The 47,062-nt window shown below is 58.0% G+C and carries 50 protein-coding genes and 1 rRNA gene (1 of these 51 only partly in view); 14 read left to right on the top strand and 37 right to left on the bottom strand.

Features of this window, described 5'->3' with window-relative positions; translation table 11 throughout:
- Window positions 1–174, bottom strand: a 16S ribosomal RNA gene (locus BCM02_RS16200); the annotation flags it as partial.
- A gap of 454 nt (window positions 175–628) precedes the next feature.
- Between BCM02_RS16200 and BCM02_RS16195 the strand changes: the two genes are divergently transcribed.
- The 3 genes from BCM02_RS16195 (at window position 629) to BCM02_RS16185 (ending at window position 2,562) form a co-directional block, all read left to right on the top strand.
- Window positions 629–811, top strand: a complete 183-nt coding sequence (locus tag BCM02_RS16195; RefSeq protein WP_148930128.1) for a hypothetical protein — start codon at window positions 629–631, stop codon at window positions 809–811.
- Between the two features lie 220 nt (window positions 812–1,031).
- Window positions 1,032–1,760, top strand: a complete 729-nt coding sequence (locus BCM02_RS16190; RefSeq protein WP_246183398.1) for an MgtC/SapB family protein — start codon at window positions 1,032–1,034, stop codon at window positions 1,758–1,760.
- A 16-nt stretch (window positions 1,761–1,776) separates the two neighbouring features.
- Window positions 1,777–2,562 carry a DeoR/GlpR family DNA-binding transcription regulator gene (locus tag BCM02_RS16185; protein ID WP_148930127.1) on the top strand — a complete coding sequence of 262 codons (786 nt, stop codon included), beginning with the start codon at window positions 1,777–1,779 and terminating at the stop codon, window positions 2,560–2,562.
- A 148-nt stretch (window positions 2,563–2,710) separates the two neighbouring features.
- On the opposite strand, the gene BCM02_RS16180 is transcribed toward BCM02_RS16185, so the two are convergent.
- From BCM02_RS16180 to BCM02_RS16140, 9 genes are all read right to left on the bottom strand, one after another.
- The gene (locus BCM02_RS16180; protein WP_148930126.1) at window positions 2,711–3,544 is read right to left on the bottom strand and encodes an HAD family hydrolase; all 834 of its coding nucleotides are present in this window, start codon (window positions 3,542–3,544) and stop codon (window positions 2,711–2,713) included.
- Window positions 3,545–3,663: 119 nt separating this feature from the next.
- On the bottom strand, window positions 3,664–4,227 hold the full coding sequence (locus BCM02_RS16175; protein ID WP_148930125.1) for an NUDIX domain-containing protein: 564 nt from the start codon (window positions 4,225–4,227) through the stop codon (window positions 3,664–3,666).
- A 22-nt stretch (window positions 4,228–4,249) separates the two neighbouring features.
- A complete protein-coding gene (locus BCM02_RS16170; protein ID WP_148930124.1) occupies window positions 4,250–4,834 on the bottom strand; it encodes a P-loop nucleotide/nucleoside kinase family protein in 585 nt (194 codons plus the stop codon).
- Window positions 4,835–4,966: 132 nt separating this feature from the next.
- Window positions 4,967–5,389, bottom strand: a complete 423-nt coding sequence (locus tag BCM02_RS16165; RefSeq protein ID WP_148930123.1) for an organic hydroperoxide resistance protein — start codon at window positions 5,387–5,389, stop codon at window positions 4,967–4,969.
- A 94-nt stretch (window positions 5,390–5,483) separates the two neighbouring features.
- Entirely contained in the window at window positions 5,484–6,569 is a 1,086-nt protein-coding gene (locus tag BCM02_RS16160) for a YhgE/Pip domain-containing protein (protein WP_246183397.1), read from the bottom strand.
- Between the two features lie 32 nt (window positions 6,570–6,601).
- Window positions 6,602–7,030, bottom strand: a complete 429-nt coding sequence (locus tag BCM02_RS16155; RefSeq protein ID WP_148930122.1) for a MarR family winged helix-turn-helix transcriptional regulator — start codon at window positions 7,028–7,030, stop codon at window positions 6,602–6,604.
- Window positions 7,031–7,212: 182 nt separating this feature from the next.
- Complete coding sequence (locus BCM02_RS16150) at window positions 7,213–7,905, bottom strand: metal-dependent hydrolase (RefSeq protein ID WP_148930121.1); 693 nt, start codon at window positions 7,903–7,905, stop codon at window positions 7,213–7,215.
- A gap of 230 nt (window positions 7,906–8,135) precedes the next feature.
- Window positions 8,136–8,786 carry a nitroreductase family protein gene (locus tag BCM02_RS16145; protein WP_148930120.1) on the bottom strand — a complete coding sequence of 217 codons (651 nt, stop codon included), beginning with the start codon at window positions 8,784–8,786 and terminating at the stop codon, window positions 8,136–8,138.
- Between the two features lie 125 nt (window positions 8,787–8,911).
- Window positions 8,912–9,340: an RrF2 family transcriptional regulator gene (locus BCM02_RS16140; RefSeq protein WP_148930119.1), complete on the bottom strand. Its 429-nt coding sequence runs from the start codon at window positions 9,338–9,340 to the stop codon at window positions 8,912–8,914.
- 199 nt (window positions 9,341–9,539) lie between these two features.
- Between BCM02_RS16140 and BCM02_RS16135 the strand changes: the two genes are divergently transcribed.
- Window positions 9,540–10,208, top strand: coding sequence for an ArsR/SmtB family transcription factor (locus tag BCM02_RS16135; protein WP_148930118.1), 669 nt, complete (start codon window positions 9,540–9,542; stop codon window positions 10,206–10,208).
- Entirely contained in the window at window positions 10,205–10,501 is a 297-nt protein-coding gene (locus BCM02_RS16130) for a hypothetical protein (RefSeq protein WP_148930117.1), read from the top strand. The genes BCM02_RS16135 and BCM02_RS16130 overlap by 4 nt, the downstream gene beginning before the upstream one ends.
- Before the next feature lie 273 nt (window positions 10,502–10,774).
- Here BCM02_RS16130 and BCM02_RS16125 read toward each other — a convergent pair whose 3' ends face one another.
- The 7 genes from BCM02_RS16125 to BCM02_RS16095 all read right to left on the bottom strand — a co-directional run bounded on the left by BCM02_RS16125 (window position 10,775) and on the right by BCM02_RS16095 (window position 18,112).
- On the bottom strand, window positions 10,775–11,932 hold the full coding sequence (locus BCM02_RS16125; protein ID WP_148930116.1) for a cation:proton antiporter: 1,158 nt from the start codon (window positions 11,930–11,932) through the stop codon (window positions 10,775–10,777).
- A gap of 123 nt (window positions 11,933–12,055) precedes the next feature.
- Window positions 12,056–12,340: a hypothetical protein gene (locus BCM02_RS16120; RefSeq protein WP_148930115.1), complete on the bottom strand. Its 285-nt coding sequence runs from the start codon at window positions 12,338–12,340 to the stop codon at window positions 12,056–12,058.
- A gap of 14 nt (window positions 12,341–12,354) precedes the next feature.
- Entirely contained in the window at window positions 12,355–13,635 is a 1,281-nt protein-coding gene (locus BCM02_RS16115) for an ArsB/NhaD family transporter (protein WP_148930114.1), read from the bottom strand.
- Between the two features lie 196 nt (window positions 13,636–13,831).
- Window positions 13,832–14,599, bottom strand: coding sequence for a methylenetetrahydrofolate reductase (locus BCM02_RS16110; RefSeq protein WP_148930113.1), 768 nt, complete (start codon window positions 14,597–14,599; stop codon window positions 13,832–13,834).
- Window positions 14,600–14,785: 186 nt separating this feature from the next.
- Window positions 14,786–15,571 (bottom strand): hypothetical protein, encoded by a 786-nt coding sequence (locus BCM02_RS16105; protein WP_148930112.1) that lies wholly within the window; start codon window positions 15,569–15,571, stop codon window positions 14,786–14,788.
- 94 nt (window positions 15,572–15,665) lie between these two features.
- Complete coding sequence (locus BCM02_RS16100) at window positions 15,666–16,079, bottom strand: VOC family protein (RefSeq protein ID WP_148930111.1); 414 nt, start codon at window positions 16,077–16,079, stop codon at window positions 15,666–15,668.
- A 278-nt stretch (window positions 16,080–16,357) separates the two neighbouring features.
- Window positions 16,358–18,112 carry a glycoside hydrolase family 35 protein gene (locus BCM02_RS16095; protein ID WP_148930110.1) on the bottom strand — a complete coding sequence of 585 codons (1,755 nt, stop codon included), beginning with the start codon at window positions 18,110–18,112 and terminating at the stop codon, window positions 16,358–16,360.
- Between the two features lie 165 nt (window positions 18,113–18,277).
- Between BCM02_RS16095 and BCM02_RS16090 the strand changes: the two genes are divergently transcribed.
- The 3 genes from BCM02_RS16090 to BCM02_RS16080 all read left to right on the top strand — a co-directional run bounded on the left by BCM02_RS16090 (window position 18,278) and on the right by BCM02_RS16080 (window position 20,750).
- Window positions 18,278–19,165, top strand: coding sequence for an AraC family transcriptional regulator (locus tag BCM02_RS16090; protein WP_187434246.1), 888 nt, complete (start codon window positions 18,278–18,280; stop codon window positions 19,163–19,165).
- Between the two features lie 86 nt (window positions 19,166–19,251).
- Window positions 19,252–19,704 (top strand): GNAT family N-acetyltransferase, encoded by a 453-nt coding sequence (locus BCM02_RS16085; protein WP_148930108.1) that lies wholly within the window; start codon window positions 19,252–19,254, stop codon window positions 19,702–19,704.
- Between the two features lie 26 nt (window positions 19,705–19,730).
- A complete protein-coding gene (locus BCM02_RS16080) occupies window positions 19,731–20,750 on the top strand; it encodes a DMT family transporter (RefSeq protein ID WP_425466182.1) in 1,020 nt (339 codons plus the stop codon).
- Between the two features lie 100 nt (window positions 20,751–20,850).
- On the opposite strand, the gene BCM02_RS16075 is transcribed toward BCM02_RS16080, so the two are convergent.
- Entirely contained in the window at window positions 20,851–21,435 is a 585-nt protein-coding gene (locus tag BCM02_RS16075; protein ID WP_342791313.1) for a GNAT family N-acetyltransferase, read from the bottom strand.
- A gap of 148 nt (window positions 21,436–21,583) precedes the next feature.
- On the opposite strand from BCM02_RS16075, the gene BCM02_RS16070 reads away from it, so the two are divergent.
- Both BCM02_RS16070 and BCM02_RS16065 read left to right on the top strand, forming a co-directional pair.
- Window positions 21,584–22,288, top strand: a complete 705-nt coding sequence (locus BCM02_RS16070) for a DUF421 domain-containing protein (RefSeq protein WP_187434245.1) — start codon at window positions 21,584–21,586, stop codon at window positions 22,286–22,288.
- Window positions 22,289–22,356: 68 nt separating this feature from the next.
- The gene (locus tag BCM02_RS16065) at window positions 22,357–23,337 is read left to right on the top strand and encodes an asparaginase (protein WP_148930105.1); all 981 of its coding nucleotides are present in this window, start codon (window positions 22,357–22,359) and stop codon (window positions 23,335–23,337) included.
- A gap of 490 nt (window positions 23,338–23,827) precedes the next feature.
- Here the strand turns inward: BCM02_RS16065 and BCM02_RS35295 are convergent, their stop codons facing one another.
- Entirely contained in the window at window positions 23,828–24,997 is a 1,170-nt protein-coding gene (locus BCM02_RS35295) for a hypothetical protein (RefSeq protein ID WP_187434244.1), read from the bottom strand.
- Complete coding sequence (locus BCM02_RS16055) at window positions 24,984–25,532, bottom strand: RNA polymerase sigma factor (RefSeq protein ID WP_148930104.1); 549 nt, start codon at window positions 25,530–25,532, stop codon at window positions 24,984–24,986. Before BCM02_RS16055 ends, BCM02_RS35295 begins: the two co-directional genes overlap by 14 nt.
- A 154-nt stretch (window positions 25,533–25,686) precedes the next feature.
- On the opposite strand from BCM02_RS16055, the gene BCM02_RS16050 reads away from it, so the two are divergent.
- Both BCM02_RS16050 and BCM02_RS16045 read left to right on the top strand, forming a co-directional pair.
- Window positions 25,687–26,094, top strand: a complete 408-nt coding sequence (locus BCM02_RS16050; protein ID WP_148930103.1) for a MerR family transcriptional regulator — start codon at window positions 25,687–25,689, stop codon at window positions 26,092–26,094.
- The gene (locus tag BCM02_RS16045; RefSeq protein ID WP_148930102.1) at window positions 26,066–26,383 is read left to right on the top strand and encodes a thioredoxin family protein; all 318 of its coding nucleotides are present in this window, start codon (window positions 26,066–26,068) and stop codon (window positions 26,381–26,383) included. The genes BCM02_RS16050 and BCM02_RS16045 overlap by 29 nt, the downstream gene beginning before the upstream one ends.
- 535 nt (window positions 26,384–26,918) lie before the next feature.
- On the opposite strand, the gene BCM02_RS16040 is transcribed toward BCM02_RS16045, so the two are convergent.
- The 3 genes from BCM02_RS16040 to BCM02_RS16030 form a co-directional block, all read right to left on the bottom strand.
- A complete protein-coding gene (locus BCM02_RS16040; RefSeq protein ID WP_148930101.1) occupies window positions 26,919–28,007 on the bottom strand; it encodes a threonine aldolase family protein in 1,089 nt (362 codons plus the stop codon).
- A 132-nt stretch (window positions 28,008–28,139) separates the two neighbouring features.
- Window positions 28,140–30,314, bottom strand: a complete 2,175-nt coding sequence (gene secD / locus BCM02_RS16035; RefSeq protein ID WP_148930100.1) for a protein translocase subunit SecD — start codon at window positions 30,312–30,314, stop codon at window positions 28,140–28,142.
- Window positions 30,315–30,347: 33 nt separating this feature from the next.
- Window positions 30,348–30,719 (bottom strand): hypothetical protein, encoded by a 372-nt coding sequence (locus BCM02_RS16030; protein ID WP_148930099.1) that lies wholly within the window; start codon window positions 30,717–30,719, stop codon window positions 30,348–30,350.
- A gap of 466 nt (window positions 30,720–31,185) precedes the next feature.
- On the opposite strand from BCM02_RS16030, the gene BCM02_RS16025 reads away from it, so the two are divergent.
- Complete coding sequence (locus tag BCM02_RS16025; RefSeq protein ID WP_148930098.1) at window positions 31,186–32,139, top strand: EamA family transporter; 954 nt, start codon at window positions 31,186–31,188, stop codon at window positions 32,137–32,139.
- A gap of 102 nt (window positions 32,140–32,241) precedes the next feature.
- Here the strand turns inward: BCM02_RS16025 and BCM02_RS16020 are convergent, their stop codons facing one another.
- The 9 genes from BCM02_RS16020 to BCM02_RS15980 all read right to left on the bottom strand — a co-directional run bounded on the left by BCM02_RS16020 (window position 32,242) and on the right by BCM02_RS15980 (window position 41,066).
- A complete protein-coding gene (locus BCM02_RS16020) occupies window positions 32,242–33,414 on the bottom strand; it encodes a CPBP family glutamic-type intramembrane protease (RefSeq protein ID WP_187434243.1) in 1,173 nt (390 codons plus the stop codon).
- Window positions 33,415–33,443: 29 nt separating this feature from the next.
- On the bottom strand, window positions 33,444–34,694 hold the full coding sequence (locus tag BCM02_RS16015; protein ID WP_148930096.1) for a glycosyltransferase family 2 protein: 1,251 nt from the start codon (window positions 34,692–34,694) through the stop codon (window positions 33,444–33,446).
- A gap of 42 nt (window positions 34,695–34,736) precedes the next feature.
- Window positions 34,737–36,632, bottom strand: coding sequence for a DUF2334 domain-containing protein (locus BCM02_RS16010; protein WP_246183408.1), 1,896 nt, complete (start codon window positions 36,630–36,632; stop codon window positions 34,737–34,739).
- A gap of 376 nt (window positions 36,633–37,008) precedes the next feature.
- Entirely contained in the window at window positions 37,009–37,284 is a 276-nt protein-coding gene (locus BCM02_RS16005) for a YuzF family protein (protein ID WP_425466181.1), read from the bottom strand.
- A gap of 95 nt (window positions 37,285–37,379) precedes the next feature.
- Window positions 37,380–37,736 (bottom strand): fluoride efflux transporter CrcB, encoded by a 357-nt coding sequence (gene crcB / locus BCM02_RS16000; RefSeq protein ID WP_148930094.1) that lies wholly within the window; start codon window positions 37,734–37,736, stop codon window positions 37,380–37,382.
- Entirely contained in the window at window positions 37,733–38,128 is a 396-nt protein-coding gene (gene crcB, locus BCM02_RS15995; protein WP_148930093.1) for a fluoride efflux transporter CrcB, read from the bottom strand. The genes crcB (BCM02_RS16000) and crcB (BCM02_RS15995) overlap by 4 nt, the downstream gene beginning before the upstream one ends.
- 79 nt (window positions 38,129–38,207) lie before the next feature.
- A complete protein-coding gene (locus BCM02_RS15990) occupies window positions 38,208–38,750 on the bottom strand; it encodes an eCIS core domain-containing protein (RefSeq protein WP_222871013.1) in 543 nt (180 codons plus the stop codon).
- A 100-nt stretch (window positions 38,751–38,850) separates the two neighbouring features.
- Entirely contained in the window at window positions 38,851–40,071 is a 1,221-nt protein-coding gene (locus BCM02_RS15985; RefSeq protein WP_148930092.1) for an MFS transporter, read from the bottom strand.
- Between the two features lie 83 nt (window positions 40,072–40,154).
- Window positions 40,155–41,066 carry a DMT family transporter gene (locus BCM02_RS15980; protein ID WP_148930091.1) on the bottom strand — a complete coding sequence of 304 codons (912 nt, stop codon included), beginning with the start codon at window positions 41,064–41,066 and terminating at the stop codon, window positions 40,155–40,157.
- Between the two features lie 166 nt (window positions 41,067–41,232).
- Between BCM02_RS15980 and BCM02_RS15975 the strand changes: the two genes are divergently transcribed.
- Window positions 41,233–41,805 (top strand): hypothetical protein, encoded by a 573-nt coding sequence (locus BCM02_RS15975; protein WP_148930090.1) that lies wholly within the window; start codon window positions 41,233–41,235, stop codon window positions 41,803–41,805.
- A gap of 11 nt (window positions 41,806–41,816) precedes the next feature.
- Here BCM02_RS15975 and BCM02_RS15970 read toward each other — a convergent pair whose 3' ends face one another.
- The 5 genes from BCM02_RS15970 to BCM02_RS15950 all read right to left on the bottom strand — a co-directional run.
- Entirely contained in the window at window positions 41,817–43,139 is a 1,323-nt protein-coding gene (locus BCM02_RS15970) for a stalk domain-containing protein (RefSeq protein ID WP_148930089.1), read from the bottom strand.
- Window positions 43,140–43,670, bottom strand: coding sequence for a GNAT family N-acetyltransferase (locus BCM02_RS15965; RefSeq protein ID WP_148930164.1), 531 nt, complete (start codon window positions 43,668–43,670; stop codon window positions 43,140–43,142).
- Between the two features lie 290 nt (window positions 43,671–43,960).
- Window positions 43,961–46,105, bottom strand: coding sequence for a CBM96 family carbohydrate-binding protein (locus BCM02_RS15960; RefSeq protein WP_148930088.1), 2,145 nt, complete (start codon window positions 46,103–46,105; stop codon window positions 43,961–43,963).
- Between the two features lie 170 nt (window positions 46,106–46,275).
- Window positions 46,276–46,731 (bottom strand): hypothetical protein, encoded by a 456-nt coding sequence (locus BCM02_RS15955; RefSeq protein ID WP_148930087.1) that lies wholly within the window; start codon window positions 46,729–46,731, stop codon window positions 46,276–46,278.
- Window positions 46,732–46,842: 111 nt separating this feature from the next.
- A protein-coding gene (locus tag BCM02_RS15950) for a response regulator (protein WP_148930086.1) crosses the window boundary here: on the bottom strand, window positions 46,843–47,062 show its 3' end. The gene runs 1,382 nt beyond the window's last position; 220 of the gene's 1,602 nt are visible here — the last part of the coding sequence; the start codon falls outside the window, past its right edge — the gene reads right to left on this strand; it ends in the stop codon at window positions 46,843–46,845.

Genomic DNA, 47,062 nt, shown 5'->3' with positions numbered 1-47,062 from the left:
TATCCGGTATTAGCATTCGTTTCCGAATGTTATCCCGGTCTTACAGGCAGGTTACCTACGTGTTACTCACCCGTCCGCCGCTAACCTTACCCCGAAGGGTAAGATCCGCTCGACTTGCATGTATTAGGCACGCCGCCAGCGTTCGTCCTGAGCCAGGATCAAACTCTCCATAAAAGACAAATTGGATTGCCGTAACCGGAGGTTACGAGCAGCATTTTGTCATAACTACAGAGCTTTGTTTAGCTCATTTCTTACGTTGACATATATCGCTCATTGTTCAGTTTTCAAGGAACAAGTTAGTATCGCTTTGCTTGTCCGTCGCTCTCGCGGCCGGAATTAGAATATAACACATTCTTGCATTCCGTTGCAAGCAATTTTATTGAATTCTGCTTTCGCTGCCGCTTATTGCGGCGACAACGTTTAATACTATAACTCGTTTCCCACCATGAATCAAGTGGTATTATTTTACTGCTTTTCGAATGTCATTTTACCCGTGGCTTGTCTGTACTATACATTTAATTAAACTGCGTGTGGGCCGCTGTTGGAGATTGCCTTGCTCATGCCCCGTGATTGATATAAATTTGGTCTAGGCTAATGATGAATAGGAAACGATTGGAGGATACCCGAAATGCGTACGGAAGATCAGGTGAAGAGAAAACTGAACGAGTTGATGATGCAGCATAAAAACCTGCGGGTAACGATTGCCGAGGAGAATGCAACCGCTCATCCTCAATTGCAGCGCTTGGAGGATATGATCGCTTTATTGGAATGGGTGCTACATGCACCGAGCGGGAGTTATCACAATTCCTAAATAACAGAATATAAATGAATGCCCCTGGGTATATAAGCATATTGCTTTGATGGTGGCGACTTAGATGAATAGGTGCAACACCATCAACACTTTGGATTCTTGTGGATCTTCGATCATTTCGTTGACCGATCGGTCACCAAGGATTATGATGCTTTATATGACATGACGCCTTTTTATTTGTTCTCGATGTTTACTTTGCTTGCAGAAAGGGGAGATCCGGTTGGAGTTCATCCACAATCCGGAAGTTTGGCACATTAGCAACTGGGAGATCGCCTTTCGCATGGTGCTTGCGCTCCTCCTAGGCGGTATGGTCGGCATTGAACGGGAGCTAGGCGGGCATTTCGCGGGGTTCCGGACTCACATTCTTGTCTGCCTCGGTTCGGCGGCGATCGTTATTCTATCGATCTACGGTTTCTCTGAATTCGCTTCCGAGCCTAACGTCCGCATGGATCCCGCGCGCCTCGCCGCCCAAGTAATCAGCGGCATCGGCTTCCTGGGGGCCGGCACGATCATGAGAACGGGGTTGACGATCTCTGGTTTGACCACGGCGGCATCGTTGTGGGTCGTGGCGGCAATCGGACTCACGGTCGGCGCGGGATTCTATTTCGGCGCAGGCGCGCTGACGTTTCTCGTCGTGATCAGTTTATTTTTCTTCAATAAGATGGAGAAGCGATTCTCGAGAACCAAGAAGACGCGACACCTCATCGTTCGCGTCGCGAGCGGCTCTACTTGCTTGAACAAGGTTGTCAGTTATTTCAGCAGCAACGGCATTCAAATTAATAAGCTCCTAATGGAGAAGGATGAAGACGCCGCCGGTAAAAACGAGGGAGTTCTAATCATCCGCCTGCACTTGAAGCTGAAGAAGTCGAACAAGTACGAACAAATCATAGCCGATCTCTCTTCCTTAGAAGGTATGCTGGGGCTAGAGACGGAAGGCGAATCGATCTAATCAGGGGTAATCTACGATGTCCTTAACATTCGAAGACCGCAAGAAGCAAATCATGAGCAAGCTGGAGCGCGACGGCAAAGTCGGCGTTCCTCAGCTCGCGGAAACGTTCAACGTCTCGTCCGAGACGATCCGCCGGGATCTAGACCGGCTGGACAAGGAAGGTTTATTGAAGAAAGTGTACGGCGGCGCGGTCAAGTCCCGCTCTTATGCCATCGAACCGCCGTTCGACCAAAAGACGGTCCTTCATGCCAGCGAAAAGGACGCGATCGGAGCGCTCGCCGCTTCGCTCGTCTCCGACGGCGACAGCATTATGCTCGGCAACGGCACGACGCCGCTCGCGATGATCAAGCATCTGGCCCAGCGGAAGAACGTGACCCTCGTGACGCATTCCGTTCCGGTTATGCTGGCGGCGATGGAGCAATTCGGCGGACGGATTATTTTCATCGGCGGCGAAGTCAACGTCCATCAACGGACGGCGAGCGGCCCGCTGGCAGAACTCGCGTTGAAGCAGCTCAAGGTGAATAAAACGTTCATCTCGGCCGGCGGCATCACGCAGGCGGACGGCATCACCGATTACGACCTGTATGAGGCGCATATCGCGCGGCAAATGGCGGAACGTTCCGAGGCGCTTATCGTGCTGGCCGATCATTCGAAACTCGGCAAATCAACGCTTGCCCATATTTGTCCGCTCAAATCGATATCGGCGCTAGTGACGGATGCCGGCTGCTCGGACGAATGGCGGGAACTGTTGGACGAGAACGGCGTTGAGCTTCTGATTGCGGGGACAAGCGAAGAAAAATAGCATGGCCGATGCCGAATGTATAGCGTTCGGCTTGGATAAAGTCCGATCGACTGCGATTGCTATCGGTTGAAAGAAACAAGGTTATAAATGAGATAAAGGAGGCATCCCGCGGCATGGGAAGCCTCCTTTTCGGTTACACAACTAATCGTTACGCCAAAAGAGCCGCGAGTTCACTTAAAGAGGAGACGCTGTAGCTTGGCTTCATACCTTCAATCGGCTCCCGGCCGTAACGGTTCAACCAAACGCTCGTCATCCCGATTCCGTTCGCGCCCTTAATGTCCGTGAGCATATTGTCGCCGATCATCCAGCAATCCCGAACCTCTTCGCCGAGTTCTTCTAGCACCTTCTCATAAATGATCGAATAAGGCTTACCTACCTCATAATGGCCGGATATGAACACACGCTCGAAAAATTCGCCCAAACCTTGCACGCCGTCGACCTTCTCCTGCTGCAGACTCGGATCGCCGTTAGTGAGCAGTACCATGCGATGCGTTGGCTTCAGCGCCGTTAGCACGGTAAAGGTATCGTCATAAACAAATGGTCTCGAACGTCGTTCGGCCATGAATCGTTCCGCCAGCTTGCTTGACAGGTCGTCAGCCTTCTCGCCGTCCGCTCCCGCGCGCGAAAGGGCGTTCCGCCACACTTCGCGGCGGTAGACTGGCGCGATCTCTTCCAGTTTGCGAAGCATCGGATGGTCGCCCCGGTCGAAACGCGCCCACAGCGCTTCCAGTTCGGTCACTTCGATTGCTTCCGCATAGCCGTAAGTATCGTAACTTCGGAACAACCGCTCCGCTTCCTCTCTGGCCAACGCCTCCAGCGCTTCGCCATCGACTCCCGCTTCCTGTTGGGCAAACAGACAGACCGCCTCGAACGCTTCCTTCACGCTGCGCTCATCCCATATCAACGTGTTATCCAAATCAAAAATCAGCGTCCTTGGCCTTTTATTAATTCCCGCCATCATCGAGATCACGCTCACTTTCACTTCTCTATACTGCTCCTAAGGGAATGGTAAGCGATGTTGTGCTTTTGTGTCAACTTCGTGTTGATATTTGTTGTTTGCATATAAAAAAATGACCAATTACAACCAATCCGCATAATTGGCTAAATGCGAAATAATCCTTGCCCGTTCAAAGGAACAATCGGATTATGATCCGCGTGCAAGCCGTTCCCATTATTAGAAAGCGCGATATCGACGAGCCAGCGCGTCAATGTAGCCACCTGCATCGTCTCCATCTCTTCCAAGCTGAAGAAGCCCGCTTCATCCACCTCGACGCCGTCAGCCTTCGGATCGCCGGACGCGTACGTCATAGCGAACGCAAGATAAACGTTATGTATGCCTCTAGGTTGGTCCCGCAGCGCCACGATCCGGGTTGCTTCGGCCACGATCCCCGTTTCCTCGTACACTTCTCGCTTAATCGTCTCCTGAATGGGCTCGAGCTGTTCGATATAACCGCCCGGGTTCGTCCAAAATCCCTTGCCCGGTTCTTGCGCCCGCCGAACGAGCAGCACTTTGCCTTCCTTCATGACTAGCGCGCCGACCCCTATGCTGTAATTCCCCCAGTGGATAAAACCGCAGCCTTCGCCGGCGCATGCCTTGCGCGGCGTACCGTCGATATCGATCTCCGCCAACGCGGACCCGCACTTCAAGCAAAAATTCGCTTCCATCCCGTACCCCTTTTCTCCTCGCCTATAGGTCCAATAAACGTTCTAATACGGACAACTTCTCCACCGTTAATGGTCCCGCGTTGTCAAAGCGCATTACCGCTTCCAGACGCAGCGGCCATGCGACCTGTCTTGGCGCAAGGGAAGCTGCGAACGTATCCCAATTCGCTAATTTCCAATCGTCGAGCTTGGAGCCTCGACTTACGATGCGATCCCGGTAGTCCGCCTCGCCCGGCAGGGTGACGAACAACACCTTAACATCCACGCCCTCCGGCGACTCGCCAATACGGTCAAGCTCGCGGGCTAACCAGCTTGAATCGGCGGTTTCCTTCGTAAACGGTCCAATCACGAACGATTCAATCCCCAAACCAACATTCTCGAGCGCCGCGTCCATCGTGATCCGATAGCCCAAGTCTCTGCACAATGCCTTGTAGGCGGCGGAATCCCGGTCATCCGGATCGAGCCCCTGCAGCGTCATGATCGCCTCCGCCGCCGGACGCAGGAGCGTATCCATATCAAAAAAGGCGCTGCCGCGTTTGGAGGCAAGCGCCTTGGCGACCGTTGTTTTACCTGCTCCGGCCGCGCCAAGGACAAACACGAGCCTTTTCACCTGCCACACCCCCACTATCCGAACGTATGTCAAGAATAGCTCAAATTCCCGTCTTTCGTAAATGACAAAAGGGATTTCCGAAGCGCTCTCGTTCATCCGATGCGCGTTTGGAAATCCCTTCGACGTAATCTATTAGACAACCCGCAAATCGACGGAAACGTTGCCTCTCGTCCCTTTGGAATACGGACAAATGTCGTGCGCGGCGTTCACAAGCTGCTTAGCCGTCTCCGGATCGACGCCGTCCACTTTGACGTCAAGCGTAACGCCGAGCTTGAAGCCGTTATCCGCCTCGTCGCGCAGCAGCGAGACGTGCGCGGTGACCTGCGTCCCCGTAACGCCTTGCGCGCCTTTGGTTCGGATGGCCAGCTGAAGCGCCTGGTCGAAGCAAGACGCGTAGCCCGCCGCGAACAGCTGCTCCGGATTCGTGCCTTCACCGCCCGCCCCGCCGAGCGACTTGGGCATTTTGATGTCCAGATTGAGCACGTTGTCCGAAGAAACCACCTTGCCGCTCCGCCCTCCGGTCGCCGTTACCGTTGCCGTGTATAATACGTTCATCGTACCCGTCCCCTCGTATCCTCAATAGTCGGTTACTGTGTTTTGCCTTCCGTATTGTGGATCAAGAGGAGGAATGTTATGCAACGTCCCGAAGTTACGCCGCCGCTTTCACTGGCACCGTCGCCTTGCCCCGTTCGCTCCATGCAATTCGAATGATGCTCAGACCGAGCGCAACGACCGTGATCCATACTAGCCCCATCGCCGAGCCGGACAACGAACCGCCGCCATATACGAGCCGCATCGCGCCATCGACTCCGTTAGGCACCGGAAGGAAGCTGCCGAGCTCGCGATAAAATGGCGAGAGCATGGACGCCGAGATGATATTACCCGCCGTCATGAGCTGAACCGGGATCAACAAGACGTTAAAGAGCGGAGCCGCGTTGCCGAAATACGCGAAGGCAAACTGCGTGACGGTCAAACTAGCGGCAAAGACGAGCGCCTCGAAGCCCCACAGCTGCCAGAAAGAAGCTTCCGCCGCCAAAAAGAGCTTGGTCGCGGCCGACATGAGCAGCGGCACGACTATCGCGATCCCCGCCAAAATAAACTGTCTGCTGAGGAAAATGTCCCATTGGGAATACTCGCGTATCAGACGCATGGACGAAATATTAAACTGGATGTTCGCCGTCATGGATGCGATATAGGGGATGAAGCCGAGAATCATCGGCAGCATCGATGTCGCGAAGTTGGAAATCGGGTTCGTCTTAACGACTTCGCCCTGAATCGGCATAGGCTTGGCATCCGGAACGATGACCCCGTTCAAACCCGTCGTCAGCCGTGCCGCCATTCCCTCCATCACCGACTTGACGACCTCGGAGCTTCGGTCATTGACGTAGTAGGTCAATCGGGCACCGCTTCCGGATTGCGCTTGCTCGGCCAAGCCGGAGGGAAGCGCGATGACCATATCCATTCCGCCTTCGTTCATGTCATCGAGCGCCGCGCTAAGCTCCGCCTGAGGAATTACTTGGAAGGGCATGCTATCTATGACGCTCGCGATCCGGTCTTCAGCGCCTGCGGCATCGACGCCGACGAGTCCGACGCGAAGCTGGTCGATTCGGTCCGTGGCATGATTGTAACCGGTCATCCAAATGAGCAGGAATACGGCGGGAACGAAAATCGAGAATACGATTCCGATCCGGGTTTGCAAAATGTTCAACATCGGGCTAGCAGATTTCAAGTCCATCCATCCTCTTATGCATATTTTCTGTATTCGGTTCAGTCCTGCAAGTTATCGTGCATCTTGGCGATCACGCGTTCGAACAGTTCCAGCTCTTCGTCCGAAATGCCTCTCAACGCTCGGGCGCGCGTATCCGCCTCCCAAGGCGCAAGCTGATCTAATATTCGTTCCGCCTCTTCCGTCATATACAGCAGGAAAGCGCGCCGATCCACCGGATCCGGACTTCGCTTAATAAGGCCTTTGGCTTCGAGCTTCTCGATGATCTTGCCGGTCGTTGCTTGATCCTTGTACATCTGCTCGGCCAGCTTCTTCTGGCTGATGCCATCCTTCATCCGCAAGTTCACGAGCAATCCGAACTGCTCCGGAGTCAAGTCAAACGCCTTGGTATGCGAGCCCATGACTCTTCTGTATACGGAAGCCGTATGGTGTAACAGATAACCGAGCGAATGTTGATCGCGCATTGGCATTGAGAATCTATCTCCCCTCCAATTTAATATGTATACTTATTATATGTGTACTTATTATTTGTCGTCAATGTTCCTTTTATTGGAGTCGAATGGGGATAATACAAAAAACTGCCGCTCGGGCAGTTTTTTCAAACAGATTATGGTGGCTGTTCGAAAAAGCTCGTTGACGAGGCATTCTTCGTTTATAGCTCGATCGACTCGCCCGGCGCCAGCACTTTGCCTTTGAGCCCGCGGCTCGCAAGCTTCGCAACGAATGCCTCCGCATCCTGCTTGATGACCGGGAAGGAATCGTAGTGCACCGGGATAACCAGCTTCGCGTTGTACCATTCCGCCGCTTGCAGCGCGTCCTCCGGTCCCATCGTGTAATGATCGCCGATCGGAATGAAGGCGACGTCGATCGCGTTGCGCTCGCCGATCATTTTCATATCGCCGTAGAGCGCCGTGTCTCCAGCATGCAAAATCGTCAGACCGTCGGCGCGAACGATAAAGCCCGCCGGCATACCCGCGTACACGATTTGCTGCGTCTCTTCCAAGACGATGCCCGAGCTGTGGAAAGCTTGTATCATTTTCGCTTGCGCAAAGCCGAGATCGATCGTGCCGCCCATATTCATGCCGATCGTCTTGACGCCTTTCCAGGACATGTACGTCGCCAGCTCCACGATGGCTATGACCGGCGCGTCGTTCGCTTTGGCGATCGGCTCCGCATCCAACAGGTGATCCGTGTGCGCGTGCGTCAGCAGAACCGCGTCCGCTTGGATGTCCTCCGGCTTCGTAACCGCGAGCGGGTTGCCTCTCAGGAACGGATCGATGACGAGCGATTTGCCTTCGGACGTCACGACTTGGACGCAGGAATGACCATGATAAACGATTTTCATAGGGATTTCCTCCTTTGGGCGCCAAGCTTATTGTTCACTGCTTGGCGATGTGCGTAATCGTGGGGCCAGGTAATATTAGACTTTGAACGCCGACGTGAAATAGTTCGCTTGGTTAAGCCCGAATTCCTCTCTTCGCGCCGAGAACGTATCTTTACGGAAGAAAAAGGAGCTTCCGTTAAAGAAGCTCCTCCCCGCTGATCGCGATCTGCGAATGCGAACTTATGATATAATCAAGCGTTGAAATGATCGTTCCAAAACGTCACGCGTTCGACCGGCAGCCGCGTCGTCGGATGACCTTCCTTCTCCGCCTTGCCGACCGCAACGAGCAGCAGCGGCGCAAATCGGTCCGGAATCGCGAACGCCTCCTTGAATTTGTCCTTGTCAAAGCCGGCCATCGGAACGGTATCGAGCCCCTTGGCCCGTGCGGACAGCATCAGCTGCATCGTCGCCAGCCCGCCGTCGAACATCGCCATCTCCTTGCGCTGCTGTTCGCTCATCGCCGGCAGCATGGCCGATACGCGCGCCACGAAACTTTCTTTGATCTCTTGCGTCATATAACCTCGCGCGACAGCTTCGCCATAGATTTCCTCGAGATGCTCATAGCATTGCAAATCGCCCAAAATCGCGATGACCGCGGAAGCCGTCCGAACCTGCTCCTGGGAGTTCGCAATCGGGAACACTACCTCTTGCAGCTGCGGATCGTCGATGATTAGAAACCGCCAAGGCTGCAGGTTCGCGGAGGACGGCGCAAGCGTCGCTTCTTGAATCAACGCCTCTAGTTCGCTTCGTTCGAGTCGAAACGACGGATCATAGGCCCTCACGGATCTTCTGCTCTCGATAACGTTCAAATAAGAAACCGCCTCTTGCGTACGTTCGGTCATTATGATTCTCCTCCCTCGATTTACTGTGCTCGTAACTAGCACAGTTATGCTATGAAAAACGGCTGCACTTCTTAACTGCAACCGATATAAGCACATTATAGAGAAAGGAAACGCCATGCGCAACCTTATTTTGGCGTAAGCGTCTCCATCAAATCGGCAAGCGTATAGCCCTGCAGAAACTCCTGCATTCGCTTATCGGCTTCCAGCATGATCTCATCCATCGCCGAATCGAGCATCTCGGTCTGTTCGCATGCCGCTTCCGCCGCGGCGCAATCGTGTTCTTCTCCTCTAACGGCCATGTACACCTCCGCCAAGGAAATCCGATCCGGCGACGTCTTGAGCCCGTAGCCGCCCTCGCGTCCTTCCCGCGTCTCGACGATCCCCGCATTGGCCAGAAGGGCCAGAATCCGCCGTAGAAAGGTGGCATGAGACTGCACCGAACAAGCGATCGTCGCACTGGATTGGAAAGCGCCGTCCTTCGCCAAGTAAATCAAGATATGCACGGCTTTGCGAAATTTAGGCGGCTCGATTTGATAAGTCCGATTCGTCTTCATTCGTTCCTCTCCTTTATAGCTTCAGTCTACTCCACCTCAAGCCGCGGTTGCAATGTCCGGATTCGCAAGCAAGCCATCCGAGCGCCATATAAAAAAGAGGCGCCGTACGATGCCAAAATGCGGTTGACAATTATTACCGTCATATTTTATTATACGAGTAAATAAATTTGACCGTGTAAAACGATTAGGATGTGAAAATATGTTGGACCAATACTACATGATCACCAACTACGACCAGCTCAAAGCGCTCAGCGACCCGTTCCGGGTCAAAATTCTAAACATGCTCATCGAGGGCTCCTATACCGGCCAGCAGATTGCGCACAGTCTTGAGATTCCGCGAGCCAAAATCCACTATCATCTGAATGAACTGGAGAAGTACGGGTTCATTCACGTCGTTCATACAGAGGCCAAAAACGGCATCATCCAAAAGTTTTACCGTTCGGTTGCTTACAGCTTCCGCATTGCCGACGACCTGCTGCCATACGCGGCCGAAGTCGGGGATTATTATCGCCACAGCATGCTGGAAGTGCTTAACCGCGCGAGGCTTCGCGTCATCTCCGCTCCCGAAGAAGCCTTCCGCACGACGATCGACGACGTGACGCGTCGCCCGCGTCTCATGATGCAGGCGGAAATCCGGGCAACCGAGGCGCAATTCGTCGATTGGCTCGTCCGCTTCCGCAAACTCGTGGAGGAGCTCGACCAGCTCCCCGAACCCGAAAATCCGGATGAAGCCAAATGGTATTATTTCTCCGGCATCGGGCTGCAAATCGACGAGCCTCGCTTCGGGACCGATCGCGAGCCGGCCGTCGAAGAACCGATTTCCGAACAAGAAGACCACTTAACCACCCTCAAGGAGGAAGAAGAATGAATCCTATGCACCCGTATCAATTCGAACAAATGCATCAGGCGCAGGAGGCCGAACTGGCCCAACGCGCCCGCCATGCATGGAAATTCGCCGACGCGAAGCCTCGCAAGAAAATCGTCGCCAGCCTGATCGAACGGTTCGCGAAAAGAAAAGACGATGCGCTGAAACGCCAAGCTTATCTCGTCTTGGAAGAGATGCTGCGACACGAGAACGACGAATTCCGTCTGCGCGCCGCCGAAATTATTCTCCGTCCCGCTCGGGGCGCCGCCATTCCTCGCTCGGTGCGTCGTTCGTAATGCGCATCCCCCGTATAATCGCAGCGATGCGAATCCAGCCTATTCTCGCCACCCGTCGCACAGCATGCCATCAAATCGAAGCCGGCACGCATAAAAGCTCCTTCCCGGGCAAGACCTTTAGAGGTCGGCATTCCGCGGAAGGAGCTGTTTTTAACATATAGGAAAATATGAATTTTACAGGTATGCAAGAGCCTCTATGTCACCGGAATGAAACGCGCAGCGCCGCAAAAAGCGACGGGGCCGTTTCACGCGATCGTCCCGTTACGCCTACGCTTATGCTTCCGCTTTCTCCTGACCGCCATCTGCCTGATCCCCGAAAAACCATTTCATCATCGGCGGCGTCACGATCGTCGTCAGCAGCACGACCACCACGAGCACCGCGAACAAGTCCGGCTGCAGCAAGCCCGCTTCCTGTCCGATCGCAGCGATGATGAGGGCAACTTCGCCCCGCGACACCATCGCGGCGCCGATGCCGAGCGCGCCGCGCCAGCCAAAGCCCGCCGCCTTCGCGCCGATCGCGGAGCCCACTAACTTGGAGACGACCGCGACGACGGTCAATCCAGCGATTAAACCGAGCTGGGACGAAATACCCGCGAACTCCACCTTAACGCCAATCGACGTAAAGAAGACCGGCACGAAGACGGCGTAGCTGATCGTCTCGATTTTCTCCGTCACCTCGTGCCTGTAGCCCGTGAAGCTGATCGCCACGCCCGCCATGTACCCGCCGATGATGGCCGCCACGCCGGTATACTCCGCCATGTACGCGAACGCGAAGCAAAGGATCAATGCGGCCGACACGACCGATTCCGTCACCCGGAGCGGCGCGAACAGGCGCAGCACGAGCGGCACGAGCTTCCACGCCGCCAAGATGCCGATTGCGAAGAAGGCGACTTTCTTCAAGATGACGACGCCAAGATTAACGTCGCCGCCCGCCAGACTCATGACGAACGCCAAGGCGATAATGACGAGCACGTCGTCGATGACCGCCGCGCCCAATATCGTCGTTCCTTCCCTCGACTTCAGCCGTCCCATTTCCTTCAACGCTTGAACGGAGATGCTGACGCTCGTCGCCGAAAGCAGCAGGCCGAGAAAAATCGATTCGAGCGGCGGCAGATCCATCAGCATGCCCGCACCGTAACCAAGCGCAAGCGGCAGCGCGATACCGGCTATGCCGACGAAGGACGAGGCTTTGCCCGTGCGCTTGAATTCATCCGCATCCGTCTCCAGTCCCGCCAGGAACATGAGCAAAATGACGCCGATCTGGCTCAGTTCCTCCAGCACGTCCGTTGCCGTTATCAGTCCCAGCACGGCCGGTCCCAAAATAATGCCAATGAGCAGCTTGCCTAATACGGCCGGCTGGCGAAGCTTCACGCTTACATCGCCGGCCAGCTTCGAGGCGAGCAAAATAATCGCCAAGTCGAAAATCAACATCGTTCAACACCATCCTTATTTGGTAGTATGCGCAAAAAAAGCCTGCCGCCAGCGGACCCCGTGCGATAGGCACGGCGATCCCTTGGTGACAGGCTCCTCCGATTCATTGCTCGTATTCCGTTGTTACGCCTCCGCCCAAGCAAGCGACAGGATCAGCTTCGCTTTGAACAGCGCCGTCAGGAAATCCGCGTAATGCGCATCCCGGACGATGATTTTGTACGCATGGTCCGGATAGACGTAGAACAGCGCGTCCGTGTAGTCCTCGTTGTCCTCGAACCGCCGCTGAATGTCTTTCATCCGTCCCGCATACGGCTCGGCTTGCAGCAGGCGAATTCGAAATTCGGTCTCCGCGCCGTCTCGCCTCTCCTGTACTTCAATCACGGTTTCGTCGAACCGGTATTGAATCATCGTTCAGCCTCCCCTTACATCAAATACCGGATGTAAATGTATACGCTGGCCATCGCAACGGAGAGCAGCATGAGCGGAAACCCGATCTTCAGATAGTAGAGAAACCGGATTGGATGACCCTCCTTGCCCGCAAGCCCCGCTACGATCAAATTCGCGCTCGCGCCGATCAAGGAGCCGTTACCGCCGAGACAAGCGCCCAGCGCCAAGCTCCACCAGAGCGGCTCGAGATTGTCCATGCTCATCTGCCCCATCTCTTGAATCATCGGAATCATCGTGGCCACGAACGGGATATTGTCGAGGAACGCGGACGCTATCGCGCTCAGCCATAAGATCAGCATCGACGTCGCGACTAGATCGCCCCCGGTCAGCTCGATCGCCTTGGCGGCCAGCTGCGCGATCACTCCGGTCTCGACCAAGCCGGACACCAGGGCGAACAGCCCGACGAAGAAGAAGATCGTCGTCCACTCGACCCGGGTGAGCGCCTGTTCCATCTTGTGCTCCCCCGTCAGCAGCAGCAGTACGAAGGCGCCGGTCAGCGCGACGGCCGACGACTCGAGATGCAGCGCTTGATGCAAGAAGAAGCCCAATATGGTCATCCCCATGACGATCAAGCACTTGATCAGCAGCTTGCGGTCCGTGATGAGCTCCGACATATCCAGCTTCATGATGTCCGCCTGCAGTTCGGGCGTCGTCCGAATCTGCTTGCGGAACATCCAGACGAAGAGCGGAATATAAGCCAGCATGATCAACATGGCGATCGGCGTCAAGTTGTAGATAAACGCCATGAACGTCAATTCCTCCACTTCGTTGCCGATCATGATGTTCGGCGGATCGCCGATCAACGTGGCCGTGCCGCCCACGTTCGAAGCGATAATCTGCGTGATGAGGAACGGAATCGGATTGACCCGAAGCTGCTTCGTAATGCTGAACGTAACGGGCGCCATGAGCAGAACGGTCGTCACGTTGTCGAGGAAGGCCGAGCCGAACGCCGTAATCAGCGCGAGCGCGACCAGAATGCGTACAGGCTCCCCTTTCACCTTCTTCGCCGCCCAGACGGCGACGTATTTGAACAGCCCGGTATCCGCCGTCACGCTGACGATGATCATCATCCCGATCAGCAAGCCGAGCGTATTGAAATCGATGTGATGAAGCGCCGCATCATGCTCGACGATCCCGAAGACGACCATGGCCAAGCCGCCAAGCATCGCCAGAATCGTTCGGTGAATCTTCTCCGAAATAATCAACCCGTAGATAATAACAAAAATGCCGATTGCCCAGTAAGCCTGTTGTTCCACATGTTCCCCTCCTTGCGAAATGCCGCCCGCCTAACGATGGTATACCCGAAAAAAGACAAAAAGAGCCCGCTGTTGGCAGGCTCCTCCGGTACTCTCCATATGAATAACTGTCGTTATTATAGCGGCAATCGGTTCCGGTTGTAAAGACCTTGGCGACGAAGCAAGCAGAACTCCGGTGCTCCGGCCGCGCGAACCCTTATTCCGCCCGCGTGCCGAATATGCCGTCCAAATACGCTTTCAAGTCCACCTTGATCGGCATCAAGTAGACGTTCGTCCCCGTCGTCGCGCCGTAGTCGAGGACGCTCCGCGCGAACCGCGTATTCCATTCCAAGGTCGGCTCGAAGCCGCCAGGGAATATCGCATTATTCTTCGTCTCCCAATAATTGCGCGATCTCTCGCTCATGACGGGCGATACGCCCCAATAAATCTCTTGCCTGCCCATCAGCTCGTGATAGACTTCCATCAGCCGCAGATCGAAAAACGGTTGGGTGAAAAAGCCGTCGACGCCCGCGTCCAGCTTGCGCTGAATATAATCGTATTCGGCGCGGAAGTTGTCCCGGTACGGGTCGATCGCCCCGTATACCTTCATCGCAGGGCGAGCTTGCTTCAGCTTGCGGATCAAATCCAAGCTCGTCGTCGGATAGACCGAGCGGGTCATGTCCTGCGGCGGATCGCCGGTCACGACGAGCACTTGATCGATGCCGTGTTCGTCCAACACGTCCGGCAAGCCGAAATGCTGCTTTAGATTGAAATCGATGGCCCGGATATGCGGGATGCAGGTGTCGAAGCGGCGGCCCGCCTGCGCGGCGCCTTCCCAGCTGCGCGTCGACAGGCGCAGCAAATCCGGTATGTTGATCGCATTGATCGAAGCGTAGCCGGTCTGCACAAGCTCAAGCTCCGCCTCCAAATGCGCGGTATCCCTCGGTATGAGCTCAATCGAGATGTTCAGCGCGTCCACATCCATTCTTTATCGTCTTCGTCCCCTGCCGTTCGGCGTGTCCCCACGTCTACCCATCCTCCCATTCCCGCTCTAGCATTCTATGTCCGCGTGCTGGTTTAGGAGACTATTTTCTACCCAGTCTATCATATTTCACTAGACCAAGGGGGATAGTCGTGATAAAAAATTATCGTCCGCGGCCTGTCGGGTAAATTATTCCCCGGCCAGCTGTCCGATCACTTGCTCCATGCCTTCATGCGCGCTGTACACGAGGATGAACGGCGCCTTGGCCGTGGACGGGCGAACGTGCAGCCGATCCGGCGAGCCCCCCGTTTCGTTCGTTGCGTAGCCGAGCTCGAAATAATAGGTCGGGCCGCCGCCGATGTCCAGTCGATACACTTGCTCGGCGGATCCCGCGATTGCAGGCAGCGCCCGTTGATCGATCTCAAGCTCGCGGCCATTCCACCGGTAACTCTCATCGTCCCGCGTCGAGAGGATCAGCTCGGCCTGCTCAAGCTTCCTTCCACCGTCCGGCGGAGCTTCGGCCCGATACAGACGAAAGTCCGGCACCGCCCTTCCTTCCATCACTTCGGCCGGTTTCCAGTCCAGCAGGTCTTCCCGCTCCCCGTTCGAAGCGAGCGTCACGGCATAGGTTTGGTACGGCCGAATTCCGCTTGGATCGTCGGTTTCGAATTCGAAGGTCGTTAGACTCTGTCCCTCGCCGCGCGTCAATCCGCTGATCGCCGTTCGGTCGGGTCCGTACAGAACGCCTATATCTTCCGACAGCCCGGTGACGAATACCTCCCGCGTTTCCCTCGCCCAGTTGGATTGCTCGTCTTCGCCCGACAGCGCCGCGAATAGACTAGACGCCTGAAAGAGCAACCAAACTACCGGAACCGCGACCAACAGGGCAAGAAATCCGCCTACGGCTCCGATTAGGACGGCCACCGTCTTTTTGCCGGACACGCCGCGCCGACTCTCCTCCTCTGGTCCTTGCATGCCAACTCCCCCTGAATTCCGCTCTCTTGCGAGCTTAATCGAGCTAGAGGACGATGGCAAACCTTTTGTGGCGGCTCGGCATTTCCGGCGCGATCTACCGCGTCTCTCCCGACTCCAATCCGAGAGGCGCGCCGAAGCATAGCCGGTAGCCGTACAGGTCTTCCACCAACAAATCCCGCATGCTGTAATCCATATTTTCCGGACCGAAAATAATATTAGCCCCGCTGGATTTCAATTCCTGATACACCGCATTCACATCGTCCACCCAAATGTAAGTGTCGAGCTCGACGCCTACGCGCCGATTCGGACGAACGGCGCCCTCAACCTTGCTCTCCTTGAAAAGAAACTGCACTCCGTCGCGCATCACGAACTCGCCGTCCACCGCGAAGCCGAGCACTTCGCTGTAATAGCGCTGCGCCTCTTCGAGGTCGGTCACGATAAATACATGCGAAGCGTATTTATAGCTAGGGCCGTTCGGGCCTTGCTCCTTCTGCTGATCCTGAATCATGAACGCTCACCTCCACATTATCATGTTACCCTCTACTATTTACCAGAACGCGGAAAAGCATTACAGGAACGCGCGGCGAACGGGCGTCGGGGAGATGGCCATGAAGCACGGGAGGAGGGGACGGCGCGAAGGAAGCAGTAACAAGGAAGTGCAGTAACATTGAAGTGCGTTAACATGAGCGAAACAGCGCGTCAAAAAGCCCCCGCTTCATCCGAAGATGATGCCGGGGCTTGCCTGAACCGGTGTTGGCAACGACGCTTCCGCTGGGGAGCAGCCGTTTAACCCAAGTTTGGGCGATCGACGAAGCTGAGCTCCGCCTTCTCCGTTCCGTGCAGCTCGAATACGATGAACTCGTTCTCGCCTTCGCGCAACAGCGGAGCCGGGATATAGAGCGTCCGCTGAGGGCCCGCTTCCCAATAGCGGCCGAGGTTGAAGCCGTTGCAGTAGACGACGCCTTTCGTCCAACCGTTCATCTCCAGGAACGTGTCGCACGGCTTGCCTTCCACGTTCAGCGCCGCGCGGTGGAACGTCGGCTGCGGATAGGCCGGCTCCGCGTTCGCGAAGTCCAGCGCCTCCAAGTTGTCGAGCGGCAGACAGTACGTCGTCCAGCCGAACAGGAACGCGTTGCCGATGCGCACGCCCTCGGTAATGCCCTTGCGGTCCAGCATATACGGTCCGTAGTTGATCCGTCCCATGTTCTCGACGACGATCCGCAGCCGCGCGCCTCCTTCCGGTACGGCATAGCGGATCGTCTTGGACTTATCGGCGCGCTCGATCACGCCGAGCAGCCGATCGTCCGCGAAGACGAGGGCGCGGTCGTGGCAATCTTGAATGACGAGCTCCTGCTCGTCGCGCGGTCCCGAGACGAACGTCTCGTACACGATAAAGCCGTCATTCTGGCCAAGCGCTTCCATCGTCTCCGGCGCGGCGGTCCGGATTGGCGGCGATAGACGCGTCATTTGATCGAACAAACCCGCCGAGGCCGTCGCCGCGATCGTGCCATACGCCTTGGCCGGAATCGGTTCCGGCAGCTTCAGCTCGGGCAGCTCCTCGAACTGCGCGATCACGTCCCGCACCGCGTAGAACTTAGTTGTCGGCTCGCCCGTCTCGCTGAGCGGGGAGTCGTAATCGTAGCTCGTGATCGTCGGCTGATACTCTTCCCGCGACGGACAGTTCGCCCCGCTCATGAAGCCGAAGTTGGTGCCGCCGTGGAACATGTAGAAATTGACCGAGGCGCCCAGCTCCATCATATCGCGGAAATGCGCGGCGGCATCCTCCGCGTCGCGGGTATGGTGCGGCTCGCCCCAATGGTCGAACCAGCCGTTCCAATATTCCATGCACATGAGCGGACCGTCAGGTTGATAACGGCGCAGCATCTCGAACGAACGGGCGGCCTGCGAGCCGAAGTTCGCCGTTTCCAACACGCCTTCGACCATCCCGCCCTGCAGCATGTGATGCTCCGGCCCGTCGGAGGTGAACAGCAGCACATCGATGCCGCGCGCGATAAGTCCGTCCCGCAAATAATTCAAGTACGCCTTATCGTTGCCGTAGCTGCCGTATTCGTTCTCGATCTGCACCGCGATGACCGGCCCGCCTTGCGTGATAAGCAGCGGCTTAAGCAGCGGCAGCAGCGCGTCGTAATAGTCGTCCACGTGCTTCAAGTACGGCTCGTGCATACAGCGCAGTTTCATGCCGGGATCAGCCAGCAGCCAAGCCGGCAGCCCGCCGAATTCCCACTCCGCGCAAATGTACGGGCTCGGGCGCACGATGACGTGCAGCCCCAGGTCGCCAGCCAACCGGATGAACGCCGGCAGGTTCGCGATTCCATCGAAATTAAACTGCCCTTTCTTCGGCTCGTGGAGGTTCCACGGCACGTACGTCTCCACCGTATTGAATCCGCAAGCCTTCAGTTTCAACAGCCGGTCTTCCCAGTATTCTGGCACGATTCTAAAATAATGCACCGCGCCGGATAAAAGCCGAATCGGCTCTCCGTTCAGCACGAACGATTGGCCTTCAACGCCGAATTGTCCCATCGATTCCTCACCTCTGCTTAATAGTCCCTTATTCCTCTTCATCGTAATGAGGATGGGAAGCCAATCGAATAGCCAAACCGTCCGATTGATTGACCTTTTGAGAGAGGGTCTTTTATACTGATGGCACTAGTCGCAATTCATTGTCGGGAGGGCACGCGTTACATAATGGACAACATCATCCGTCTTCCAAATATGATCAGCACGTTGCAGACGGTCGGCTGCCATTTCGGCGTCAAGCCGCCGGGCTGGCGCTACGAGCGCCACCATCATTTTCTGTTCGAAATTCTCCACTGCCGCGAAGGCGAAGTGATCCAAGTCGTCGGGCAAGATGCGCTGACGCTGCGGGCGGGCGACTGGCTGCTCATTAAATCCGGCGTTCCGCACGAGACGATCAATGAGGCATCCGGCGCGCTTTACCGTTATTTCAACGTTCATTTCGATCTGGACGAACCGAAGCTGCGCGAGCTGCTGTGCAGCGCCGATTACGTCCTGCTGGGCGATGACGAGATCTGCCCCGCCGCAGGGAGCGCCGGGCAGCTCGTCGAGCTCGAGACGATCATGAGCCGACATGGCGAAGAAGGGGACGCGGGCATGGAGAGCGCGATCGGTCAGCTTCGCATTCAAGTGTTCCTTCTTCAGGTGATCGGCAAATTCGCGGACAAGCTGTTCACGGAAGGTCCGCAGGCCGCCACCTCCGCATTCCGCGCGCCGGCAACGACAAGCGAGACGGAAATTGCCCGGGAAATGGAGCGACTGCTGCAACTCTACTATGCCCGCAAAGGCGCGATCAGCGAGGTTGCACGCACGATCGGACTAAGCCGAAGCCAATGCACGAAGATTTTCCACCATATTTACGGCCAATCGCCACGCCAATATGTAAGCGCGCTTGTGTTGAGCCGGGCCAAACATCTCCTCGTCTATTCCACCTTGACGATGGAGCGGATCGCGGAGGAGCTCGGCTTCGAGTCGGCGAGCCAATTCTCCCGCCAATTCCGGCGTTGGACCGGCATGGCGCCGTCGCACTACAGGCCGCGCTACGAGTCCAAGCGATAGGAACGACAGCGGCCGGGCTGAGACGAGCGGCTAGAGCCGCCCCCGATTGGCATCGGCCGAATCCATGCGTGAAAAGAGGATGCGACATGAATATTCGTACCGCAAACGAGCGGGATCTGCCCGCCATCGTGCGCTTGCTTAGCGAGGATGCGCTGGGATCGACCCGCGAGCTGGTCGCCGACCCGCTGCCCGTCGTCTATACGGAAGCGTTCGCGAACATCCAAGCGCAGCGGGGCAACGCCGTCCTGGTCGCCGAAACGGACGGCGAAATCATCGCCTGTCTGCAGCTCACCTTCATTCCCGGACTTGCCCGCAAAGGCATGCTCCGCGCGCAAATCGAAGGCGTACGGGTCGACGGTCGTTACCGCGGCCGGGGAATCGGCGAGCAGCTGTTCCGTCATGCGATCGACGCCGCTCGACGCGAAGGTTGCGGCATGGTCCAGTTGACGACGGACAAGTCCCGCGCCGATGCGCGCCGCTTCTATGAGAAGCTCGGCTTCGCCGCCTCCCACGAAGGCATGAAGCTCATGTTAATTTAATCGTTCCCGTACAGAAGGAGTACTTCATGATGAACGCAATGAACGCGGCCGGCCGACGGCCGCTCTTCGGCATGCTGCTGGCCATGACGATCTTCGGCACGGTCGGCTATGCGGCCGGCTTCACCGGTTTAAGCTCTTATGAGCTTGTCTTCGTCCGCTGCCTATGCGGCACGCTGTTCCTCGCCGCCGGATGGCTGTTATCCGGCCAAGCCGCTCGCGAGCGTTGGAACCGCAAGGAAGTGCTGCTCGTGCTTGCCAGCGGACTGCTGCTCGTCTTCAACTGGGTTTTCCTGTTCCGCGCCTTCGAGCTCATGCCGGTGACGGTCGCGATCTCGATCTATTACTTCGCGCCGGTGATCGTGCTGCTCGCGGGAAGCGCGCTGTTCCGGGAGCGGCTGACCTGGCACGCGATCGTCTCCATCGCGCTGTGCGCTTTGGGCACGGCGCTCGTATCCGGCATACGGCTTGATACGCCGCTCTCCGATTGGGCGGGCGGCGGCGTCCTGTGGGCGTTCCTCGCCGCGCTGTTCTACGCCGCGCTCACCTTGCTCGGCAAAGGCATCCGCGACATGAGTCCCTATGCCGTATCGATGCTGCAGACGGCGCTCGGCGTCGCCATATTGCCGCCGTTCGTCCAATTCGGCGCTTACGAGGGGCTATCGGCCAGCAACTGGACGGCGGCGGCCATCGTAGGCGTCGTCCATACCGGGCTCGTCTACTTCCTCTTCTTCGGCAGCGTCCGCCATCTGTCCGCCCGCGCCATCTCCGCTTTGGTCTTCCTCGACCCGGGCGTGGCCATCTTGGCCGATATGGCGCTGAGCGGATTCCGCCCGACTTGGCCGCAAGCCGCCGGCATCGCGCTGACGTTCGGCGGCATGGCCGTTATGCTGTTTCGCCGAGAGGAACCGAAGATCAATGTATATGGCGAAACGGCTGTCGCCGCTGCGGCGCGGCGCGTTACGTTCCGGAGAAGCGGATTGGTTTGCGTTCACAATCCTAAGATCGGGAATGCGGCATTCAGCGAGAATGAAATACAAGAGGAATGAATAAACGTGAACGTGAAACTTATAAATTGTTGCATTTGAAGCATAAAGGGAGCATGCCGTCGTCGCCTTGCGCGGGCGATGGCATGCTCCCTTCTTCGCGTTAAAATTCGATACCCCGTACTTTCGCGAACACGAGCGTGTCCCGATGCGAACCATCGACGCCGAGTTTCTCCATCCGAAGCAGCCCTTCCCGGGCGAACCCGCATCGCTCCGCCACCGCGGCGCTGCGAACGTTGCGCGCGTCGCAGCGGATCTCGATCCGGTTCGCCGCCAGATCCTCGGCCGCGAAGCTTACGATACGATGGACGGCTTCGGTGATGTAGCCTTGCCCGGTACAGCCGCTGCGCGCCCAGTAACCGATCTCGAATTTGCGCGCGTCCCAGTCGATCCGGTGCAGGCCGCTCGACCCGACGAGCCGTCCGGTTTCCTTCTCGATCAGCAGGAGCCACAAATCCGAACGGTCCAGGTAACGCGCCCGTCCTTCGCGGATGGTGATTTCCGACTGTTCGACGGTCGGCAGCTCGACCGCCCACGGCATCCAGGCGGAGAGTTCCGGCATGCTCTCGGCGACCGCTTCGTTCAGCATCGCCCCGTCGCCCCATCGCGGCGCCCGAATCAGCAGCCTGCCGCTTTCGAATTGCTCCGCCACCTCTAACAGCCGCGGGTGTACGTTTCTATCCTCCATCGCCATGCCCTCCTCCGCGAGATATAACTCCCACTATCGCATAAGATGCGAAACGTTGTCTATACGCACTTTCCCAGCTTATACATATTTCGCCTTGTCTTTGCGCATGCTCAGGGCAGTTCCCGTTATAAGCAGAGGAGGTGCGGCAATGCCCGACTGGCTGGAGGCCGCGGCACGCACGTTGACGGCCATCGTGATCCTGTTCTTCCTGACCAAGATGCTCGGCAAACGGCAGGTGTCCCAACTGTCGGTATTCGAATACATGACCGGCATAACGATCGGCAGTCTGGCCGCGTATGTCTCGATCAATCTAAGCACCCCGTGGTACCTCGGTCTCGTCTCGCTCGTCGTATGGGTATCGTTCTCGTACGGCATGGAATTCGCCCAGATGAAAAGCAAGCGGGTGCGAGCGTTCGTCGAAGGCAAAGCAACCGTGCTCATTCAGCAAGGCCGCGTGCTGGAAGCGAACATGCGGGAGGAACGGCTGACGACGGACGAGCTGCTCCAGGAGCTGCGCCGCAGCGGCGTATTTCGCCTGGCCGACGCGGAGTTCGCCTTAATGGAGACGAGCGGCGAGATCAACGTTATGACCGCCGGCGATACTAGACCGTTGACCAAGCGGGATTTCGGCATGCACACGGGGATGAAGCACGAACCGATCGCCGTCCTCATGGACGGCACCGTCATGGAGGAGCAGCTCGCGTCCATTCGACTCAACCGGGGCTGGCTCGACCACGAGCTGGCCCGGCGCGGCCTCGCCGCGGAAGACGTGTTCCTCGCGCAGCTCGATGCCGACGGCGAGCTCTATATCGACCTGTACCGCGACACGCCAGGCGCCGAGGATTCCGGGTAAGTCGGAAAAGATGCAAACCGCGGATGTCCAAGCTTATAATAGGGGTATTACCGCATGGGAGGCCCCTTATGAAACGAATTAAAATGCTGACGACCGGCGGCACGATCGCGATGCAGAGCAATCCCGAGACGGGCGTCGTCGAGCCGATCGAAGGCCATCATATGACAAGCTGGCTGGATCATAGCTCCAGTATCGATATGGAAGACGTCTTCAACAAGCCAAGCCCGCATTTGACGTTCGCCGACCTGCATCTGCTGCTGGGCAAGGTCAAAGCCAATCTGGACGACCCGCAGATCGACGGCATCGTCATCACCCACGGGACGGATACGCTGGAGGAAACCGCGTACTATCTCGATCTTCATCTATCGGTCGGCAAGCCGGTCGTGCTGACGGGCGCGATGCGCTCCTCGAACCAGATCGGCTCGGACGGTCCGACCAATCTGGTCAACGCCATCCGGACGGCGGCCAGCCCGGGCGCGGCGGGCAAAGGCGTGCTCGTCGTCTTCCAGGACGAGGTGCACGCGGCGCGTTACGTGACCAAGACGCATACGTCGAGTCTCTCCTCCTTCAAGTCGCCCGAATTCGGGCCGATCGGCTACGTGGAGAAGCTGCAGGCGGTGTTTCACTACAAGCCACGCCCGCAAGAGGACTATCCGGCGCCGGCCGAGATGAAGTCCGTCTACATCGTGAAGACGGCCATCGACATGGACAGCGCGATGATCGACTTCCTGATTACCCGCGGCATCTGCGGGCTCGTCATCGAAGCGTTCGGCCAAGGCAACGTGCCGCCGACGCTCATGCCGGGCATTAAGCGGGCGATCGGCGCGAACATTCCCGTCGTGCTCGTCAGCCGTTGCGGCAGCGGCCGCGTCCAGGACACGTACGGCTACGAAGGCGGCGGCCACAGCCTGAAGGAGCTCGGCGTCATGTTCTGCAATCATCTGAACGGGCCGAAGGCGAGAATCAAGCTCGCCTCGCTGCTCGCCGTGACGACGGACCAGGCGGCCATTCGCGATGCGTTCGAAGCGGAAGCGAGCATGCCCGAGTAGCGTACCTCTAGTCGAAGACCACGGCTTCCGCCAAGACGGGGGCCGTGGTTTATTTGTTCTTGTACAATTGCATTAATTGATAATTATTCTCATTGGATTGATAATGAATCTCATTTATAATGACAATCAAGGATGGCGCGCACTTAAGCCAACATCTTTACGCAATTTGAACATATCGATAACCAAGCGTTAACGCAGTCCCCTTACAATAAGCAGCATGGAGGTGAGAGGCATGTACTATGAAGAGGATCGAGTACCGTTCGACCAACCGGACGACATCGCGCACCCGCGCGAGGAATCCCACCAGGGCGGATCGAAACCGGAAGCCGTCTAAACGCGAAGCAGCTGTCTAAGACAGGTGCTTTTTCTTTGCTTCCGGGAAGGGAAGGAATGGATTCCGGCAGGCGAATTCAACGCCGAAGAGGCCTTGCATCCCGCTTCAAGAAGCGATGCAACAAGACCTCTCGGCTCGTGCTTTATCTGCGCGGCTTTACATGGGCTGCGTCAGGTACATCAACGCGACTTTGCCGTCTTTTATATAGAAATGCACCCGCAAGTAGTCTCCCCAGCGGTAGCTCCAGACGACGGCCGACTTCGAATTCGGCTCCCCGATGTTCTCGAGCAGCTCCGCTTCGGTCGACCCGAGGCCTACGCCGCTGTCCGTTCGATACCGATCATCGACGAAAAAGTAGCTGAGACTCATCGCAATAACGCCCTCTTCGTATATGACGACTTTTCTTGCTTCCCCGAACGTATCGTCGAAATACCCGATCTCTTCTTTCGGCGTCAGCTTGGCTGCTTCGGTCTCCCATTCGGGAAACAGCTTGCCGTCGACCTGCAGCAGGTCCGCATCGTAGCTTTCGTCGTTCGATACGACCTCGCTCCGATCCGATGCCAGCTGTTGTTCATCCCGGAAAGCCGCGATCTCCGCGAGCTTCGATTCCGGCTCGAGCAGCCGATGCATCAGCAGCAGCGTGTTCTCGTTCGCGTAGAACGGCTGTCCTTTCCACAGAATCGTATTGGTCGCCGCTTCGTAGGGGATCTCGTACACGCTGCCGCCGTCTCGGATGCGGAAATAAACGTCTTGGCGTTCATCCGACGCCGGCGCCTTGGCTTTCTCGAAATCCAATCCATACAGCGTCTGCATCAAATACGATTGCTCCATGACGCTTAGCTCGATGTCCTCGCCTCCGTCCGGCCGATGTACGCTGACGCCTTCCTGACGGTCGATATCGAACGGCAGCTGCTCGCGAAGCAATCCGATCAACGGCTCGGACTGCGCAGGAGGTTGCGGCTCAATCGCCTTCTTCGGGTCATCCGGCGTAGATTGCTCGTCGGGGGTTCTCTCCTCATGCGGCACGCTCGCTTCGTTCGTATTCGGCCGCTGCCCGTCATTCGGCTGCCCCGCCGTACGGCTCTGATCGTTTCTCAACCAACCCGTATACGGCCCCGCGGGCAGTATCCCCGTTACCAGCACGATCAACGCCAACGCGCCAGCCAAGACGGCCGCCATCCTCCCTTTACTGCCGTTGCTTCGCTTCTCGTTCATTCCTTTGGCCTCCCGCTCGATCCGCAGCATGTGCCGGGTCGTAAAGGTTCTTTGCCCGGCAGGCTCCGTAGCCTTCAACAGCTTTTCCCAATCGGCATTATACTCGTTCATAGGACGCGCCCGCCTCCTTCCAATAGACCGCGACTTTCTGCCTGGCCCGCGACAGCCGGGATTTGACCGTGCCTTCGGAGACGTCCAGCAGCTTCGCGATATCCTTCAGCGGCATTTCGTATTTGACGTGCAGCAGCAGCACTTCGCGAAACTTGACCGGCAGCTTCATGACCGCCTGCCAAAGGTCCGAGATCGCCGTCCGTTCCATGACCAGCCGCTCGGCCGACGGATTCGAGCCCTTGTTATCGATCCATGGCATAAGCGAAACTTTGCGAAAGAATGCGGTACGCCTGTAATTGATCGCGGTGTTCCGCGCTATCGTAAGCAGCCATGTCTTGATCGAAGACTCGCCGCGGAAACGGTCAATGTTGCGGTAGGCGCTCAGAAACACGTCTTGCGCGATATCGTCCGCCAGGTCGCGGCTCTTCGTCAGCACGAAGGCCACGTTCCATACGTCCTGCCCGTATTTCTCCATCAGCTCTCGGAACAATTCGTCGCTCATCGCGCTCAAATGTTTCCAGTGCGCTTCCTCCATCTCCTCACCTCCAAGCCATTAGACAACGAAAGCGATGAAGAAGTTCCCGATTTCCGGTAAAATGGAAAAATAAATTTCCGCTTGACCCTGACACTGATGTCAGCCTTTATACTAACGATGTACCCGTTTCCATCGACATTCCCGGGAGGACGACATGAAAATCGGTCAACTATCGGAGGCGACGGGCGTAAGCATCCGCTCGCTCCGTTACTATGAACAACAAGGTCTCATCGCGTCGATCCGCCAGGCCAACGGATACCGGACGTATTCGCCGCTTACGGTCGAAACCGTCGAAGCGATCAAGCTTTACTTGAATTTGGGACTGACGACGGAGCAGATCGCGGGCTTCCTTACCTGCGTCATCCAGAACAAGGAGGCGTTCTGCGCCGAGGTCATGCCCGTCTACGAGCGGAAGCTGGCCGAAATCGAGCGGCAAATCGTGCAGCTCAACCAAATCCGGACGAATCTCGTCGACCGGATGACGGCTTTGACCGCCGAACAAAACCGAACAATATGCGAGGAGTGTGGAGCCAATGACGATCCGAAGCGCAGCCAGTCATGACGAGCTGAAAAACATCGTGCAGGAAGGACTGGTGCTCGTCGATTACGGCGCGGCCTGGTGCCCGCCGTGCAAAGTGCTGCTGCCGATCCTGGAGGAGCTGGACCGCGACTTGGGCGGCGCCGCGACCATCGTGAAAGTGGATTGCGACGAGCTGCCGGACGCGGCTTCTGCCGCCGGCGTCATGAGCATGCCGACTGTCGTCGTCTACAAGGACGGCACCCCGATGGATAAGCTGGTCGGGCTGCGTCCGAAGGCGGCGTACCGCCAGACGCTGGACAAATATAGCTGAGGATAAAAAGGGCTTCGCCCTCTGGACACCCTTTTCGTGCTGGCGCGCTTGTTCGCGGTCGGCGATTGGGCCTGAGCGGGGCACGCTTTTGTCCTGCCGGACAAAGCTTCCGTGGGTGTTGAAGTTCGTCCTAAGACATATGTATGTGCGTAAGCCGATCTACTATAGCATCGGCTGGCTTCACCAGCCGTTTTTCCTTAACCTGACAGCATTGCCCTCCGCCGAAGAGAACCAGAGGATTAGCATCCTCTGGACTCTGCTCATTAGCGTGACTAGGGGCGCGGCCGTCTTCGATGTGTGCTTCGAGCTGCGTTCGTGACGTTATGCCTTGGGGTGGTATCCTGTAGGCGTATACGTTTGATGCGGCTCCGTGCTGACCTTCGCTTTCGTCCGCTTTTGCGGACACGCTTTACGTGACACACAGATCTTCCTAAATAGAACAAAGGGCTTACCCGCGCGGGGAAGCCCTTTGTTCTTGCTACGTCTGAATGGTTCGGTTGAGGTTGGGCTGGATAACGAGCTGTCTCCGGACCGCCTAGCCGAGCGTCTCGTCCAACAGCTTGAACGCCTGCTCCAGCTTCTCCTCCGGAATCAAGTCCAGTCGGTCGCCGATACTGAGCTCAAAACAGCTGCCTTCGCCTCTCGGCTTCACATAACTAGATAGCCCGACGCCGCTCGCTCGCGCGACTGAGACGAGCGCGTCTTCCACCTGCTCCGGCGGCAGCGCGATGTGAACGTGGAACATATTCGTGACCGGCACCTCGGGCACCGTGACGACGCGCCGACAGGCATTGAACAGGCGAGCCGCCTTCTCCGCGCCGGCCCAATAATGGGCCATCTTGTCCACGCGCCGATCGAAGTAATAGTCCGCGGTAACGATGTACGGATACAAGCTGATCAAATCCCCGCCATGTCTTCTTTTCCACACGGCCGACTCCTCGGAAAAATCGGACTCTCCCGCCAAAATCGCGCCCGCGATGCCGCCGATCCCTTTGTAGAACGAGATATAGACGCTGTCGAACAACGCGCAAATTTCGGCTGCGGTCTTCCCGTAATAAGGGAGGACCTCGAATAATCTCGCGCCGTCGAGATGAAGCTTGATGCCGCGATCCCGGCAGTGGACGGCGATCGCCTCCAGCTCCTCGTACGCCGGCAACTGCCCGCCGATCTCTCGCTGCGGCAGCTCCAACAGCAGACAGGCGACGTCCTCCGGCATGCCGGTCACGTCGTCCAGCCGGATGAGCCGGTCCGCGTCCGCCAGCAAGACCGGTTCAAGTCCGTGCAGTTCGTGCAAGCCCCGCTGCTCGTGAATCTCGAGATGGCTCAGCGGATGATAGGCGACCCGCTTGGACGATTTACGGTCGCTCCAAATGCGGAGCGCGATCTGCTGGGCCATCGTGCCGCTCGGGAAGAAGACCGCCGATGGTTTGCCCAGGTAACCGGCCATCTTGCGTTCCAAGTCGCCGATCACTTTGCCTTGTCCGTACATATCGGCGTCGGTCTCGCCGTCCACCGATGCGAAGGCTTCCTTCAGAATGTCCATATTGCGGGGGCCGTGGCCGCCGAGCTTATATTCCGCTTGTTGAAAAACGGATGCTAATGAATGCGTATTCGATGAGTACATATTACGAATCTCCCTTCTATCCGGAACGGCTAGCATTGCGGAACAGCTCTATATAAGTTCATTCAACTCGTATATTATAGCACCTTGGGAAAAGAAAGAGGCCTTCCACGGATATGGAAGACCTCTCCAGCTTTATTCTTGCGGTTTGCTCTCTTCCGCCGGCTTGCGGCCGATCGAGTTCTTCTTCAGCAGCAGCCATACTTGCGCCGCGATGTAGATCGACGAATACATGCCCACGGCAAGGCCGAGCGTCATCGCCATCGAGAACAGCGCGATGGACTTGCTGCCGAACAACATCAGGATGAACGAGGCGACCAGCACGGTCAGGCCGGTATTGATCGAACGCGTCAGCGTCTGTGAAATACTCACGTTGACGAGTCTGGCCAGATCGTCGAACGTACGGATTTTGGCAAAGCGCAAATTCTCGCGGATCCGGTCGAAAATGACGATCGTATCGTTGATCGAATAGCCGATGATCGTCAAAATCGCGGCAATGAATGTCAGGTTGACCTCGAGCCGGAAGATCGAGAAAATGCTGACGACGACGAACACGTCGTGGAACAGCGCCACGATGCCCGCCACCGCGAACCGCCATTCGAACCGGATGCTGACCAGAATGATAATGCCGATGCTCGCGAACAAAATCGCGTAGATCGCCTTCACCGCCAGCTCCCGCGCGATGCCCGGGTCGACGGTGTTCTCCTCGATCGAGACGCCGTCGCCGTATTTCTCGACGAACAGCGCTTTGATCGCCTTCACTTCGCCCTTATCGGAATCGAGCACCCGATCGAACCGGGCGGTTACGCGCTCGCTGCCTTCGCCGCCTACGGTGAGCGTCTCGGGCATAATGCCCGCTTGCTCGAACAACGCTTCGGCATCGGCCTTGGTGACGGACTTGCCGACGACCATGTCGAGACTCGTGCCCGCCTTGAAGTCGACGCCGTAGTTCAAGTTGAACACGAGCAGGAATACGAGACCCAGCACGGTAATTCCGCCGGAGATCGCGAAGAACACATTGCGGAGCTTGGTGAAATTGAAAATGCGATAGTAACCATCTTCATAACCCGACTTGGCCGAGAGCTTCTGGATGTCGGACGGCTTGACGCCGTAGTATTTGCTCTTGCTCAGCCAGCCGGTGCCGATGAACAGCTTCAGCAGGAAACGCGACAGATAGACGTTAGTCGCCATGCTTAGAATGTTGCTGAGAATGAGCGTCAACGCGAAGCCTTGAATCGCCCCGGTACCGACGAAATACAGGACGCCAGCGGCGACGATCGTCGTGACGTTCGCGTCGAGAATGGTGCGGAACGAGCTCTTCGAGCCGGCTTTCATCGCCGATAAGAGACTCTTGCCGGTGCGCATCTCTTCGCGAATCCGCTCGGCGGTAATGATATTCGCGTCGACCGCCATGCCGATGCCGAGCACGAACGCCGCGATGCCCGGCAGCGTCAGCGTCGCCTGCATCCAGTAGTACAGAACGAGCAGGCCCCAGTTATAGATGATCAGCGTGATACAGGCAATGAAGCCCGGCACGCGGTACACGAACAGCATGAACAGCAGGATGAATACGGTGGCGATCACGCCGGCCAGCAGCGTCTGCTCCAGCGATTGCTGCCCGAGGCTCGCGCCGACGGACTGCGTGTATTTCTCGGTCAGCTTGAGCGGCAGCGCGCCCATGTTGATGATGTCCGCCAGTTCTTTCGCTTCGGTCATCGTGTAGTTGCCGCTGATCGTGGCGCTTCCCGCGCTGAGGATGTCCTGGACGACTGGATTGGAGAGCATACGGTCGTCTAAATAGATCGACAGTTCCTGTCCGAGCAACCGCTGAGATACTTCGCGAAGCTTATCCTTATCCTTCACTTCGATGAGGATCATCGGCTGGTTCATATCGTCCAAGGCCACTTCCGCCGCGCCTTCGACGAAATCGCTGCCGAGCAGCTCCTTCTTGCCGTCCGGCCCGCGGAAGGTCAGCTCCGCCGGCTTCTTCATCATCTCCCGGACGGTTTCCTCGTCCTGGACGCCCGCGATTCGCGCGCGGATGCGGTTCGTGCCCTCGGTCGTCACCTCGGGTTCCGTCACGCCGAAGGAATCGGCGCGTTTGGCCAAACTCTTGGCGGTCTGCTGAAGGGCTTCCTTCGTCACCGTGCCGCCTTCTTCGATCGGCTGCGCTTCGTACAAAATCTCGAAGCCGCCTTTAAGGTCCAAACCTAATTTGATGCCGTTCAATATCGTCGGGCTTGTCGTGAACACGACGGCCAGCGAAATGAGCGCCGTCAGCAGAAAACCTGCTATTCTACTTCCTCTCATCGTTAACATCCCTTCGTTAGTTAGCTTCTATCTTCAACGAAGAACCACGAGGATGGCCACGAACACGCTCGTCATCTGGATCGGCGCGAGCAGCCGGTGACGCAATAAAATCGCGATGGCGTCGCTGCCGGTGCGTCCTAGCTGCGCGAACGGCCTTCGCGTTCGATAAATCGAAGCCGCCAGCCATAACCCGCCCAGCGCGAGAGGGACAACCTTCGGGTCGCTTACGGGCTTGGCCGCTCCCGCGGCATGCACGCCCTGCTCGGATCCCATCCGCGCTCCGCCCACCTCCACCCGGTGCGGATGGCCGGTTAGCGCGGGAGCGAGCAGCAGCGTCAACATGCCGAGCAGCGTGACCGCGGTCCATGTATAAGGCACGGCTTTGCGCCAGCTTGCCTGCGTCATTCTAATTGTCCTCCTTTCATGGGCGAGCATAAAAAAACAGGCTTGCATGCAGCCGCAAGTCTGCGAGATTGCTAGAGAATCCGCATGCTATACGGATGAGCAGGCGATTGGTTTCATTTTTTAGCAGCGTTTTCAAATTTGCTGGAGACGGTTCCGCCGAAGGTTGATCGCCATGATGCGCATGCGCGCATGCGCTACTTCCCAACAAACGGCTATTGACACCCTCTAACTCGTCATGTAATATTTATCCCGGTGCAGCGCGCGTACCATCATAACCGCATACTTACTATCGTATAACCTCGCAAAATGCCCGTCTCGGGCAAGGGTGAGGGTTTCTACGGGAAGCCTTAACTTCCTAACTACGACGCCAGCCGCTCATCCTAACGATGACCGCTGACGGTCGGAGTTAGGATTTTTTTGTTGGCTGGAATTAGGGTAAGGAAATCAAGGAGGTCTATACAAAAGCATGAAATACTTATTATCCGTCTTTCTCGGGGCCGTCAGTTACGGCATCCTTTCGACCATTGTCGTGACCGCTTACGGCAAGGGATATGATCTCGGCGAAGTCGTCGGCAGCCAGCTGCTGACCGGCTTCCTGCTCTCGTGGGGCCTTGCGCTGTGGACCAAATACCGCAGCCGCCGCTTGGCGAAGACGAATCCTGCCGCCGCGGCCAAAGCCGCGAGCCAGGAGCAGAAGCTCACCTGGAAGCACCGTCTGATTCTGATGGCCGCCGGCACGCCGACCGCCATTACCGGCCTGGTGTATTACCATTCGCTGCGTTATATTCCGGCCTCGCTCGCCATTCTGCTGCTGTTCCAATTCACGTGGATCGGCGTACTGATGCAGGCGATCAGCCAGCGCAAACGTCCGAACGGCATTATGCTGCTGACGCTGGCCGTCTTGTTCGGCGGCACGATGCTCGCAGCCGGCCTTCTGGAGCAGGGCGCCTCGAACTTCAATCTGCTCGGCGTCATGTTCGGCCTCATGGCCGCGGTCAGCTATTCGCTGTTCATTCTGTTCAGCGGCAAGGCGGTGCCGGCCGCGAATCCGGTCTATCGCAGCGCGTGGATGCTGACCGGCGGTCTGATGCTCGTCTTCATCTTATTCCCGCCGGCATTCCTGTTCAACGGCGTCATCTTGGGCGACCTGCTGCTGATCGGCTTCCTGCTCGGCCTGTTCGGCGCCTTCATCCCGCCGCTGCTGTTCGCCGTCGGCGTGCCGCACATCGGCGAAGGCATGTCGAGCATCCTCGGCGCTTCCGAGCTGCCGGTAGCGGTCGCGCTCTCGTCCATCGTGCTGCATGAGCACGTCAGTCCGCTGCAATGGGCGGGCGTCGCGCTCGTCTTGCTCGGCGTCGCGCTGCCGGAGCTGTATAAACAAAGGAAACAATCCGGTACGGGAAGCGTCTTATCTTCATAAGCGATAAGCTGTCCTTCATTTGTCCCACCATCATAAAATAACGACAAGAACCTCCCGACGCCTGATGGCGTCCGGGAGGTTCTTTTTGCTAACTGCGCCATGCTAAAATAATGCCCACCAAATTTTATCGATGCCGACCACGAAGAAAATCCACACGCCGACTAGAATATGCGAGAACGAGGCGCCCAAGAGGGAGTTTTGCCGCGCGTACATCCATCCCCAGTACAGCCCCGGGAACAGCGTCAGCAGCGCGAACGTCAAATTCAAGTGCGCGTGCGCCATGGCGAACAGCAAGTTCGACAGAATGATGGCCAGCCATACCCGTTTGTTCGACGGCGGAAGAAAATTTTGCAAGGCGGATTGAATGCCGCTGCGCGAAATAAATTCCTGGATGGGGCAGAATACGGCGTAAGCGACGCCATAGACGAGCATCGTCTTATCGAATTCGCCATTCGCCACTTGCCTTACGATACTAAACACCGTGTCGTCGATTTCCGGATGGAGCAGCAGCACGATCCATTTGAGAATGGCAATCCCCGCAAGCAGCGGCACCGTCAGCAGGAACGACTCGCCGAGCACCTTCCGCCAGTTCGCCAGCGTCAACCCGAACATGGAAGGCGGGTAACCGCTCCGCCGAATGAGCACGTACATCGCGGTCGCCATGATGGCCAGAATAGCAATCGAGATCCAATTCGATCCCCACTGGATGACCAAGTCCATTAAGGTCCGGAACGAGAGCGTGTAGATCGCGAGCAGAAACAAGATGTTCACCGTGAACATGCCCATGGCGATCTGCGCTTTGCTAGCCGCGAGCTCCTTGCGCATCGACGCCACCGTCACCTGGTTCGTCGTATTCAGCTTGGCGGAGAGATCCCGCGATATGTTGCTAAGCAGCTTGACGCGCAACGCGTCATTCGCGTTATTGTGCCAAATCGGCTCAAAGTCGATGCGGATTACCGTCGCCGGTTCGTATGACCTGATCGTCGCCGTACGGGTGCCGTCCGCATCCGCGAGAAGCGCCATCTCGCCTGCGCTTGCCCCTTGCTCCAACCGCACGATGACGTAACTCTCCCCGGTCTCGGCGTTGCGCTTGAGCACCTCCGCGCCGCCTTGGACGAGAAGCACCACCGATTTGTCCGCGTCCCCTTCGCGAATCAGTTCCGTGCCCGCTTCCACCTCCAGCCAATGCGCCGATGCGGTCACGCGCGCCAGCTCGTCCGGCGTCAGATGCGCCATGAGCGGATGCGCGCCCAAAAACGCCGCGATGTTGTTCATCCGTACCAACTCCCCTTTCGCCATGATGGTCACGACTTCGGTACCGTCACGTCTTCAATGCGCATCGCGCGCGTATGCACCGTATGATTCCACGATTTGTTCCGGCTCGTGAAGAAGGCGATGAACGTCAGCGGCAGCCACGTCAGCTGGAAAATCGGATAGACCGGGATTCCAAGATACGCCTTCCAGGGCTTCTTCTCGATAAACAGCACAAGCGGCGTCTGCAGGAAGATGGCGATGTGAATCCCCCACCAGACCCAGTCGGGCGCAAGCTGCCGGATGCCGAGCTGCTCGAACAGCGGCGTCGCGACCTGTAGGTAGAGCATGACCGAAATACTGGCCAGGAAGAGGAAGCGGAACGGCTGGAACAAATAGAGCACCGCGTCGAACTTGGCGAAACTCCGGTGCCGGATCGCGCTCTTGAGCAGCGGCCATGTGAACCGTCTCGCGCAGTCGAAATGGCCCCGCATCCAGCGCAGCCGCTGCCGGTACGAGCTCATCATCGTAATCGGCTTCTCGTCATATACGATTGCGTTGTTCGCCCATGTAGGCGCGATGCCCCGCTCGACGCAGCGGGCCGTGAACTCCACGTCCTCCGTCAGCGAGTGGGCGTTCCAGCCCATCTCCTTCAGCAAGGCGGACTCGAAGCACATGCCGGTGCCGGCCAGCGTGTTGGCCATGCCCAGGTTGTACCTCGCCAGCTGCCACATCCGGTTGATGTACCAGTAGGTGATCGCGTACGAGATCGAGACCCATGAATCGTAAGGATTCTTCGTCTCTACATAGCCTTGCACGACGCGTTTGCCCTGCAGCAGCTTCTCGTTCATCTCGGCCAAATAATTCAGACTGACGAGGTTGTCCGCATCGAAGACGACGACCGCGTCGTATTGCCGCTCGCCCGTCCACAGCTTGCCGAGCAGCCATTCAATGGCATGTCCCTTGCCTTTGTTCGTCAAATCGCGGCGTTCCATCGGCGTAAGGCCATGCTCGCGGACGATGTCCGCCGTCCGGTCCGTACAGTTGTCGCAGATGACGAATAGGTCGTAAAGCTCCTTCGGGTAATCCAGGTTCTTCAAATTGTCGAGCAGCGGCGCTATTACCTTCTCTTCGTTGTGCGCGGCGACGACGACGGCGAACGACTTCTGCGGCGGCCGAGGCGGCCCCTCCTTCTTCGCGCGGAATCCCGCAAAGCTGAGCAGCGATTGGTAGACGCCGATAAAGCAAATGATCGCTTGAATCACTATGCATATGAGGTTAAAGCCAAATTGAATGGCGTGCATCGTACTTCTGTCCCTTCCTCATGGTGTATACGGCTTGCTTATTTATTGAAAAGATAGCGCGACGTCCATCACGCCCTCGGATTTCTCAAATGCGGCGATATCCGCCTTCCCGTTGCCGTCGAAGTCGGCCGCGAGCGGGACGCGTCCGCTGCCGGCGGCCCATGGCCCGAACGCGTTGTCCATTGCGCGGAAGGAGCCGTCGCCTTGGCCGGCATAGACCTGCCAGACGCCGCGTCTTGGTTTGTGCACGATCAGATCGTCGCGCCCGTCGCCGTTGGAATCCGCGACCAGCACGTTCGAACCCGCCTCGCGGCTCAGATTTAGCGATGCGGCTTGCGCGAGCATGCCGCCGCCTGACAAGTAGGCCGTGATCGGCTCGGTTGGCTCGGTCGGTAGTAAGAGCAGATCGTCCTGCTCGTCATCATCGAGACGCGCGCTCGCGATGGAGGCGCCTTCGGGCGCGGCCACGCCGGTGTCCGTCCAGGCCAAGGAGCCGCCCGAGCGCGAAATTGCGATCACGCGGCGGTCTTCTGCGCGGACCGCGATCCAGCTTCCGCCGCCCGCGCATGCGTCCGCGCAGCCTTGAAGCTGCGTCAATCCCGGCGGCAGCTTGCCGAGCTCCGCAGGATACGCCCTACCGCCGGCGGCGTAGCCGACAGCCTGCAGGATGCCGCTCTCTTGCTCGTAGATGATCAGCTCCGCCCTGCCGTCCCCATGGATATCGGACAGCAGCAGTTGCTCGCCTTCGTCGTAATCCCGCGTCAGCCACGTCGCCGCTTGATGCTGCAGCTGATTGCGCGGCCAGCCGAACGCCCCTTCGCTAATCTCGATGCGCCCCGCTCGCGCCGTCACGACGTCAGCCATCCCGTCTCCGGTGACGTCTCCGATCAACGGCGATTCTATCGCGTCTTGGACGACGAAACGGTTCGCCGGCGAGAATGGCACCGCATCGTGCAGCCGGATGAACCGGTAGCCTTGGCCGGAAAGTCCGGCGACGAGACGGTGGAGCAGCGTCGGCTCGTTGCTTCGGTATCGATAAACAGGCAGCCCGTCGCGATACATCGTTTGGCCTTGTTCGTCCGTCGCCGCCTCCAAATGCTTGAATTCCAGAAACGGATGGAAGTATAAGGAGGCCAACCCGTCGTACCCGTCCGTCTTCTTCAGCAAACGATCGACCGAGGCGTCGTCCGTCAAATAACCGAGCGGGGCCGGCACGTAGACCGAGCCGTTAGTGATGCCGCCGTATGTATTCATGCTCTCGTAGACGTTGAAATCCCTGAACGTGCGGATCGAGTATAGGTCGGGTTCGTACAAGACCCCTATGTAGGAGCGGAACACTTCTTCCTGCTCGCGGGTGTCCTTGTAGTGGGGCGATTCCCAAAAAGCGGGGGTGAGCCCGGCTTTGCGGAACGCCTCCAAGCTGCGCTCGATCCGTTCGGCGGCATAACCAGGCTCGAACGTCTCGTCCGCGCCCGGCACTTTGAACTCGCGCGCGAGACCGGATATGTGGTTGTCGTCGTCGCGCGTCTCGCTCCCGTACTGATGCGTGTAGCCATGCATGCCGAGCACGGCGCCGCGCTTCTGCGCGGTCTGCAGCAGGCGGATGAACCGCGCGGTGAACGCGTCCGGCGAATGATCGTCGATCCCCCGTTCGGTCCACGTCCCGTCGTCTTCCTCATGGATCGATCGCGAGATGACCGTCATGTGGAACGGGATATTGAGACTGTCCAATTCGTCCAGCACCGCTCTAAGCTTTCCTAGTCCTTCCGGCGTCCCGTATTCCCCTCCGGGCTCGATATCTTCCAGCCGAAGCATGGCATGGTGTTTGTTTTTATTCGGGTACGCGTTCGTCCCGGAGTTGTCGTACGCATAATAAGCGATCGCGGCCGCCCCGAGCAGCGCGACCGGATAGATCAGCTTTTTGCACTTGCGGAGCATTCGAATCAAGAATAACCCTCCCATTGTCGCATAGCCGGGAAGTCTTTCTCTCTCCTTCCCGCCCAGCTGACGAGAGTTAGTATAAAACATTTCCCAGGCCGCGAATAGGGCGAGTTTAGGCTTTTCGCCTTAATTTTGAATAAAACTTGAGAACTAGACTGTGACGGCGTTCGACAGATATAGACAATCACTAAATTCCGGTAGGCAGGGAGGTGTACAGGGGGATTTTGCGGTAAAAACGATTGGCTTCCGGTGTCGGGGCGATAGCGACCTGATCGTCGCTATTGATGCAGGAACGGAGCGGGCAATGGACACAAAAGCGCGCATGCCCCCTCTCCAGGAACACGCGCGCTCTTCTACCCCCGCTGCGCGAGCATCAGTCCGGCATTATCCAGACGATCTCCGCGATCCGCACGAAAAACGTATTGTTACGCGCCCGCAGCGCGACGTGGTCCGGCTTGCAGCCCTGCACGACGCCTTCGATGCGGCCGCGCGTCGTCTCGATGACGACGTATTGGCCCATGCAGCCCTGAAGCGTTTCGACGACGAAGGGGTCGACGGGGTTCACCGTGACAGGACCGCCAAACATCGGCTGCGACGGCGGCTGTCCGCCTTGATGATAAGAATACGACGGCATTCCGTAAGGATTCACGAACTCACCCCTCCAGTGGATTGAACGGCACATCGTTATTATATGCAGCCGCCCAAAGAGAGGGATGGGCGCCTCCCTCCGGCGTAGTCGCTCACCTAAAAGAACGCCAAGCCCAAGCCGGCCGACGCCAGACCGAGGACGACCGAGGACAGTACATACAGCGCCGCCCGCCTTGTTTGACCGTTCGAGACGAGTTGGACCGTCTCATGCCCGAACGTCGAGAACGTCGTATACGCCCCGCAAAATCCCGTACCCAGCGTCAGCCAAACGCCTTCGCTCAGACGACCTGCCTCGTGCAGCCCGAACAAGATGCCGAGCAGCAAGGAGCCGGATATATTAATCGCCCATGTCCCCCATGGAAAGGAGGACCCGGTGCGGGCATTCATCCACTTGCCCCCATAAAAGCGCGCAAGCGTCCCCGCAACGCCCCCGAGCCCGATCAGCCAAATCATGATGCCGCCTCCTCTTGACCGCGGCGCGGCCTTCGGCCCAATCGCGAGCCGGCGAAAGAGAGGGCAAGCCCGCCGCCGACGCTAAGCAAGATGTAGAGTCCCGCCGTGACCGCATGCCCGGTCCGGAGCAAATCCGCCGATTGGACGGAGAACGTGGAGAACGTCGTGAACGCCCCCATTACGCCTGTCCCAAGCCCTAGACGGATTTGCGGGGGAGTGCTCCACCTTTCCGGCGTCGCCGCGAATAGCACGCCCAGCGCAAAACAGCCAAACAAGTTAATAATCAGAATGCCGAGCGAAAAACCGTCCCCGAGCGTCGGAATCGCCTCGCCCAGCCAATATCGAAGCAGCGTGCCGGCGAAGCCGCCGGCCGCTAGCGCGATGCCATTCATATTCGTCGCCTCTTCCTATGCACGAAAATAAACTCCTCCCCGCCAGGAGGCGAAAGAGGAGTTAGAAGCGTTGCCGTACCTATTCCAGTTTGAACTGAGCGGCGCGGCTGCCCATCTCGTCCGCTTCGCTTTCCAGCGCCTCGTCGTCGTTGATCGGCTTGCCGCCGATCTCGGCCGTCGGCTTCACGCGCCCTTGCTTCTGCTGCACGAGATGCCACGCCTCATGCGGCAAATGCTTCTCCTGACCCGGGCCGACATGAATATCCGTCCCTTGGGCGTACGCGAGCGCGCCGACTTCCCTCGGCTTCGAGGAGTTGGCGTGCACTTGCACGTTATCCATCGAATACCCGCTCAAACTCTCGATGCCCGCCTTCAAATTCTCCGGCAGTCCGCCGCGCTCTCCCTTCGCCTGCAGAACCGGCCGCGCGCCCTCGCTCCCGATGCGGCTCGACTGCATGAGCTGCATGGCGATCTGATTGCCGACCGCGCGCTGCAGCTGCGTGATCGCGCCCGCGGACGCGGGAATGCCCGTATGCCGCGACAGCTGCGCGGGCGCTTGATGCCGTGAAGACGATGGCGCGGATGGCTGCCGCTCTCCGCTTCTGTTCGTATACTGATGCAAAGTCCGCCGACCCCTTTTATCCCGATTGCGTATGATGGACGCTAAATCTTTTCCTCATTATAGCATTAAACACAAGAAAAGAACGGGGAACTTTGCCCTCCTATGCTTGTTCGGCCGGCAGCGTGCGGCGAAGGCGAAGCGCCAGCATGCCCGACAACAGGAACAGCCCGCCGGCCGTCAAGTAAGTCGCGCGAACGCCGAACAAGTCCGTGACCAGACCCATGATCATGACGGATACGCCGAAGGTTATCGAGAGCAGCGTCCCCTGCGCGGCGTACACGCTCGCCAGCTCCTCGGCTTTGACCCGCGTCTGGAAAATCGTGCGCTGCGCGATATCCCGCATTTGGAACGCCGGACCCATAAGCAGGCATAGCAGCAGCGCGACGGGCGACGACGACGTGAGGGCGAACATGACGGTCATCGCCGCGATCGCCAGCGACCCCGCAATCATCGCGGGAATTAACCGGCCTTCGATCCTTCTCGAGAACAGCATGACGAGCAAGCCGCCCGAGATCGTGCCTGCGAAATAGGCGGCGTTCATAAAGCCGAACCAGTCCGAGCCTTGGCCGAGAACATCCTCGACGTAGATGAGCAGGACCGCCGCTACCCATACGCCGTTGGCGATGCTCTCGGTCACATCCATCGTCGTCACGACGCGTAATATCGGACGGTTCCAAATCGCGCTCCAGCCGGATTTCATCGTGCTCCAGTTGGATTTATCCCGCGCGTCCTTCCCGCTGCTTGGCTCCGCATCCGCAAACCGGATGAACCAAACCGCGGCCAATGCCGCCGCCATGATGGCCACGGCCGCCCAGAAGCTGCCGGAGCGCCCGGTCCACGCGATGACGATACCGCCGAGCGCCCAGCCGGCCATCATGACCGTCTGGTCCGTCGTGGACATCAGCCCGTTCGCCTTGACGAGCAGCGATTCGGGCACCAGTCGCGGCAGCACGGCATCCTTCGCGGGTCCCGCCCAGCCCTTGAAGAACGCGAAACCGAAAAGCAGCGCCAATAGCGGAACAATCCCCGATTCGAATGCGTAGGATCCCACCATCGACGCAATAAGCAGCATGAACAAGATTTCCCCCGCCACGCTGCCGACCAGCACGCTGCGCAGCGGATAGCGCCGCAGCACGAGCGGCGCGATCATGCCGCTCGCGAACATGGCGGCAACCCGAACGATCGGCACCATCCCCGTCATGAAAGCCGAGTCCGTCGCTTCGTTCACCAGCACGATCAACGTGAGCGTGAAGAGCACGTCGGCCAAGTTAACGGCCGCCTCGGCGGCTAACAACAAATAATAATTCCGGCCCAGTCTCATTTAGGATTCGCACCTCCTATGTCGAAGCTTACAGCGACCTCATAAGGAAGCTTTACGGCGGACGAAGACGGGTTATTCCACTCCTATCCATCGCTCCTTCTACGAGAAAAGAAACGGATGCGCCCTGCGGGCATGCTGAGCAGGATGAGGAGCGCCGCCATGCCGTCGGTCGGCGTAAGCGGCTCGCCGAGCAGGATGAAGATAAACGCCAGCGTCACGACCGGAGTGAAAAAGGTAAAGCCGGCGATCAGCGTCGCCGGAGAATGCGAGAGCGCCCGGAGGTAGAGGAAGAAGCCGAGCACGACATTGCTCATGGCGAGCCAGAACGCGCCGTAGAAGTCCGCACGCGCAGGCCATGCGAACCCGGAATTCATCGCGAGCGCGCATATGGCGAGGAGCAGGGAGAAGCAGGTGATCGCGAAGGCGCTCAGCACCGCGTCCTGCTTGTTCCATTTGAGCAAATTCGTAAACACGCCCCAGCTGACCGCCGCGCCGATCGCATACAGATCGCCGGCGAGATCGGTGAAGCGAAGCCGCGCCATATTTCCCTCCGTCATCAGCAGCCAGGTTCCCGCCAGTCCCATCAGCACGGCGACCGCGGTGCCGCCCGTCGGTCTCTCCTTGTTCATGGGCAGCGCGAGCACCACGATGAAGATCGGGAACAAATAGTTCAGCATGGAGGCTTCGACCGCGGGAATGCGCTCCAGCGCTTTGAAATAAAGAAAGTCGTACAGAAAAGTGAAGAGTCCGCAAGCTGCCAAAATCAGCCACGCCTTGAACGTCCACCTTCTAACCGCGGACCAGCCGCCACGGCTGAGCACGATCAACGCGAAGACGGCCGCGCCGATCCCGTACATATAGAACAACAGTTGATAACTATCCAACCGGCCGAGCAGCAGCTTGCTGACGGCCGCCACCGAGCCCCACATGAGGAGCAGGATCGGCATAAGGACATAAGGATTCGTGGACCAGGCTTTCTGGTGTTGCGCATGCATGTCTAGTTGTCCTCCAATGATGTCTTGCGAATTGGCGATAACTCCCGCAGGCCGACCGTTTACAGCGCGATTGCACATCGCTTATGCTACATACATAGGACATAAGACCCGCTTAAGCGATGTGCGCCGGCCGCAGGCCGAGCGTGACGGAAGGAGGTTTCGCGGCATGAGCGAGTTCAGCGAGAGCTATCATTTATTCGCGGCCGAGCAGGCGGACGGCATGAAGCTGCTGCGACGCGGTTTCACGCCAGGTTACGTGTTCCCGGCGGGCAACAACTGGGTGACGATTCTGCCCAAAGGCGCGGCATTCCGGCCGAACCGCAGGCTGATCGCCGCCAATAAAGGGACGCTCGTCCATCTGATTCACGCGGAGGACCATGGCTGGTCGTTCAGCGTTTATGACGGAAACAAGCGCGCCTGTCATTATGCGTGCACGTGGGAAGAAGAAATCGAGATCGATCAGGACGGATACGACCGCGGCCGGGTCGTCGAGCTGATTAACGCCAATCCTCGCAGACCTCGGACGGTAAAACCGCTCGATATTACCCGGATTCTCTATGTAAGCGACTTCGACGACATCGCGGACCGCGACCCAGTCGGCCAGCTGGCGGAGCTGCTCGCGCTGGAGAATTATGCCTGGCTCTCCTACGATTACATGCACCGGGAAACGCGCGATAATCCGGCCTTGCTCGAAGCGCAAGGGATTAAGCGGGCGAGGGGGCTGTTAGGGTTGTGGTAACGCGAGTTTAATTAGGTCTCGTCGCTGCCGTCGAGCGCCAGCCGGATCATGGCCGCCATGCCCGTGAATTGCTCCTCCGAGGTATACTCCGAAACGAACGAAATCGTGCCGTCCTTCATGGACTGCGGCACCTTCGCGTAGCCGATCTGAACGTCGTTGATGAAAATCCTAATCGTCGATTCGATATTCGAATCCGTCATGCGTTCCGATAGCGCCTGATCCTTAAAAGCAAATTCGAGCTGCTTCCGCACTTCGGAGGAGGAGTCGGGCTCAATGTATCCGCTCAAATCATCACCGGTTGCCAGAATGTCTCCCTTGCGATCCTTGAAATAGATTTGCAACCCGCTGTGCGGGCGTAACAGTCGAAGCGTATCCATGTAATCTTGAATAGCGTCATCATTAAAGCTCAGCCCGAATATTTGCAATCGAATCGGGGAGTAGAGCAGTCCATGGACGGCATGGTCGATCGGCTGCCAGCCTTCCCTGCCGCCTGGCAGCGTGGAAATAAGCGTCGGATCCGCGCCCTGGTCCAGCAAATACTGAACGACTTCCGTCCGACCGTAGCCCGCAGCTCCATGAAGCAGCGTGTAACCCGCGCTAGACATGATGACATCCGCATATCGATCCTCCCGGTAATCGACGGGAAAACCCGCTTCGATCAACGCTTTCGTTACCGGGAGATTCTCGGACGCGAACGTATACGGCTGAATCCCGTCGACCCCCATCGGCAGAGCTGCCGCCCGCCAATCGCGCAGCAGCCGCTTCACAGCCTCGGCATCACCGTCCATAATGGCCCTGTTCAGCTGGTTCTGCGAATGAGACAGCGCCCATATGACGTTGATCCCGCCGCCTTTGTAAAATTGCATCTCTCCGCCGCTAGCCTCGATCACGAAACGAAGCGGTATGTAGACCGTGTTCTTCTCCTCGCGAAGAGGCACGGCAAGCATCGTCGCCTTCCCGCCTACGAATGCCTCTCTTGCGTTCAATTTCACTCGAATCGGCTTCTCTCCGCCCGAGATCGTCCATTCTTTGCCTACCGCCGACCACGTCAGCGCTAACTTCAACGCGCTTGCGGCTTGGCGAAGTCCGACCATATTCTCGCCTTTACCCGCCACGGTCACCGTCTTGTACGCGGTCTTCTGACCGTCGATATAGAGCGCCGGCGAAGTTTGGTCGCTAGCCGTGGCCGCGGCGTTCAGCATCGTCAACGGCAAACATGTCATGAACAGTGCGATTGCGAGCAGACTTCTTGCCGTCATCACTGCCATGCCCCTTGTTCGCCGGTCGGCGTTGATGCCATTCCCTGTATTCGCGTTCTGCTTCCAGTACCTCATTCATTCGTCTCCTGTTCCTCTGTCTTGCTCGGCTGCACCCTCCGTATCGCCTGTCCCAACTTTCCCGATCGGCTCGAAAACGGTATATCCTCCCTTGCGCGGCTGTCCGATGCGTTTGTTGAGCACGAGCTTGTCGTCCGGCGCGTAACCCGAGCGCACATAGGCCGTAATGGCGGGTCCGTTGTCCCGGCCGGTCAACACGCGGACGTCCGAGACTCCGCGCGCCTCAAGCATTCGCTCCAGGAAGGCGACGAGCGCGGCGCCTGCGCCGATCCGACGCGCCCCCTCTTCAACGAACAGCTCGGTAATTTCGCCGTGCGGCTTCGGATAGCAGAACGATTCGACGACCTGCGCGCACGCGAACCCGACGACGCGCGCTTCCTGCACCGCGACGGCGACCAGCTCTCCGCCATTGCGAGCGAGCTGCGCCCGGATGTCCTCGGGCGATCGCCCAACTCCATTGAATGCGTCATTCAAACGCGCCAAATCCGCCGCGTCCCGCGCGGCGGCCAAACGAATTTCAGGCTTCATCACGAACGATTCCTCCCTTGGTCATGCAGGCTTGTCTCTCCCAATGGGTTGCTAGTTAGACGTATGCAGTCGAGAGATTAGTAGATAGCTACAACTACTATATCAGACTATCGGAGAGGAATGATCGATTTGGTCGAACCCCGTCAACTTCGGATATGCAAAACCTCCGGCGCGCGGAAGAACGCGACACCGGAGGTTGGTTGTTAGCCCTGGCAAAGCCATTCGAAAAGGCGAGCGGCCAGCGCGCGGATAAGGGATTGCGGCCCCCGCGTGCTCGCCTACCCGGCGCCTTACGAAATAACCAGCTGCGGCTGGCCCGCGGAGGCTTCCTTGGCGTTAAACTGAACGTCGCCTTTGCTGCTCGCCGCGCCTTCATTGATCAGCAGTATCGACACCTGCTTGTCGTTCATGTTCGCGTTCACGAGCGCGGTCACGTCGATCTCGATCCACACGCCCGCCGTATTGGCGATGTTCGCGGATGAACCAGCCGTCGCGCCGGCAGGCGCGTTGTTCCACGTGATGGCCGCCTCGGTCCAACTCTCGTCGGTGCTGTAGGCCTTCAGCGTGCGCACCGCGTCGGTATTGACCGCGTTAACGTAGAGCCGCAGCTTCGCCGAGGAGGCCGTCGTGCCGGCGAACGCGGAGAAGTTGAACTTCAGGTAGGCTTTGCGCGCATAGCCGGAAGCATCCGCTTTGACCATCAGGTTCGGATCGGAGCCGTAATTGACCGCCGCGTAAGAGCCGCTCCGGACGAAGACGTCCGCGGAGGGCGCGAACGCCTGCCCCGTCTGCGCCACGCTCGTCTCGTGCGCGCCGATATCGGCCGAGCCGACGTAGAGCGGGTTACCCCAGAAGTCTTTGCCGCCATTGCTTGCCATCGCGAGCCCTTGGTTAATCAGCGGCGAATTGGCGTTCAGCTTGTAGCCGGCGAGCGTACCGAGCCCGTTGCCGCCTGCGCCGCCGTTTACGAACGACGGATTGGACGTGATTTTGCCCGCATCCGCCGGTTCCGTCGACGGGTGTATGCCGCCCGCTTCGTAGAACGCGTTGTTGCCGAATACCGCCGCGTCCGCCCAGTTCACGGTGCCCCAATTGGTCGTCGCGCTCGCGTTATGGTTGTAGAAAATGTTATTGTACAGGCGAAGTCCGGCCGCGGCCGGGAACGCGTCGTCCGCGGTCATTTTGGCCTTGGCGCCGTCGTAGTAATAGATGTTGTTGTAGATGAGGGCCGGCGTCTTCTCCTTGGAGCTGATCCACTTGATGAAATAGCCGTCGTTCTCGCTGATGTTGTAGCGGAACACGTCGCCCTCGTTGCTGCCCATCAACAGCAGGAAGCCTTGCGGATTATCGTGGGAATAGTTGTACTGGAACGTCGTGTTTTTCAAATACAGGTCGAAGTCGTACGCCATGCCGTCCTGGTTGCTCGCCGGACCGCCGTACACCTCGTTGTATTGGAACACGTTGTTCTGCGCGACCGTATTCCAGATGCCCGCGATCGCCGTCGTGACGAGCGTGCCGAAATTGGACACCGTGTTGCGCTCGACGAGCGCGCCGTCCGCGCAGCGCACGACGATGCCGTCGCCTCCGATGCTCGTCAGCGTGTTGTTGCCCACGTATACGTTCGTGTCCCAGTTGCCGTATTTCAGCGCGGACGTCGTGCTGAAGGAGTCGTCGCTCAAGTACAGGCTGTGATCGGTAAGCCGGATGCCGGAGCGGTCGACTTTGCGGATCGTGTTGTTCTCGATGCGAATGTCGTTGAAGCGCGCGACCGTCGCCTGCGCCTTGTCGTACGTGCCGACGATCGTGCCGATAATGCCGCCGTTCGCCTTCGCCCCCGGATTGTTGTAGCCGTCCACGTCGTGCACGTCGACGCCTCGGACGTAGATATGGTTGTATACGCGGTCGCTCGCGTTGGCGTCGATCGTGAAGTAGACGCCCGCCCGCAGCGCCGTGGACGTATTGTTGTCGACGCTCAAATTCTCGTCGTTGCTTACGTCGAGGTTGTTAATCTCCCAATACTCTTGGTTCTTGAGGAAGACGGTGCCCGTGTTGTACGTCGTCGTCGAACCGGAGACCGTCTGCGTGAAGCTCGAACCGCCGCCGTTAATGCTCGGCTTCGCGCCGGTGCCGTACTTGTCGATGACGATCGGACTGCCCGCCGCGCCCGAGCCCTTCGGCCACAGCTGGCCGGTCCACGAGCCGCCGGACTTGAACAAAATGCGGTCCCCGGGGCCGAACGTCGTGCCGTTCACCTTGCTCAGCGACTTCCAGGCCGCCCCCTCGCTCGTACCCGCGTTGCCGTCGTTGCCCGCGGCCGAATCGACGTAATACGTCGTCCCGGCGGCCGCGACCGGCTGCGGCGACCAAGCCGCCTCGGCGGCGATCGGCGATGCGAGCAGCAGCGCGGCTAGCGCGATTTTGATCCCACTCTTCATTAACAATCCCTCCTATAAAGGAATAGATGATTTCTTGCCTTCCTCATTGTAACCGCTTTCAAGTATGTGCAGTGTTCATTATTTCGACTTTTGTGTGCAGGATGATGACTTCGGAGGCTGTCGGTCGCTTCGACAGCCTTGTCCTGTTCTTGCGACGAGCTCTTAGAAGCTCACTCCCGCATGTCGCCATGGCGTACGATGGCCGGACGGCGCGAACGCAGCGCCTTCAGCTGCAAGCCCGCCCATAGCAGAAGAGACGGCGCGATAAACAGCGGCAGCATCGCGCGCATCCGGAAGTCGAAATCAAACGCGTCGAACAGCGCGAAGAAATAGAGATGATAGCCCATATAAATCATCCAGTTGAACCCCATCTGGCCCGGGAAGAACCAGCATAATAAACCGATAATCAGGCCGATCGCGCTAACCGAGATGACGGATAGCAGATTCGCGCCCGCCGAGGCCGACGAAATCAGGGAGGCATAGCTTAGCCCGATATAAGCGACCGCGGCGAAGCCGACGATCATTACGGTGAAGCCGCCTTGAACGCCTGTCGCGCCGATCAATAGCAGCGATACCAGAAGCACCGCAACGTGTATAGACAGCGAGACCAGATTATTCCGTATCATGTTGCCCTCCTCGCGAAACGTTTTCCTCATTTTACCACCCGCGTTCGCCGCCGACAAAGTAAAAAGGAGCCGCTTCCGCAGCTCCCAACTTTCGCGTTTCGCCTGCTCCTCCTATACGCCGCGCGTACCGCTCCCCCGAAAATCGCCCGGGCTCATCCCCATATACTTCTTGAACACCTTCGAGAAATACGTACGGTCGGAGTAACCGAGCTGGACGGAGATCATTTCGATCGTCGCATCCTTGTCGCGCATCATTTGGAGGGCGATGTTCATTTTGAACCGGTGGACGTAGTCGGTGAAATTGACCCCCGTCATCTTCTTGAAGTACCGG

Origin of the sequence: Paenibacillus methanolicus (assembly GCF_008124765.1) — a bacterium.
Taxonomy (GTDB): Bacteria; Bacillota; Bacilli; order Paenibacillales; family Paenibacillaceae; genus Paenibacillus_Z; species Paenibacillus_Z methanolicus.
Note: the sequence above shows the minus strand (reverse complement) of the source record. Positions and strands in the feature narration are given on the sequence as shown.

Coding starts and splice junctions, on each gene's coding strand:
- BCM02_RS16150 (WP_148930121.1), bottom strand. CDS start 7,905: ATGAAAATCGTTTATCATGGTCATTCCTGCGTCCAAGTCGTGACGTCC.
- BCM02_RS16175 (WP_148930125.1), bottom strand. CDS start 4,227: ATGGAAGCGAATTTTTGCTTGAAGTGCGGGTCCGCGTTGGCGGAGATC.
- BCM02_RS16045 (WP_148930102.1), top strand. CDS start 26,066: ATGACGATCCGAAGCGCAGCCAGTCATGACGAGCTGAAAAACATCGTG.
- BCM02_RS16145 (WP_148930120.1), bottom strand. CDS start 8,786: ATGACCGAACGTACGCAAGAGGCGGTTTCTTATTTGAACGTTATCGAG.
- BCM02_RS35295 (WP_187434244.1), bottom strand. CDS start 24,997: ATGAACGAGTATAATGCCGATTGGGAAAAGCTGTTGAAGGCTACGGAG.
- BCM02_RS15985 (WP_148930092.1), bottom strand. CDS start 40,071: ATGAGACTGGGCCGGAATTATTATTTGTTGTTAGCCGCCGAGGCGGCC.
- BCM02_RS16090 (WP_187434246.1), top strand. CDS start 18,278: ATGGACAACATCATCCGTCTTCCAAATATGATCAGCACGTTGCAGACG.
- BCM02_RS16080 (WP_425466182.1), top strand. CDS start 19,731: ATGATGAACGCAATGAACGCGGCCGGCCGACGGCCGCTCTTCGGCATG.
- BCM02_RS16085 (WP_148930108.1), top strand. CDS start 19,252: ATGAATATTCGTACCGCAAACGAGCGGGATCTGCCCGCCATCGTGCGC.
- BCM02_RS16155 (WP_148930122.1), bottom strand. CDS start 7,030: ATGCCAATGCGCGATCAACATTCGCTCGGTTATCTGTTACACCATACG.
- BCM02_RS16070 (WP_187434245.1), top strand. CDS start 21,584: ATGCCCGACTGGCTGGAGGCCGCGGCACGCACGTTGACGGCCATCGTG.
- BCM02_RS15955 (WP_148930087.1), bottom strand. CDS start 46,731: ATGATACGGAATAATCTGGTCTCGCTGTCTATACACGTTGCGGTGCTT.
- BCM02_RS16030 (WP_148930099.1), bottom strand. CDS start 30,719: ATGACGCAGGCAAGCTGGCGCAAAGCCGTGCCTTATACATGGACCGCG.
- BCM02_RS15960 (WP_148930088.1), bottom strand. CDS start 46,105: ATGAAGAGTGGGATCAAAATCGCGCTAGCCGCGCTGCTGCTCGCATCG.
- BCM02_RS16015 (WP_148930096.1), bottom strand. CDS start 34,694: ATGCACGCCATTCAATTTGGCTTTAACCTCATATGCATAGTGATTCAA.
- BCM02_RS16040 (WP_148930101.1), bottom strand. CDS start 28,007: ATGTACTCATCGAATACGCATTCATTAGCATCCGTTTTTCAACAAGCG.
- BCM02_RS16135 (WP_148930118.1), top strand. CDS start 9,540: ATGTTGGACCAATACTACATGATCACCAACTACGACCAGCTCAAAGCG.
- BCM02_RS15980 (WP_148930091.1), bottom strand. CDS start 41,066: ATGCATGCGCAACACCAGAAAGCCTGGTCCACGAATCCTTATGTCCTT.
- BCM02_RS16185 (WP_148930127.1), top strand. CDS start 1,777: ATGTCCTTAACATTCGAAGACCGCAAGAAGCAAATCATGAGCAAGCTG.
- BCM02_RS15965 (WP_148930164.1), bottom strand. CDS start 43,670: ATGAAGCCTGAAATTCGTTTGGCCGCCGCGCGGGACGCGGCGGATTTG.
- BCM02_RS15975 (WP_148930090.1), top strand. CDS start 41,233: ATGAGCGAGTTCAGCGAGAGCTATCATTTATTCGCGGCCGAGCAGGCG.
- BCM02_RS16020 (WP_187434243.1), bottom strand. CDS start 33,414: ATGAACAACATCGCGGCGTTTTTGGGCGCGCATCCGCTCATGGCGCAT.
- BCM02_RS16105 (WP_148930112.1), bottom strand. CDS start 15,571: ATGCAAGGACCAGAGGAGGAGAGTCGGCGCGGCGTGTCCGGCAAAAAG.
- crcB (WP_148930093.1), bottom strand. CDS start 38,128: ATGAATGGCATCGCGCTAGCGGCCGGCGGCTTCGCCGGCACGCTGCTT.
- BCM02_RS16130 (WP_148930117.1), top strand. CDS start 10,205: ATGAATCCTATGCACCCGTATCAATTCGAACAAATGCATCAGGCGCAG.
- BCM02_RS16110 (WP_148930113.1), bottom strand. CDS start 14,599: ATGGATGTGGACGCGCTGAACATCTCGATTGAGCTCATACCGAGGGAT.
- BCM02_RS15970 (WP_148930089.1), bottom strand. CDS start 43,139: ATGAGGTACTGGAAGCAGAACGCGAATACAGGGAATGGCATCAACGCC.
- BCM02_RS16120 (WP_148930115.1), bottom strand. CDS start 12,340: ATGATTCAATACCGGTTCGACGAAACCGTGATTGAAGTACAGGAGAGG.
- BCM02_RS16010 (WP_246183408.1), bottom strand. CDS start 36,632: ATGCTCCGCAAGTGCAAAAAGCTGATCTATCCGGTCGCGCTGCTCGGG.
- BCM02_RS16100 (WP_148930111.1), bottom strand. CDS start 16,079: ATGATTCAGGATCAGCAGAAGGAGCAAGGCCCGAACGGCCCTAGCTAT.
- BCM02_RS16125 (WP_148930116.1), bottom strand. CDS start 11,932: ATGTTGATTTTCGACTTGGCGATTATTTTGCTCGCCTCGAAGCTGGCC.
- BCM02_RS16195 (WP_148930128.1), top strand. CDS start 629: ATGCGTACGGAAGATCAGGTGAAGAGAAAACTGAACGAGTTGATGATG.
- BCM02_RS16160 (WP_246183397.1), bottom strand. CDS start 6,569: ATGGACTTGAAATCTGCTAGCCCGATGTTGAACATTTTGCAAACCCGG.
- secD (WP_148930100.1), bottom strand. CDS start 30,314: ATGAGAGGAAGTAGAATAGCAGGTTTTCTGCTGACGGCGCTCATTTCG.
- crcB (WP_148930094.1), bottom strand. CDS start 37,736: ATGATTTGGCTGATCGGGCTCGGGGGCGTTGCGGGGACGCTTGCGCGC.
- BCM02_RS16055 (WP_148930104.1), bottom strand. CDS start 25,532: ATGGAGGAAGCGCACTGGAAACATTTGAGCGCGATGAGCGACGAATTG.
- BCM02_RS16165 (WP_148930123.1), bottom strand. CDS start 5,389: ATGAACGTATTATACACGGCAACGGTAACGGCGACCGGAGGGCGGAGC.
- BCM02_RS16065 (WP_148930105.1), top strand. CDS start 22,357: ATGAAACGAATTAAAATGCTGACGACCGGCGGCACGATCGCGATGCAG.
- BCM02_RS16095 (WP_148930110.1), bottom strand. CDS start 18,112: ATGGGACAATTCGGCGTTGAAGGCCAATCGTTCGTGCTGAACGGAGAG.
- BCM02_RS16050 (WP_148930103.1), top strand. CDS start 25,687: ATGAAAATCGGTCAACTATCGGAGGCGACGGGCGTAAGCATCCGCTCG.
- BCM02_RS16075 (WP_342791313.1), bottom strand. CDS start 21,435: ATGGAGGATAGAAACGTACACCCGCGGCTGTTAGAGGTGGCGGAGCAA.
- BCM02_RS16140 (WP_148930119.1), bottom strand. CDS start 9,340: ATGAAGACGAATCGGACTTATCAAATCGAGCCGCCTAAATTTCGCAAA.
- BCM02_RS16025 (WP_148930098.1), top strand. CDS start 31,186: ATGAAATACTTATTATCCGTCTTTCTCGGGGCCGTCAGTTACGGCATC.